The organism is Butyrivibrio proteoclasticus P6B7, assembly GCF_000622085.1.
Lineage (GTDB): Bacteria > Bacillota > Clostridia > Lachnospirales > Lachnospiraceae > Butyrivibrio > Butyrivibrio proteoclasticus_A.
In genome coordinates this window covers 230,687-288,357 of sequence record NZ_JHWL01000002.1, presented here as the reverse complement: position 1 = coordinate 288,357, position 57,671 = coordinate 230,687, and the positions used below count along the sequence as shown (strand labels likewise).

The following is a 57,671-nucleotide window of genomic DNA, read 5'->3' as shown; positions in this document are numbered from 1 at the left end:
CTACCCGGAACTGCCAAAGACAAATATGCTGTGAGAATCACATCAGTTATTAGAGAGGAGGAAGAGCAATAGCATGGATGGAATGTTATCCCAGGATGAAATTAATGCTTTGCTGGCTGGAATGGATAATTCTGGCGGTGGCGATGCACCGGCCGATGTCCCTGCTGATGCAGGAGGAGATGCAGCCGAGGCGCCCGCTGAAGCAGCTGCTGCTACACCACCTGTAGGAGGTGGCGCTATTGACGAATCACTTCTTACTGATGCAGAGAAGGATGCTATTGGTGAAGTAGCAAATATTAGTATGGGATCATCAGCTACAACGCTGTATTCCCTTGTTAATCAGAAGGTTAATATCACAACTCCTCAGGTTGAGCTTGCTAACTGGGAGAACGTGATAAATAACTATGAGAGACCTTGCGTATTTATCCAGATCAAATACACAGTAGGTCTTGATGGAACTAATATCCTTATCCTTAAGGAGCACGACGTAATGGTTATCACTGACCTTATGATGGGCGGTGATGGAACCAATACAGATGGTGAAATCGGAGAACTTCAGCTGTCAGCTATTTCCGAGGCCATGAACCAGATGATGGGTGCAGCTGCAACTTCTCTCTCTACCATGATCAATCAGAAGGTAGATATCAGCCCGCCACAGGCTACCCTTTTGGATATGATCAATGACGATCCATCAGATATCGCTGAATTCCTGACAGGAACCTTCGTTAAGATTTCCTTTAAGATGCAAGTTGGAGAACTTGTGGATTCAACGCTTATGCAGTTGTATCCTGTAGACTTCGCCAAGACTCTTAAGGATACCGTTATTACGGGCGACGAGGGTGGCGGCGCACAAGCGGCTCCAGAACCAGCTCCTGCACCTGCAGCAGCACCTGCTCCGGATGCTGGCGCAGCAGCAGCTCCACCTCCAATGCAGCAGATGGATCCAAATATGATGGCTCAGGGTATGCCACAGATGGGAATGCCTCAGATGGGCATGCCAATGATGCAGATGGCTCCTCAGATGATGAATATGAATATTCAGCCAGCCCAGTTCCAGACCTTCTCAGGCGGTACAACCATTATGGCAGGCGGCGAGAATATCGGTATCATCAAGGACGTTCCTTTGGAAGTTACCGTAGAGCTTGGACGTACAGCTAAGCCTATTTCAGATATTCTTGATTTTGCTCCAGGTACCATCATTGAGCTTGATAAGGTGGCCGGCGAACCGGTAGACGTTCTGGTAAACGGTAAGTTTGTAGCCAAGGGTGAAGTAGTAGTTATCGAAGAAAGTTTTGGTGTACGTGTAACAGAAATCGTTCAGTAAAGAAAAAACGGGGACTACATGGGGATAGATTCATACTTACAACTTGTTTCAGTACTTATCATATTTGTACTGGTTCTTTTAGCAACATACTATGTGTCTAAATGGATTGCTAACTATCAAAGGGGGACAGTTAGTAGCGGAAATATAGAGCTCATTGAGACCTGTAGGATTTCCACTACTAACTATGTTCAGATAGTAAGAGTTGGACAAAAGTACATTGCAATAGCTGTTTCCAAGGACAGTATCACCAATCTGGGAGAGGTGTCAAAAGAGGATCTCGTTTTCAAGGATGAAGAAGCTAAAACAGTAACCTTTAAAGAAATCTTCGAGAAAATTAAAAGCGAGAAAAAGAAATAATGAAATTATTATGGGGAAGGGATAAACAAAAGTCCATAAAGAGGGAGATGAGAAGAGGCGCTAAAAGAGCTGTCCTTTCTATTTTCCTTGTTTTCTTTTTATCTTTTTCAATTCCTATTGTTTCTCATGCTACGGCCACAGTTGTAGAGGATAATACTCCAACTGATCCAACTACGGATACGGATTCCAACCTTACAGGAACTACGGATGACAGGACCAACATCAATCCGCCTGGTTCTTCGGAGGATCCCGATGACCTTAAAGAGCTTAATATCGCCAACACTGTGACTGTTACTTACGATAATGGTAATGGCAGTCTTAATGGAGCACTAAGGATTCTCATAACCCTTACGCTTATTTCTCTTGCGCCAATTTTACTTATAATGATGACTTCTTTTACCAGAATCATCGTGGCGCTTCATTTCACACGTGTTGCCATAGGAACCCAAACATCACCTCCAAACCTGGTGTTGATTGGGCTTGCTTTGTTTATGACCCTCTTTATTATGCAGCCCACCATGACAGAAGCCTACAACGAGGCAGTGGTGCCTTTTGAAGACGGTCAGATGGATCAGGACGAATTCTTTACAGCTGCCATGAAACCCTTTAGGCAGTTCATGTACGGCCAGACCCAGACTAAAGACGTTATTCTCTTTATGCAGATCGACGGCCTTGAGTGGGATGGGGAGCTTGAGAGTATTCCAAATGTTGTATTGATCCCTAGTTTTATTGTTAGTGAGCTTCGAACAGCCTTTATTATTGGCTTTTTGATATATGTTCCATTCATTGTTATCGATATGGTAGTAGCTTCGGTACTTATGAGTATGGGTATGATGATGCTGCCGCCTACCACCATTTCCATGCCGTTTAAGATTCTTCTTTTCGTTCTTGCAGATGGTTGGAGCCTAATTATTGGTAACCTTGTTAAGTCGTTCTATTAGTTAGAAAGGGGGAACGAGTTAATGATTACTATCTCTGACATCAATATCATAATCAGTCAGGCTCTGTTTTTGATAATCAAGATGTCCTTGCCGGTTCTTTTAACTTCAATGATCATCGGTCTTGTGGTTTCAATTTTCCAGACCGTTACATCAATCCAGGAGCAGACCCTAACCTTTGTTCCAAAGGTTATCGGTGTGTTCGTTATGATCATGCTTATTGGTAACTGGATGCTTACAGAACTTTCAGGCTATATCACAAGTCTTTGGTCGGACTTCTCACAGTACGTCCGATAGGGAAAGCTTATGCTGAACTACACGTTTGATTATGGGGATCTGGAGATTTTTCTCCTTATATTTGTAAGGGTTACAGCCTTTATATTTGTATGTCCCTTCTTTGGAGGAAGACAGAGCCCGAACCTGCTTAAAATTGGATTTTCGCTTCTTTTGACAGTTCTTTTGTATGGGGCAGTGCCTTTCTACCCGCCGGATTATAACACCATCGTCGGTTATACAGTGATCGTGTTAAAAGAGGTTGTGGCTGGATTCCTGATAGGTTATTCCGTTCAGTTATGTCAGCTGATTGCTAACTTTGCCGGAACCATAGCGGATATGCAGATTGGACTATCCATGGTCAATCTGTTTGACCCAAATACTAACGAGCAGGTAACAATTACAGGAACCCTTTATTCTCAGGTTCTTACAATGATGCTGATCATTACCGGAATGTATCAGTTCATACTGATGGCTTTGGTGGATTCCTTTACATTGATCCCGCTAAACGGTATTGCGATACATCCAGACAGAATGCTTAATGCAGCAGTTAATTTCCTAAGAGATTACATAGTTATCGGATTCAGAATCTGCCTTCCGATATTCATAATCACCTTTATCGCCAACGTAATCCTGGGAATTCTGGCTAAGGTATCACCACAGATGAACATGTTCTCTGTAGGTATTCAGATCAAGATCATCATTGGTCTTTGCATAATGTTTATGACAGTAACAATGCTTACTGACGCTACTAACTTTATTTTTATAAATATGAAGGAGCTGATGCAGGATTTTGTTTACAGTATGCAAAGCGGCTGATAATAGCTTGTTAAAAGAACTAATTCCATATAATCTGCAGTTCTTTGCCGAGGATGCAAACGGTGCTGAAAAGACCGAAGAGCCTACCGCCAAAAAGCTTTCGGATGCAAGAAAAGAAGGTCAGGTTGCAAAGAGCCAGGAAATATCTACGGCCTTTTCGTTATTAGCTCTTTTCATCATCATATGGATCACCTATGGCTATATGGGCCAGAACTTTATGGGGGTCTTTAACAGGGTCTACGAAAGTATTCCTGAAGTGGCAAGAACTTACAACGGTTTTATACCTATTGCAACAATTGAGTCCATACTTAAAAACGCCATACTTACTATGTTTTTGCTGTGTGCTCCTTATTTTGCAGTAGGATTTATAGTTTGCTTTATCTGTAATTTCGTTCAGGTTGGCTTTAAACCCACAAGTAAGCCCCTGATGCCTAAGCTCAGTAAGATTAATCCTATTCCTGGTTTTAAGAAGATCATTTCAGCCAGAAAGGTATTTGATCTTTTAAAGTCCATATTAAAGCTTCTTGTTATGGGCGTTGTGATTATTTCCTTCTTCAAAGGCAGGAAGGAATCCATATTTCTTTTGTATGATATCCCGCTTAAGTCCGCCATTGGACTTATGGGAAGCCTTATCATTCAGCTGGGCCTACGTATTGCCATAGCTTACATGATAATCGCCTTTATAGATCTCATCTATCAAAGACGTAAGTTCAAAAAAGATATGATGATGACCAAGCAGGAAGTTAAGGATGAGTACAAGAACTCTGAAGGAGATCCTGCAGTTAAGGGTCAGCAACGTAAGCGTATGATGCAGGCTTCGCAGCGTCGTATGATGCAGCAGCTCCCACAGGCAGATGTGGTTATCACGAACCCTACTCACTATGCAGTTGCTATTAAGTACGATGCAGAAGAGTACGATGCTCCGGTGGTAGTTGCAAAAGGCGAAGATTATCTGGCTCAGAAGATCAAAGAGGTTGCCAGAGAAAATGGCGTAGAAATAGTAGAGAACAAGCCTCTTGCCAGAATGCTCTATGCAAATGTTGAAGTTGGCGAAATGGTTCCTCCAGAATTATACAAGGCTGTTGCTGAAGTTCTGGCCTATGTATATCACCTGCAGGGCAAAGTATAAGTAATAGGTAACACGATACTTTAGGAAAGGGGGACAATCATGGATAGAAAGAAAATTGTTGAAAGAATTTATGATTACGGTTTAGCTCTTTATATCGTAGCAGCTATCGTAATGCTCATCATTCCTTTGGCAGACTGGATACTGGATATCCTGTTGGCCTTTGATATGTCCCTGTCCTTTGTAATTATGTTCACGGCTATGTTTGCAACGGATGTATTGGAAATGTCATTCTTCCCAACTATTCTGTTGTTCACAACAATATTCAGAATTGCCCTTAACGTATCATCCACAAGACTCATCTTAACTGAGGGCAGTGCAGGTCAGGTTATTACAGTATTTGGTACCTTCGTTGGTGGAGGTGACCTGATCGTAGGTGCAATTGTTTACGTAATCCTTATTATCGTACAGCTCATGGTCATCAACAAAGGTTCTGAGCGTGTTGCTGAAGTATCAGCAAGATTCACACTGGACGCTATGCCTGGTAAGCAGATGGCTATTGATGCGGACCTTAACACCGGTGCCATAACAGATGCTGAAGCTAAGGCAAGACGAGATAAGATTCAGGAAGAGGCAAGCTTCTTTGGAGCCATGGATGGTGCTACCAAGTACGTAAAAGGAGATGCCACAGCGGGTCTTATTATCACAGCAGTTAACCTTTTTGGTGGAATTGCAATGGGTATGCTTAGAAAGGGCATGGATGTTAACACAGCCATTAACACTTATTCAATCCTTACCATGGGTGATGGACTTGTAAGTTCTATTCCTTCCCTGATGATCTCAATGTCAACAGGTATCCTGGTTACCAAAGGATCAAAGGAAGCGGATTTTGGACATATCCTTATTGGACAGCTCTTTGGAATGCCAAAGACCTTGTACCTTGTAGGCGGCGTTGTAGCAGGCCTGGGACTTTTATCACCACTTCCTACAGTTCTTTACTGCGTATTTGGTGCAGGCTTTATCTTCCTTGGAAGAGTTGCAAGCCAGACTATTGAGGAGGTTTCTACAGAAACAGCTGTTGCTACAGAAGAAGAACAGCAGGCAGAGGAGATTAGGCAGCCTGAAAATGTCACGAGCTTATTACAGGTGGATCCTATTGAGCTTGAGTTTGGTTACGGAATCATTCCTCTGGCGGATGTTAACCAGGGCGGCGATCTTCTTGACCGAGTAGTAATGATTAGGCGTCAGGTGGCGTTAGAGCTTGGTACGGTGGTTCCGATTATTCGACTTCGTGATAATATTCAGTTGAATCCTAATCAATATATCATTAAAATTAAAGGTATACAGGTGAGTGATGGCGAAATCTTGTTTGACCATTACATGGCCATGAATCCGGGACATGTTGAGGATGAAATTACCGGTATCCCGACCTTTGAGCCTTCCTTCCATCTGCCAGCTATTTGGATTACAGAAGGACAGAGGGAACGAGCGGAAAGCCTTGGCTATACCGTAGTTGATCCTCCTTCAATTATCGCAACTCACTTAACAGAGATCATAAGAGAGCACATAGCAGAGCTTATGACGAGGCAGGATGTACAGAATCTTATTGATAACCTCAAAGAGAACAATCCAGCCCTTGTTGATGAACTGGTGCCTAAGCTTATGAGTCTTGGCGAAATAGAAAAGGTTTTGCAGAATCTTTTAAGCGAAGGAGTTTCAATACGAGATCTTGTTACTATATTTGAAACTCTGGCGGATTTTGCTCCATCAACTCATGACCCTGATATCCTGACGGAATACGTAAGACAGAGTCTTAAGAGAGCAATTTCCAGTAAGTATTTTGCACAAGGGGAGACCACAAGTGTTGTAACGCTGGATCCTAAGGTTGAGCAGGAGATAATGAGTAGTATCAAGCAGACAGAAACAGGAGCTTACTTAACTCTTGACCCTGCAAGAACCAAATCAATTCTTAATGCTGTAGGAGAGCAGATAAGAAAACTTGAGGATGCTGGACAACAAGCAATTATCATGGCATCACCAATTGTCAGAATGTACTTTAAAAAAATGACCCAGGATTATTACAAAGATCTGATAGTAATTTCCTATAACGAAGTAGAACCTAGCGTTGAATTACAATCTGTGGGGATGGTGACGGCATAATATGATCATTAAAAAGTATGTTGGAAAAACTGAAAGCGAAGCAACTGATGAGGCTAAGAAGGAGCTGGGGGGCAACATCGTAGTGATGAATGTAAGACCCATGAAAAAGACAGGTCTTTTATCCTTCTTCCAGTCTCAAAAGATTGAGGTGACTGTGGCTTTAGAGGAAGAAACCGAAAAGCCCCAGAGGGTTTATACGCCTAAAAAGAGCCTCGATTCTGCCTCCACACCTCTGACAACAGGAGGTCAAAAGGATGTGGTGCCAACTGTGACTCCAAAGCCTTCTTCAAGGCCTAAGGATATCATAGATGAAAGTACCGCCATCGAGGAAAAGCTTGATAATCTAAGTTCTCTTCTTGAAAAGAACATTAAGTTCTCAGAAAAGGATGAGGGCGTTTCTATAGACCACAAGGCTGAGAAGGCTCCGGAAAGAGAAGCTAATCCGCCTTCTAGTGAGATTTCTGAAGACACAATGTCTTTTATCAAGCTTCTATACAATACTCTTATTGAAAATGAAGTAGACGAGATATACGTTAACCAGCTAACTGACGAGGTTGAGAAGATCTCCAAGCCCGGAATGCCATTTGATTTTGCCCTGGCTAATGTATATCAGAAGATGGTCCTTAAATTTGGCAAGTCAGAGCCAATTGAGGAAAATAAAAACGGCTTAAAGGCTGAAATATTCATTGGTCCCACCGGTGTAGGAAAGACTACCACCATAGCAAAGCTTGCATCTGAGCTTTCAGTAACTCAAAAGAAAAAGGTAGCTCTTTTAACCGTTGATACCTATAGAATCGCAGCAGCAGAGCAGCTAAGGACATATGCATCAATTCTGGAGATTCCATTTAGGGTTATCTATTCGGTTGATGAGATGAAGCAGGCTGCTGAGGATTTCAAGGATTACGACTACATCATGGTTGATACAGCGGGACATTCTCTTCACAACGAAGAGCTTAAGCAGGACGTGGAGAGCTTTATAAGAGTCCTGGAGGATGTTGTAGAGTGCGAGAATTTCTTAGTTCTTTCTGCAACAACCAAGTACAGGGATCTTATAGAGATATCCGATGCATATTCTGAGATGGTTGCTTACAAGCTCATCTTTACCAAGATGGATGAGACTGGAGCAAAGGGGAATCTGTACAATATCAGGATGCACACTGGAGCACCTATTGCTTACATCACTAATGGCCAGAACGTTCCAGATGATATCGCTATCTTTGATGCACAGATCATCGTTAAGAATCTTTTGGGTGGAAAGAGCTAAGTATTGTTTAGCAGGGTGTATTTATGGATCAAGCGACACAACTTAGAAATATTATAAAGAACTCAAATAAGCCTCAGAGGCCGCTTGCAAGGATCATTACAGTTACAAGTGGTAAGGGCGGCGTTGGAAAGAGCAATGTGGCTATCAATTTGGCAGTTCAGTTCAGGAAGATGGGGAAAAGAGTTATTATCCTGGATGCTGACTTTGGACTGGCCAATATTGAGATTATGTTTGGTACTGTGCCAAAGCACAATCTCTGCGATCTGATCTATCAGGGCAAGAATATCAAGGATATCATTACCTGGGGACCGGAGGGAGTTGGCTTTATTTCCGGTGGTTCGGGCATTTCTGGCATGTATAATCTAAGCCGTGATTATTTGGTTTATATTATCGTAAATCTTGCCGAATTGGACGCAATTGCTGATATAATAATAATAGATACAGGAGCTGGAATTTCCAGTGCAGTTATGGAATTCTTGGTGGCTTCAGGAGAAGTTCTTTTGGTAACAACTCCAGAGCCTACTTCAATCACAGATTCCTACTCACTTCTCAAGGCTCTTAATCAAACCCCAAGGTTTTCTAGGGATAATACAAAGGTCAAAGTAATATCCAACAGGGTTTCATCTGATGACGAGGGTCAGCAGCTTTTCAATAAGCTCAATGCAGTTGTTGCCAGATATCTTAAACTACCACTTACTTACATGGGAGCAATTCCTCAGGATCAGATGCTTGCTAGAAGTGTGATGCAGCAATCACCTGTATCACTGCAATATCCAAATGCCAAGTCTGTTAAGGCCTTTGAAAACATCGCCAACCAGCTTATGAACAAGGGCGAGGTTACAGAGGTTAAACAAAGAGGCATGGCAGCTTTCTTTTCCCATATTATTACGGGACGAAAGCTTAGTAGTATGAATACTACAGGCGCTATCCAGGTAACTAATGTGCAAAGTCAGTAAAATTCCTTGAAATGGAGACGATTACCATATGCTTGCTGATTATATTTCACCGGGCAATAGAGTGGAACTAAAGGCCACTGGTAAAATATGGATGGATGATGATGCCAGAACAAGACATATTTATATGTCTAAGGTTATGGATGTCACATCCGATGACAGGATCGAAGTACTGATGCCTTTTGAAAAGGGAAAGCTGGTACTGCTTCCTGTGGATGGAGAGTACAGCCTTTGCTTTTACAGCACCAAGGGGCTGTTTCAGTGCTATTCAAGAATTGTAGACAGGTACCGAAGTGACAATATGTACATTCTGGTGCTGGATCTTACAAGTGAGCTTCAAAAGCTTCAAAGGCGTGAGTACTATAGATTCAGCTGTGCTCTGGAGCTTAAGTCCAGGAAGTGCTCCAAGGAAGAGCTGGAAGCCTATGAGATGAACAGGCGATATCTGGTTGATCCTGGTACCTCGCTTCAAAGGAGCGTGGTTGTTGATATAAGCGGAGGTGGTCTAAGGTTTGTTGCTAACTTTAGATACGAAGAGGATAGCATTATATATTGTGCATACAAATTACCGGGAGATGTTAACGATAAAGAGTATGAAATGATATGTAATGTGCTTAAGGTTCAAGAGCTGGAATCAAGGCCAGGACTGTTTGAACACCGTATCCAGTATGTGTATATTGACGAGACTTCTAGAGAAGATATCATCCATTTTATCTTCGAAGAAGAACGAAAAATAAGAAAGAAGCAAACTTAATTATGAAAAAAATTCTGATTATTGATGACTCTGCACTCATGAGAACAGTTTTAAGTGATATTATTAATTCAGATTCAAGATTTCAAGTGGTTGCTAAGGCCAAAGACGGAGTTGAGGGTCTCGATCTTTTAAGTAAAAACACATATGATGCCGTGGTTCTTGATATTAACATGCCAAGAATGGACGGTATAACGATGTTACGAGAGCTACAGAAGAGGAACATCAAGGCTAAGATAATGATGGCCAGCACCGACACAAGAGAAGGTGCCAAGGTCACGATGGATTGTCTTGATCTGGGAGCTCTTGATTTTGTCCACAAACCTGATCGAGCATCCGATTGTAGAGGTGATGGTTTCACCAAACTATTTATTGATACTCTAGCAGCTGTAGCCGACTCAAAGGCTCCAATCGGAGCTATAACCAAGACTAAAGATGAAATCAGAAGCTCAATTAAGGAGTCTCAAAAAGTAGTTGAACTTGTTTCCAAGTCAGCCAGCAAGATTACAGGCAACAGAATAGTTGCAATTGCCAGCTCAACAGGAGGACCAAGAGCTCTTCAATCAGTCATCCCAAAACTTCCTAAAAACTTAAAAACACCAGTTGTTCTTGTGCAGCATATGCCAGAGGGCTTCACAGCATCTCTTGCAGAAAGACTTGACTCACTAAGTGAGATACATGTTAAAGAAGCTGCCGAAGGGGATGTGTTACAGCCTGGAAATGTTTATATTTCCAGAGGGGGAAAGCACATGCACATAGTAAAGAACGGTTCGCGAAACGTTATTCACTATGTGGACGGCCCCACAAGAGAAGGTGTAAGGCCCTGCGCCAACTTCATGTATGAATCCTTAATGGAATGTGATTACGATGAAGTTTGTTGTGTCGTTCTTACGGGAATGGGCGCAGATGGCACTGAGGGAATCAAGAATCTAAAGTCTAAGAAAAAAGTACATGTTATAGGGCAGGAGGAGAGTACCTGTACCGTTTATGGAATGCCCAAAGCTGTTGCAACTGCTGGACTTGTTGATCAGGTAGTAAAGCTTGAGAATGTAGCCCAGGAAATAATCATGAATGTCGGCGTGAATTGAGGGATTTCAAGTTCATTACTTTTTTATTTTTCTTTAATCTCTAGTTTCTTTATTCCTCCATTCAAATGACCGATAATAAATACATGAGTATGCGATTATTCGTATACCATGTGACCAATCATTTTAATGGAGGTAAAATTGTTATGGATGTTTCCCAGTATCTAAGTGTCTTTCTCGATGAAGCGAAGGAGCACCTTCAGTCACTTAATGATAACATCATGGTTCTGGAACAGGATCCTGAGAATGAGGATTGTATCAATGAGATTTTTAGATCTGCCCATTCTATGAAGGGTATGGCTGGTACTATGGGCTATACCAGAATGCAGAATCTTACTCATGATATGGAGGACGTATTCTCAGATGTTCGTGCTGGCAAGATCAAGATCAAATCAGCCGATATTGATGTTCTTTTACAGTGTCTTGATGCTATTCAGGCGTATGTTGATAACATCACTGAGAACCAGGACGAGGGTACTGAAGAGCACCAGGACATTATCAAATCTTTAGCAGATATTAGAAATGGCGGTGGCGGCGGTGATGCAGCGCCTGCAGCGGCAGCTCCAGCTCCAGCAGCTGAGGCAGCACCAGCAGATGCAGCACCTGCTGCAGCAGATGGCCCTGCACCAGGTGCAGACGGCACAACTGATTACAGAGCAATCCGCCTCGATCCATCTGTAAAATCCACTTTAGAAGAAGCAAAAAGCCAGGGTAAGAAGATCTATGGCGTTACAGTACATATTCAGGAATCCTGTATTCTTAAGGCAGCCAGAGGCTTCCTTGTATTCAAGGGCCTTGAAGAGATAGGTGAGATTGCCTGCTCAGAGCCTAATACACAGGATATTGAAGATGAGAAATTTGAATTCTCCTTCAGCCTTATTCTCATAACTGATGAGTCTAAGGAGAAGATTGAGGAGATAGTTAAGGCTGTTTCTGAGGTTGAAGGCTGTGACTGCGGCGAATTCGATCCAAGCGGAGCAAAGGCTCCTGAGGAAGATGCAGCAGGCGGCGAGGCAGCTCCTGCAGCAGCTCCAGCTCCAGCAGCTGAGGCTCCAAAGGCAGCTCCTGCAGAAGCTCCTGCAGCAAATGCACCAGCACCTGCTAAGTCAGGCGATGGCGGAGCAGGCGGCAAGAAGCCAGTTGGTAAGCCTGTTGTTAACAGAACAGTCCGTGTAGATATTGAAAAGCTCGATGTTCTGATGAACCTGGTATCAGAGCTTATCATTGCTAAGAACTCACTCATTTCAGCAGCTAACACTTCTGGTGTAAGCAACGTAAATGAGCAGATTGAATATCTTGAGAGCGTAACTACCAACCTTCATGAGTCTGTCATGAAAGTTCGAATGGTTCCTATTGAGAGCGTACTTCAGAAATTCCCACGTATGATCCGTGACCTGAATAAGACTCTTAATAAGAAGATGGAACTTACAATGACTGGTGAAGATACTGAAATGGACCGTACCGTTGTTGATGAGATCGGTGATCCTTTGATGCACCTTATCAGAAACAGTGCTGACCACGGTATCGAATCTGCAGCGCTTCGTGCAGAGAGAGGTAAACCAGAAGTTGGACAGATTTTCCTTCACGCTTTCCAGGATGGTAACTCAGTTGTTATCGAGGTTGGTGATGATGGTAACGGTATCGATGCTGAGGCCGTTAAGAACAAAGCTATTGAAAAGGGCGTTGTTTCTCCAGAGCAGGCAGCTCTTTTAACAGAAAAACAGTGTGTAGAGTTGTTGTTCCATCCAGGATTCTCAACAGCTAAGCAGGTTTCAGAAATCTCTGGTAGAGGGGTAGGCCTTGACGTTGTTAAGTCAAAGGTTGAATCCCTTTCCGGTGAGGTTACTGTTAAGACTAAGCTTGGCGAAGGATCCACATGGGTAATCAGACTTCCTCTTACACTTGCTATTATCCAGGCTCTGATGGTTATCATCGGACAGGAAAAATATGCTATTCCTCTAGATTCAATTCAGAGTATTGAGGATGTACCACCTGCAGATATTAAATTCGTTGAGAATAAAGAGGTCATCAACCTTCGTGGTTCAGTTCTTCCTCTTATCAGACTTAACGAGGTTCTTGATACAGAATCTACAAAGGCTCCTGATGAGGACATGGTTGTTGTTATTGCAAGAAAGGGCGATCAGCTTGCAGGTCTTGTAATCGACGAACTCATGGGTCAGCAGGAAATCGTTATCAAGCCACTTGGCAAGTACACTAACAAGTGTAAGCTCATAAGCGGAGCTACAATCCTTGGTGACGGTGAGATAGCACTTATCCTTGATACAAATTCAATTTTCTGATGCTTTCGTTGAACTTTTGAGAAAGGAAGAAAAAATTATGAATGAACTTAGAGAAGGCGCTGATGTAGGAGAACTTATTCAGTACATAGTTATTAAAATTGATGATGAGCAGTATGGAATCAACATCAAGTACATCGACAATATCGTTAGGATGCAGCAGATTACAAGAGTTCCTAAGGTAGATGACTATCTTAAAGGCGTTATCAATATCCGAGGCGAGATCGTTCCTGTTATGAGCGTAAGAATGAAGATGGGACTTGCAGAGGATGAGATCACTAACAAGTCAAGAATCATTATTCTCAAAACTGAAGCTGGCGATCTTGTGGGAATTATCGTTGACCAGGTTAACCAGGTTCTTACTCTTGATGCTAATAACGTTGAAAAGATGCGCTATGACGACAAGAAGGACAAAGCAAATGCAACTTTTGTAAATGGCGTTGGCCATTACGAAGGCGGTCTTGTATCAATTCTTGATCTTGAAGCCGTAGTTTCTGAGAAAGAGGTTAAGGAAAAAGCTGCAAATGCTGGTTAATTTGGAGGATTAAATATGGGCGAAATGAGTTTGGACAACCTTTCCAGCCAGTATTTTGATGTGTTAAAAGAGCTAGGAAATATCGGTGCAGGTAATGCGACCACAGCTCTTGCACAGATGATTGGAAAGAAAGTAGATATGTCAGTTCCGCAGGTTAGACTTTTGGACTTTAAGGACATTGGCGACCTGATGGGCGGTGCTGAACAGATTATGGCTGGTATTTATCTTGCTGTTGAAGGCGATATTGATGGAAGTATCATGTTCCTTCTTAGTAAAACTGCAGCAAGACATCTTGTAGATAACTTAATGGGTGGCGAACATAAGCCTGATGATCAGGAATTTGATGAAGTAGAGCTTTCTGCACTTAAGGAAGTTGGAAACATCATTACCGGATCATATCTTAATTCTCTATCAATGATGACGAATCTTAAGCTTGTTCCATCAATTCCATTTGTGGCAATTGATATGGCGGGCGCAATCCTCAGTGTTCCAGCTATTCAGTTCGGAATGATGGGTGATAAGATCCTTCTTATTGAGACACAGTTTTTTGATGAGCTTAAACTGAGCGGATACTTTATCTTACTTCCAGATATGGATGGATACACCAAGATTCTTTCATCTCTTGGAATGGGTGATGTTAGTGTTTAAACGAAGGGGTCACGTATGAGTCAAATAATTAAGGTTGGTATGGCCGATCTGAATATTTGTGTGAGCCCCGATGGAATAACAACCTTGGGACTAGGGTCCTGTGTAGGAATTGCAGTTAGAGACCCGGTTACTAAGATAGGCGGCTTGGCACATATTATGTTGCCAGATTCCACTGAGATTAAGAATAATACGAATATTCCGAAGTTTGCTGATACTGGAATTGAAGAGCTTATCAAGCAGATTGTTGCTAAAGGCGCTTCCAGGCAAAGGCTTGTTGCCAAAATAGCCGGTGGTGCCCAGATGTTCGCATTCCAGTCCAGTAATACAACTATGCGAGTTGGAGACCGCAATGTTCAGGCTACGTTAAAGAAGCTCAAAGAGATGAATATTCCTGTGCTTGCTCAGGATACTGGTGATTCATATGGTAGAACGGTCATTTTTTACCCTGAAAATGGTAACTTTGTAATCAGAGCTGTAGGAAAGCCTGAGAAGATTATATGAATACCGATTTTGAAGAGTATAGAAAGTTTAATACTAAACTGATCACACCACTGATAGCGCTTTCCGGGACTGCGATAATTGCGCTGTTCACTTACTTTAAGCGTTATCCAGTGGGGGATTGGTTTGTTATTGTATTTTTGTCAGTAGTTATTTTTATAGTAATAGGGTTCATAGTTGAGAAAATGATCACAAGATTTGTTGAGATTAACTATGAAAAGATAGTTGCCGAAAGGCTTGAACAGGAAAGGCTTGAGGAAGAAGCCAGAGCGGCAATGGAAGCTGAAGCTGAGAGCGGCACTGAATCTGATGTGGACTTTTCCATAGATCAGGAACTGCCACCTGAACTGTAAAAAACTATTTGGGGTTAACTAGATGGACGAATCTGCTAGAATGAAATTATGGGAAGAATACAATAAGACAAAGGGGCAGGAAGTTAGAGAAAAGCTTATTCTCGAGTATGCACCTTTAGTTAAGCTTGTGGCTGGAAGATTGTCTATGTATCTTGGTTTTAACGTAGAATACGACGATCTTGTTGGCTATGGTATTTTTGGTCTTATTGATGCCATTGATAAGTTTGATCTGATGAAGGATGTTAAGTTCGAAACTTATGCAAGCCTTCGTATTCGTGGCGCTATTCTTGACCAGATCCGCAAAATGGACTGGATTCCCCGTACTATTAGACAAAGACAAAAGAAAATTGAAACAGCAATTAGAGAAATTGAAAAAGAGTCAGGACACGTTGCAACTGATGCTGAGATAGCTGCCAAGATGGATATTACAGAGGATGAATATCAGAGCTGGCAGAGTCAGATGAAGGTTACCGGCGTGGTTTCTCTTAATGAGTTCATGGATCAGGGTTCTGATATCCCTGAAGATGCCAATAATAGAAGCTCAGGATTTACTAAGCCAGAGGAAGCAATAGAAAAAGAAGAGCTAAAGAAGATGCTTGCAGAATCTTTGGAAAAGCTCACAGATAAAGAAAAGAAAGTAATTCTTTTGTATTATTACGAAGAACTTACACTTAAAGAAATCAGTGAAGTATTAGAGGTCTCTGAATCAAGAGTTTCACAATTACATACTAAAGCCCTTCAGAAAATGAGAGAGAGACTGGGTGATTATTTAGGTATACTTACCAAAACAAGATAAAAAGAGGTTTACCGATGAATGGTTACTTTCAGCTGGTTATAACAGAACAGGGTACTGGAATTAAAGTATATCCACCGACAGATGATGGAACTCCCCTTAACGTTAACGATGTAAGGGATTATTTGGATGACCATAAAATAGAATATGATGTCGTTGTGATAAATGATGCTGTGACTAATGCTGCGGATGATGTTGTGATTTTTACAAGCGCTAAAATCCTGCAAGAAAGAGAAGCTTGTAAATTTGACGTATCCAAAGATCGTATGACAGTCACAGCCTTTTTTTATCCTCCTTCTGAAGGTGCGGAACTCATGGATGAAAAAGAAGTCTATGATTCACTGGCCTACAGAAAGATTACCTACGGCGTAAACAAAGAGAATATTCATAGCTTTTTTGAACATAGACAGTATTGTACTGAAATAGTTGTAGCTGCAGGTGATCCTGTCAAAGAAGGTACAGATGCCAAGGTAGAGCTTCACTTTAACTCTAATCTAAGGGCTAAGCCTACTCTTAGAGAAGATGGAAGCGTTGACTACTTCAATCTTAATCTCATCAATAATGTGGAACAGGGGCAGCTCCTTGCTACCCTCCATCCAGAGGTTCCTGGAGAGCCTGGAACAAATGTATATGGCGAGACTATTAAGCCTCACGGGGTAAAGCCTGCTCAGATTAAATATGGCAAGAATACCACTCTGTCTGAGGATAAACTTACATTAACTGCAGCCACAGCGGGCCATGTTACGGTAAAAGAGGGCAAAATAACTGTTTCTGACGTTCTTACTCTTGAAAATGTAGACGTATCAACAGGAAATATCGATTATGAAGGCAGCGTCGTTGTAAAGGGCGTCATTGCCACTAATTTTAGTGTTAAAGCCGGCGGAAATATTGTTGTAAAAGGAATTGTTGAAGGTGCAAGCCTTGACGCAGGAGCAGATGTAATCCTTGAATGCGGAGCTAAAGCTGGTGGAAATATTTCAGCAGGCGGAAATGTTGTATCCAAATTCATTGAAAATGCCAACGTTTCTGCAAAGGGAAGTATTTCTTCTGAATGTATCCTTCATTCTACAGTTATTTCCGGCACAGAGATCAATGTAACAGGTAAAAGAGGTTTCATAGCAGGCGGAAAGGTTATAGCTGCGGACCTTATAAAGGCCAAGATCCTTGGATCAGAGATGGGAGCAAATACTGTTATCGAAGTAGGTGCAGACCCAACTGTTAAGCTGCGTCTTAAAGAGCTGCAAAAAGAAATGACGGCTGCTCAGAAGAATATTGAAGGAATTAAGCCTACAATTGAGGGCTTTACCAAGATGCTTAAGGCAGGAGCAAAATTCACTCCTGACCAGGTTGCAAATGCCAAAAAGCTTATCGATCTTAATAAGAGTCTGACAGAATCCATCGAAAAGGATTCTGAAGAGTATTCCGAGCTTATGGAAAAGCTCGCTGAACAGAAGGAAGCTGAAGTTGTGGTTGAAGGAACAGCTTATCCTGGAACCACTGTAAACATCGGCGAATTGTCAATGATTGTCAAGAAACCAGTACAGTATAGCCGATTTGTTGTAAAAGAAGGAGATGTGAGACTAGCGCCTATTTAACGAAAAAACCCATAAAAGTTTTCAAAAGTCCATAGCCACGCTTGTTGTAGTATGTTATACTATCCATGAGTACACATGCTTTTGTTTTTGTACTTATAAGGAGGAGCAGCCTATGTCAATAAATCGAATCGACTTTGGCGTAATTGCTGCTACCAGTGAGGTTTCTACGATTAAAGCCGGTGAGGAAGCCCGTCCTTTAATGGACCAGCAGAATTTCCAGGCACAATTTAAAGAAGAAATCGGAAATCAGCGTAATTCTGTTAATCAGAAGGATGATGTAGGTCAGGGGGAGCTACATTCAGATGCTGAGGAAAAGGGTAGCAACCAGTATATGGGCGATGGCGGCAGGAATAGAAGAGGTTCTCAGAACAAAGAGAACGATCCTATTCGTGAGAGACAGCTATCAGTAGATCAAATGGAGAAAATTGCAGGAAACGTCTTAGACAGAAATGGAAAGCCTGTTGATCTGCATTTATCCAAGGGGTTTGATCTAAAAATTTAAATTTATTATTTTTGTATTATAATAAATTTGTGTGCATTATTGTGCATACGTGATTATTATGGGGTTTGGGCGGAGATATGATTAGTATCACAGAAATTATTCTAATTGTTGCAGGCTTTGCAGCAATCATAATTGGTTACCTTATTCCTGCCGGTAAGGAGATGGACGAGGAGGACAAGCTCATTGTTGAAAGGCAGATCCGGGAGCTTGTGCGCAAAGAGGTGGAGGATCAAAAGGTAACTATCGAAAACATGGTAGATGATACCGTGGATAATTCCCTTGATAGAACTGAGCGCGCCATGGAGCGCATTTCTAACGAAAAAATGTCTGCTATCGGTGAATATTCTGATACTGTCATCAATGATATTCACAAAAATCACGACGAAGTAATGTTCATGTACGATATGCTTAATGATAAGCATAAGAATCTAACCAGCGTAGTCTCTGAAGTTACCAAAAAAGCTGATGAGGCCAAGCAGGTTGTTCGTGATGCAGAAGTTACTGCAAAGGAAGCTCAGGAGGCAGCAACTACTCTTAAAGCATCTGCAGAATCTTTAGAAGCTGAAGAAATCCCAGTTCGTCCTAAACAGGATCATGTAAGAGCGATTCTTTTAGACGAAGAGAAGGATCAGCTTTCTGGAATCAGAATCCCATATAAAGAGAAAATATCAGAAAACTCCCAGGCTAAGAATCTTGAAGAGAAAATGGCCAAAGAGTCCACCGGAAACTTTAGTGCCCTCAGAGATCAAATCAAAGAGAACATTGAAAGTGGTTATGTAGATGAGAAGAACCTTAAGGATTATCACGAGCTTGGTGATGACTTTGCCAAGAAGATAGATCCGGAGGAAGCTTCTAATCTTCATGTAATAGGCAACACTAAAGAGGATGAGGATGCACCTAAGCCTATTTCTAATAAGGTTGTTCCTATTACAGAGTCTATCCGTTCTGAAGGAAGAACCAGGAATCCTGATGCTAATATGAAGGAGCTCACAGCTAACGATCCTATTTCTCAGAACAGACAGATTATAGAAATGCATAAGGCTGGTAAATCCAACATGGTAATTGCTAGAGAACTTGGACTTGGAATTGGAGAGGTTAAGCTTGTAATAGATCTATCCAATAAACATAGAAAAGTAAAATAATATAGAAGGAAAGTTTTGATATGAAGCTTAAGTATTACCTTCGGGGAATGGGTATCGGAATCATACTGACGGCACTTGTTATGGGCTTTGCTCTTGGCGGCAGAAAAAGCTCTTTAAGTGATGCGGAAGTAATAGAAAGAGCTAAAGCTCTTGGAATGGTGGAAGGAACACAGGGAGTTCTTTCTGATTATTCAGGTGAGGAGATAAGTAACGATGAGACAACGGCTGCATTTACATCCGATTCGTCATTGGATGAAGCAGGAAAAGAAGTATCTAAAGAAGTCGACCAGGAAGTCGCTTTATCAGATAAACCTGTTCAGGAAGTGGCTGGCGAAAAGAAAGAAAGAGAAGATACGACAACAGAAGATGCAAACGCTGCTTCAAAAGCTACCACTACCAGCGAAGAAGTAGCTGATAATTCTACTGCAAACACTTCTAAAGATACTGCAGATGCAAATGAATCTACAGCCCAGTCAAATTCAGCATCAGATTCTAAAACTGCCACAACAGCTGATAATTCATCAGCACAAAATACAGCTTCTTATACAACATCTAAGACAATCACAGTCACCATTCCTGGTGGCCTTGGTTCTGACGCTGTAGCACAGCTTCTTTATAATGAAGGAGTTGTTGATAGTGCATACAGCTTCAACAGATACCTTATTGACAGACGCAAGGATAGAGTAATCCGCTCTGGAACTAAGGTTATTCCTGCAGGATCCTCCTATGAGGACATCGCAAATATCATTTGCCAGTAAAACAGTAAAAAAATAGTTGAATTATGCATTTGGTTATGCTACTATTAAAAAGCTGTGGACTTATGGGATATTTATGCCCTGATGAAGCAGACTGCAATAGCAGTAACAAATAAACACGTGTATCCACGTCTTGAACCGGTGTCAGAGTGTTTCTGATCAGTTCAGGTGCTTCCTGTCTGGAAGACGCGCCAGGCAGATTACGAAGAAAAGGATATACGGAAGATTAACCAAATGGAGGTAATATCATGAGCGTTGTATCAATGAAGCAGTTACTTGAGGCAGGTGTACACTTTGGACACCAGACAAGAAGATGGAACCCTAAAATGGCTCCTTACATCTTCACAGAGAGAAACGGAATCCACATCATCGACCTTCAGAAGTCAGTTGTAAAGGTTGACGAGGCTTACAAGGCAGTTTTCGAGATTGCACAGCAGGGTGGAACAATCCTTTTCGTAGGTACTAAGAAGCAGGCACAGGACGCTGTTAAGACAGAGGCTGAGCGTTGCGGAATGTACTATGTTAACGAGAGATGGCTTGGAGGTATGCTTACAAACTTCAAGACAATCCAGTCAAGAATCAACAGAATGAAGACCATCGAGAAGATGCAGGAAGATGGAACATTTGATGTTCTTCCTAAGAAGGAAGTTGCTCAGCTCAAGAAGGAGCTTGCTAAGCTTCAGGCTAACCTTGGTGGAATCAGAGATATGAAGAGAATCCCTGACGCTATCTTCGTAGTAGATCCTAAGAAGGAAAGAATCTGCATCCAGGAAGCTGAGTCTCTTGGAATCACACTTATCGGTATCGGTGATACAAACTGTGACCCAGAAGAGCTTGACTTCATTATCCCTGGTAACGATGATGCTATCAGAGCAGTAAAGCTTATCGTTGGTAAGATGGCTGACGCTGTTATCGAGGCTAATCAGGGTGCTGAGGCAGACGTTGCTGCAGATTTCGCTGCAGAGGACGCTGAGGCTTCAGATATCGAAGAAGTAGCAGACGCTGAGTAATCATATTATTATATAAGAATTTTTGTAGCCAATCGTTCATATTTTAATGTAAATGATTGGCTACTTATTTAAAAAACGGAGGATAAAAACATGGCTATCACAGCAGCAATGGTTAAAGAATTACGTGAGTCAACTGGCGCAGGAATGATGGAGTGCAAGAAGGCTCTTACAGAAACTAACGGAGATATGGACGCAGCAGTTGAGTACCTTAGAAAGAACGGTATCATGAAGGCTGAGAAGAAGGCTTCAAGAATCGCAGCTGAGGGTCTTACAAGAGTTGCAGTTAAGGACGACAAGACAGCCGCTGTTGTAGAAGTTAACTCAGAGACAGACTTCGTTGCTCAGAACGAGAAGTTCCAGGCATTCGTTGAGGCTGTTGCTACTCAGGCAGTAAATTCTGATTCTGCAGATCTTGATTCTTTCATGGCTGAGAAGTGGAACCTTGATGAGTCTAAGACTGTTAACGATGCACTTGTTGAGATCACAGCAGTTATCTCAGAGAAGCTTTCAATCAGACGTTTCGAGAAGGTTGTAGCTTCTAACGGTATCGTTGTTCCTTACATCCACGGTAATGGTAGAATTTCTGTTATCGTTGAGGCTGAGACAGATGTTGTTAACGATGACATTAAGGATGCTGTAAAGAATGTTGCTATGCAGGTTGCAGCTCTTAATCCTAAGTTCGTTTCTTCTGAGGATATCTCAGAGGAGTACAGAAACCACGAGAAGGAGATCCTTCTTGCTCAGGCTATGAAGGAGAACGAGGAGCTTCCAGAGGGTAAGAGAAAGCCTCAGGAGATCATCGAGAAGATGCTTATCGGACGTCTTAACAAGGAGTTCAAGGAGATCTGCCTTAACGAGCAGGTTTACGTAAGAGCTGAGGATGGTAAGCAGTCAGTTAGCCAGTATCTTGCACAGGTTGGTAAGGCTAACAACGCTAACCTTAAGATCAAGAGATTTGTTCGTTTCGAGACAGGTGAAGGTATCGAGAAGAAGAACGAGAACTTCGCTGAGGAAGTTGCTAAGCAGGCAGCTGGTCTTAACTAATAGTTAGACTTATATAAAGATTTTTATAGGCACTCGGCATTGTCATTATGCCGAGTGTTTTTTTGTTTGAAATATGACATTACTAAGAATTTGATTTTCGTTATTATGCAAATTTGAGGTTCAAATTTTGAGGCAAATGTCATATACTATTAAGGTACGATTTTTAAAAAAGGTTGGGTGAGTATAATTGAAACAATTAGTGACAATAAAGGGGACTAAATCAGGCATAATCTTGGTCTTGGATCCTAACGCCCCATTTGTCATGCTTTTGGATGAAATGGCTCTTAGATTCAAGGAGGCATCATCTTTTCTTGGTAAGAACAAGATGGGCTTAATGGTTAGAGGAAGAGCTCTTACGGAGGATGAAGAAAGTAAAATCGTAGATGTAATTTCTAAGAATTCTGATCTTACTATCGTCTGTATTTTGCAAGAAGATTCACCATTAGAGGAACGATTTATCAAATCATTAAATAATGATGACGAGCCTGTTAGCGCACCAGCCCCTGTAGAATCTCCACAGGTAGAGAGCGATGCTTATATTGAAGAGGATAGCAATGATGCTGTTATCTATAGCGGCAATTTGCGTTCCGGTCAGGATATTTCCTGCAAGAAAAGTGTCGTAGTACTTGGAGATGTTAAGCCTGGCGCTAATGTAACATCCTATGGCAATATTTTTATTCTTGGGGAGCTAAGAGGAAATGCCTTTGCCGGAGCAAATGGTGACAGAGATGCTATTGTAATGGCCCTTGATCTTAATCCATTACAGGTTAGAATTGCTGATGCAATTGCAATTTCTCCAGATGCCGACAATGGTCCTAAGCTTAGAATAAAAAGAAAAAAAGCGCGAAGCAGCGCTGAGAATGAACCAGAAGTAGCTTATATTGAAAACGGTCATATCGTTAAAACTCTTTATGGTTCACCATTTTTAAGACAATTCTATAAGATTTAACGGAGGATAGTATGGGAGAAGTAATAGTAATAACATCTGGTAAGGGTGGTGTTGGTAAGACTACAACAACAGCCAACCTGGGAACAGGCCTTGCCAAGCTTAATAAGAAAGTAGTTCTTATCGATACAGATATAGGACTTAGAAACCTTGACGTCGTAATGGGTCTCGAGAACAGAATCGTTTACAACCTTGTAGACGTAATCGAAGGCAATTGCAAGCTTAAGCAGGCGCTTATCAGAGACAAGAAATATGAGAATCTGTTTCTTTTACCAGCTGCTCAGACAAAGGATAAGACAAGTGTAACTCCTGAGCAGATGAAGAAGCTTGCTGATGAACTCAAGGCTGAATATGATTATGTAATCCTTGATTGCCCAGCAGGTATCGAACAGGGATTTAAGAATGCCATCGCAGGCGCTGACAGAGCTCTTGTTGTAACTACACCAGAGGTTTCTGCAGTACGTGATGCAGATAGAATTATCGGTCTTTTAGAGGCCAACGAGATCAAGAAGCCACAGCTTATTGTTAACAGACTTCGCGCAGACATGGTAAAGAGAGGGGACATGATGTCTGCTGATGACGTTGTTGATATTCTTGCTGTAGAGCTTATCGGTCAGGTTCCTGATGATGAGAGCATCGTTGTTGCTACAAACAATGGTGAGCCACTTGTAGGTGACAATTCTCTTGCAGGTCAGGCATATATGAATATTTGTCGCAGAGTTGTAGGAGAGCAGGTGCCATTTTTAGATCTGGACTCTAAAAAAGGACTTTTCTCATGGTTTAAGAAAAAGTAATTAGGGGGAATGCGACATGAAGCTATCAGATATTTTCAAAAAGAAATCTTCAAGTGATGTTGCAAAGGATCGACTTAAATTTGTTCTTGTTACTGATAGAGCTACATGCTCTCCAGAAATCATGCAGAGAATCCGCAGCGATATTATTGAGGTTTTATCTAAATATGCAGAGATTGACATGGATGGAATAGATATCAATTTCACTCAGATGGATTCAGAGGATAACGACGGAAGAACACTTCCAGCTCTTTATGCTAATATTCCAATCAAGAATATGAATCATTCTGCAAAAGAATAAAAATAAAAAAGCCTCGGATTCAAGCTCCGGGGCTTTTATTTGCTACGAACATGTGGCCAATGAGGTTTTATATGGATATACATTATAATTATGGATTGACTACCCAACAGGCTCAGCTTCAGATCGAAAAGGGCCTTGGGAATTATCAGATAGATAACACTGCTAAGACAAACAAGGATATCGTTAAAGAGAATGTTTTTACATACTTTAACCTTATCTTTTTAATAATGGCGATTCTTCTTATTATTTCCGGAGCTTTTAATTCACTTACTTTTTTACCGGTTATTATTTGTAACTCCCTTATCGGTATTTTCCAGGAGTTAAAGGCTAAAAAGATTCTGGATAAACTCACTGTCATCAATCAGTCCACAGCTACAGTTATAAGAGATGGAATGGAGAGAAGCATTCCTCTTAATCAGCTGGTGCTTGGCGACTTCATAATTCTTACTCCAGGCTGCCAGATTCCTGCAGATGCAGTTCTTTATGATGGAGAAGTGTCTGTAAACGAAGCGCTTCTTACCGGAGAAGCAGACGAAATTGTCAAAAAGCCATCTGATAACCTTATGTCTGGAAGCTTTGTTGTATCAGGAAGGTGCGTTGCACAGCTAACAAGAGTTGGAGCAGAATCCTATATTTCAAAGCTTATGCTTAAAGCTAAGAAGATGAATACTAAGGAGCAGTCCGAGATGGTTAAATCCATCGACAGGATTGTTAAATTTGCTGGTCTTGTTATCATTCCTATTGGTATAGCTCTTTTTGTACAGAGCGTGTATATTCAGGGTAATTCCTTCTCTGAAAGTGTGCCATCAATGGTGGCAGCCCTTATTGGTATGATCCCAGAGGGTCTGTACCTTCTTGTAAGCATAACACTTGGCCTTAGTACTATTAGACTTGCCAAAAATCAGGTCATGCTTCACGACATGCGTAGTATTGAGACTCTTGCTAGAGTTGATACAATCTGCGTTGATAAGACCGGTACTATCACAGATAACAGCATGCTTGTGGCTGATGCTGTACTTCCTTACGAAGATCCAGCTCCACAGGAAAGACTTATGTATCTTAACAAGCTGGTTGCTGAGTATATCGGATGTGTGCCTGATGATAATATTACAATGCATGCCCTTGAAGATTTCTTTACCATGTATTCTTCAAGAAGCTGTATTTCATTCCACCCATTTTCATCTAAGTTTAAATATAGCAGTGTACAGTTCGATGATGCTACTTATGTAATGGGTGCTCCTGAGTTCGTGCTCCAGTCAGAGTTTGATACTTATAAGGACATTATTAACGGATATGCATCCAAGGGACTTCGTGTTCTTTGCTTTGCACAGTATTTTGGAGGAGCAGATGGTACGGCTATTTCATCTGAGCCTTCACCTTCACTTCCTGTACCAAATGGCGTTCTCACCGGGGCTAAAACATTGCCTCTTTTATTCATTCTTTTACAGAACCCTATTAGAAAGGATGCCAAGGAGACCTTTGCTTACTTCGAAAAGCAGGGAGTAAATGTTAAGGTAATATCCGGAGATAACCCTGTAACAGTTTCAGAGGTTGCTAAGACAGCTGGAATCAAGAATACAGAGATGTTTATTGATGTAAGCACTCTGGATGAGGAAGCTCTTAAGGATGCTGCCCTTAGTTATACTGTTTTTGGAAGAGTTTCTCCTGAACAGAAGCAGATTATCATTAGAACTCTTAAAGCTGCCGGACATACAGTTGCCATGACAGGCGATGGTGTCAACGATATTCTTGCTATGAAGGATGCCGACTGTTCTGTAGCAATGGCTGCCGGTTCAGATGCAGCAGTTCAGGCTGCCCAGGTAGTTCTTTTAGACAGCGAATTCTCTCATATGCCGGAGATTGTGGCAGAGGGTAGAAGGAATATCAATAATATTGAGCGTTCTGCGACGCTGTTCCTTGTTAAGAATATCTTTTCACTGTTACTTGCCATATTCTCAATTATTAACGTGCTTGCATATCCATTGCAGCCATCTCAGATCACTATGGTCAGCATGTTTAATATAGGAATCCCTGGATTCTTCCTGGCTATGGAACCTAACAATAAGAGAATAGAAGGTCATTTCCTTATTAAGGTACTTTTAAAGGCAATGCCTGCGGCACTTACAGATTTCTTTGCCATAGCAGCTTTGGTTGTATTTGGAAATACCTTTGGAGTAGCTGCAGATGATGTGTCTGTTGCATCAACATTCCTCCTTGCAATTGTAGGATTCATCATTCTTGGTAGCATAAGTGCTCCTCTTAACAAGTACAGAGTAAGGGTTCTTATCGGATGTGTGCTTGGAATGGTAGTAGCAGCTATATTCTTTAATGACCTGTTTTCAATATCCTATGTATCAGTCGAGTGCATCATGCTATTTGCACTTTTTGCCATAGCAACAGAGCCATTTACGAGATATCTGACAATGTTCTTTACCTTTATTGAGGGATTATTTGAAAAGAAATCTCATAAAAATGATATCTAAACAGCCATCTAAACGATATTGTGATATAATTAAATAGCATAAAATTTAATTTCAGGAGTTCAAAATGGGAAACAACGATGATAAATACGAAAGACTAAAGCTTGGAAATCAGTTATGCTTTCCTCTTTATGCCTGTTCCAAAGAGATTATCAGAAAATATAAGCCATATCTTGACTGTATTGATCTTACTTACACTCAGTATCTGGCAATGATGGTCTTGTGGGAAGAAAAGACTGTGAACGTTAAATGCCTTGGAGAGAGGCTGTTCCTTGATTCAGGAACACTTACTCCAGTTCTTAAAAAACTCGAGTCCAAGAAGTATATCACCAGGGAAAGATCCAGTGAGGATGAGCGTAATCTGGTGGTTACTATCACTGAAAAGGGTGAAGAGCTTAGAGAAAAGGCTGTGAACATTCCATCGGAGATTGGTTCATGTATCAAATTAGAGCCAAAAGAAGCACAGATCCTTTATGAACTTTTATATAAGATTATTGGAAATGTAAGATAAACTTTATTGATTTTTTCTTTCAATAGAAATATAATAAATTTCGGTCTAGATGTGCGTTTTGTAAGGCATGATGGGTTTTTGCGATGCAAAAAGTCAAAAAATTAACAAACGCACATTGTTTTTTGGAGGTTTTATGAGTTCTCACACCCATAAACATCATCATGATCCTGAGGAGATGAAGGCTATTGTCAACAGACTATCCAAGGCTATCGGACACCTTGAGTCTGTCAAAAGAATGGTCGAGGATGACAAGGATTGTACTGAAGTTCTAATCCAGTTGGCGGCCGTAAGGAGCGCTATCAATAACACTGGTAAAGCTATTCTCAAACAGCACATCAGTCATTGCATTGTTCATGCAGTTCAGGATGGAGATGAAGAGGCAATTCAAGAGTTGAATGAAGCCATAGACAAATTTATGAAAAACTCATGACAGTGTCATGAAAAATGAAAGGGGCGAACACCTTGGCTAATCAAGTTTTAAACGTAGTAAACTTCCTTATTTTATTTCCCTTTATTATGGCAATCATAATCTTTCTCTTAAAGAAGGCAAGTCCTTTAAGAAGCGCAGTTATCATTCTTGGTGGTTTCACCATTATGGCTGCGGCTATTTATGTTGCTGTAAATGTGCTCATGTCCGGAGATACATCACAGTTTGTTTATCTTGAGCATGTGGAGATACCTACTTATATTGTTATTGGTGGGGAAGTATTTCTTATGTGCCTTGTATGCTTTTTGAGCATCAAGTACAAGAAGTATTATGCAATTCTTTTCTCATTGGCTGGTACAATTCCAGTTCTTTGGATGGATCTTACAGGTAGAGCCGTTGAGGGAGGAACACACCTTCGTATTGATACAATGTCTGCAATCATGTATCTTATCGTTGGTTTTGTAGGTATCCTTATTTGCATCTATGCATCTGGATACATGAAGGACTATCATCACCATCACACAGATGTTGCTGATCGTTCTAATTATTTTATTGCTCTTATGTTTGTATTCCTTGGAGCTATGTTTGGTCTTATTTCATCCGATAATCTTGGATGGATCTATTTCTTCTGGGAGATCACAAGCGTATGCTCATTCCTCATGATCGGTTATACAAGAACTCAGGAAGCTATCGACAATTCCTTCAGAGCTCTTTGGATGAACCTTCTTGGTGGATGCGGCTTTGCAGCTGGACTTATGTACAGCAACATGCAGCTTGGCATTGCTAATTTAAGTGTTCTTACACATACAGAGCACTCAGCAGTTCTTATGATCCCAGTTACACTTTTCGCATTTGCAGCTCTTACAAAGAGTGCACAGTTCCCATTCTCAAGATGGCTTCTTGGTGCCATGGTTGCGCCTACACCATCAAGTGCGCTTCTTCACTCAGCTACAATGGTTAAGATCGGTGTCTACATGCTTATCAGACTTTCACCAGTTATGTTCAACACATTAACAGGTATCATGATAACAGTCATCGGCGGATTCACATTCTTTGCAGCATCACTTCTTGCTATCACTGTTAGCGATGGTAAAAAGGTGCTTGCTTATTCTACAATTTCAAACCTTGGACTTATTACAGCCTGCGCTGGTACTGGTACTCAGGAGGGTATCTGGGCAGCTATCATGCTTGTAATGTTCCACGCAGTTTCTAAGTCACTGCTGTTCCAGACAGTTGGTGATATTGAGAACTGTATGCATTCTAGAGACGTAGAGGATATGCATGGTCTTATCATCAAGCTCCCAAGGCTTGCATTCATTATGATCATTGGTATCTGCGGTATGTTCATGGCTCCATTTGGTATGCTTGTATCAAAGTGGGCAGCTCTTAAGTCATTCGTTGACTCAGGTTCTGTATGGCTTGTTCTTTTCCTTGTATTTGGTTCAGGAAGTACACTATTCTACTGGGCTAAATGGCTTGGTAAGATCTGTACAGTTATCCATCAGTCCTTCGAGCTTGAAGATATCACACCAAGAAGTGAGCTTGTTTCAATCTTCCCACTTACAACAATGATCATTGTAATGTGTATTGCATTCCCTTGGATGTCTTCAACAATGGTTCAGCCGGCTCTTAACGAAGCCTTCGGCGGATTCATTGCTGACGTTATCGGTATGGAAGATATGATCATTATGATCATCATGGTACTTATGATCTTTGCAATTCCTTTCGGAGCAAGATTCCTTGCTATCGGTAAGAATGCTAAGATGACAATGTCTTACGTAGCAGGTGTCAATGCCGGTGATGACAGACATTATATTGATTCTTTCGGTAAGGAGAGAGCTCTTTATATGTCTAACTGGTACATGGAAGACCTGTTTGGTGAAAAGAAATTATTACGTCCTTGCATCTATGTAGCAACCGTGCTTGTGGCAGTAATGGTTATCGTTGTGGTTGGAGGTGCTATCTGATGACAGTTGAGATGATAATAAAAGCAGTAATCTATGTATTATTAGCTCCGTTTATTGGAGGTACTTTGGCGGGAGTAGACAGAGTTTTCGCTGCCCGTATGCAGGGAAGACAGGGTCCACCTCTTTTCCAGCCATTCTATGACGTAGCAAAGCTTCTTAGTAAGCAGACAACAGTAGTTAACAGCATCCAGGTATTGTTTGTAACTGTATATCTTATCTTTACAATATTTACTGGTGCATTATTCTTTGCTGGCGGAGATATGCTTCTTGTATTCTTTGCGCTGTCTATGTCAGAAGTTATGCTTGTTTTGGCCGCTTTTTCATCAAACGGTCCTTACAGTATAATGGGTGCTCAGCGTGAGCTTTTACAGATGATGTGTTATGAGCCTATGACACTTCTTGTAGCTATCGGTTTCTATTATGCTAACGGAAGCTTCATGGTTAATGACCTTATTAAAGCTGAAATACCAGCCATTGTTCAGATTCCAGGTTTCTTTATTGGATTTGTATTTATTCTGATCATTAAGCTTAGAAAGTCACCATTTGACCTTAGTACATCACACCATATGCATCAGGAAATGGTTAAGGGTCTTACTACAGATCTTTCTGGTGGCAACCTCGCTCTGGTAGAAATAGCAGAGTGGTATGATCTTGTACTTATGATGGGTATCGTTGGAATGTTCTTCATTACAGCTAACCCTATCAGCAGAGTATGGGCAGTATTAGCAGTTATTATCGTATTCTTCTTAGAAACACTTATTGATAACCTGTTTCCAAGAGTTAAATACCAGACAATGCTTAAAGTTACATGGTCAGTGATTCTTATCTTTGCAGGTACAAATCTGCTGATTCTTAATGTTTTGAAATAAGAAGAAGGGAATGGAAGATCAATGAAAATTTCTAAATCACCATGGGTGTTACATTATGATGGCTCCAGCTGTAATGGCTGTGATATAGAAGTACTTGCCACAATGACTCCTCTCTATGACGTGGAGCGTTTTGGTATTATCAATACTGGTAATCCTAAGCATGCAGACGTTCTGCTTCTTACAGGCGGTGTTAATGCTCAGACAGCACCAGTAATCAGACAGCTCTACAACATGATGCCTGATCCAAAGGTAGTTGTTGCCTGCGGTATCTGCGCATGTGACGGAGGTATCTTCAAGGAGTGCTATAACATCTTAGGAGGAGCTGATAAGGTTGTTCCTGTAGATGTATATGTTCCAGGATGTGCCGTAAGACCTGAAGCTCTTATCGAGGGTGTTGTTAAGGCAGTTGGAATCCTTGAGGAAAAGAAGAAGAAGTTAAAAGAGTCTATGAAGGCTGGCTATTGTACTGTTGATTACAGCAAAATGGCTGTACATATGACTTCAGATGACTATGATCCAAGCACTCAGTATGATGCAGTTCTTACTGAAGAAGCTCTTAGAGAGCAGGCTGAGGAGAAGATTAAGGCAAGTGCAAGACCTGTCGCACCAGCTCCTAAGCCAGCAGCTCCTGCTCAGGGCGCAGCACCAGCTACAAATCCTGCCGCTCAGGCTGCAGCCGCTAACAATGCTGAGAAAGGAGAAAACAAGTAATGAATATGGAGTTTACACCAGTTACTTATGAACTCATCCTTGATGAGGCACACAGACTCAAAAACGAGGGATATCACCTTATGCAGCAGTGCGCTACAAGAATCCCTGATGGTTTTGAGCTTGTATATACATTCGGTAAAGATTACGAGGTTAAGCAGCTTAAGGTAACTCTTCCTGAGGATCAGGAGATTTCAAGCATTACAAGTGCTTTCCCTTGCGCTTTCATTCACGAGAATGAGATGCATGATCTTTTCGGAGTAAAGATCAAGATGATCAACTTAGACTTTGAAGGTAAGTTTTATCGCACAGCGATCGAAACACCATTTAAATAATTGGAGGAACCAAAATGTCAACAAGAAGTGTAATTCCATTTGGACCCCAGCATCCGGTTCTTCCGGAACCAATTCACTTAGACCTTGTTATGGAGGATGAAAAGGTAGTAGAAGCTATTCCTTCTATTGGTTTCATTCACAGAGGTCTTGAGAAGCTGGTTGATAAAAAAGATTTTAACGAGATGGTTTATGTTGCAGAGCGTATCTGTGGTATCTGCTCACTTGGTCACGGACTTGGTTATTCTGAGGCTCTTGAGCACATTATGGATATCGACGTTCCTGCAAGAGCTAAATACCTTAGAACAATCTGGTCAGAGCTTTCAAGAATCCACTCACATCTTCTTTGGCTTGGTCTTTTAGCAGATGCCTTTGGATTTGAGTCTCTCTACATGGACTGCTGGAGACTTAGAGAAGATGCTCTTGATATGTTCGAAGCTTCAACAGGTGGCCGTGTAATCTTCTCAGTTATGAAGATCGGCGGTGTTAGAAGAGATGTATCTAATGAAATGCTCAAGGATTTCTATCAGAGAATTCTCAAGATGGAAGAGGATCTTAAAGCTATTGCTAAGCCTTTCCTTAACGACGTTGCAGTACAGTCAAGACTTCGCGGCGTAGGTGTTCTTACAGCAGAGCAGGCTGATATGCTTGGCTGCGCAGGACCATTCCTTAGAGCATCTGGCGTTAACCGTGATATCAGAACAACTGGCTACTGTGCTTATGGCGATGTTGAGTTTGAGCCAATTCTCAGCAACGATGGCGATTCATATGCTCGTACAGAATGCCGTATAAAAGAGATTTTCCAGGCATTTGACATTATCCGTCAGTGTATCGACAAGATGCCTGCTGGCGATATCGATGTTCCTGTTAAGGGAATGCCAAATGGCGAGTATATGATGAGAATAGAGCAGCCTAGAGGTGAAGCTCTTTACTATGTAAAGGCAAACGGAACTAAGTTCATCGACAGACTTCGTGTCCGCACCCCCACATTCTCTAATATTCCTGGTCTTGTTGAGACCCTTAAGGGATGTGACCTTGCTGATGTACCAATTCTCGTTCTTACTATCGATCCATGTATCAGTTGTACCGAGAGATGATATAAGATTTAAATTGTTTTGATTCAATAAACGGATTGGAGATTTAAAATGGCACTTGTAAGTTTTAAAAATACTATTCTTCATAATCTTGTATCAAAGCCTAAGACCAGAAAGGTTGAAAAGGAATATCCAGTAGGTACAAGAGGACACGTAGAAAATGATATGGATGTATGCGTGCTTTGCGGTCTTTGCTCTATTAAGTGCCCTACACACGCAATCACCGTAGACAAGGCAGAGAAGACCTGGTCAATCAGACCTATGAGCTGTATTCAGTGCAGATGCTGCGTTGATAACTGCCCTAAGAAATGTCTCTCCATGGGACTTCGTTTCCAGGAGCCAGGTTCAGAAAAGCTCACTAAGACCTTTAAACAGTCTGAAAAGGCTATAGCTGCTCAGGAAGCTCTTATGAAAGCTGCTAAGGAACGTGCGGCAGCTGCAGCAGCTGCTAAGGCAGCACAGGCAGCTCAGGCAGGAGGCGCAGCACCAGCTGCACCAGCAGCAAATGCTAATCCAGCTCCAGCAGCACCAGCAGCCAATCAGGACAACAAATAATTCATAATAAATTATGACAGCTTTAATCACAGTTAAAGGGGCGGTACAGGGAGTAGGTTATCGCCCCTTTATTTCACAAAAAGCAACTGAATATGGACTGGTTGGTCATGTCAAAAATATCGGAGCAGCTGTAGATATTCTCGTGACAGGAGAAGAGTCTCAAATAGAGGCTTTTGTTCGCTGTATTAAAAACGAGCATCCTGCAGGTGCTTTTATTTTGGATGTTCAGATTTCTTATCAGGAAAAAGAGCAGGAATTTGATAGCTTTGAGATTGTAGACAGTATGGAAATAGACCTTTCTAAGGAACTTCCTGTTTTTCTTCCTGATATAGGAATATGTGATGAGTGCTTACGTGAAATGCTTGATTCCAGTGACCGTCGCTATAGATATCCGCTTATAAGCTGTACTATCTGTGGCCCCAGAGTAAGCATCCTTGATAAGCTGCCTTACGACAGAATTACTACCAGAATGAAAGCCTTTGATCTGTGCAATTCATGCGAAAGTGATTATCAAAAAGGCCGTCGTCACTATGCTCAGACAATTTCCTGTCATGACTGCGGCCCTTACATGATTCTTAAGGAAAAAGACAAGGTTCTTACCCGTGAAGAGGCTGTAAAAAGAGCTATAGCTCTTTTGAATGAAGACAAAATCATAGGATTAAAGGGTGTTTCTGGCTATCAGTTTGTATGTAGGCCTTTAGATACCGTAACCAGAAGGTTAAGGCTTCTCAAAGGCAGAGAAGAGAAGCCTTTTGCTGTAATGTTTAAGGATTTGGAGCAGATAAAAGAGTACTGTGACGTTTCTCCTAAGGAAAAGGAGGTTCTTTTATCTGACGCAAGGCCTATAGTTCTTTTGAACAAGAAAAAGGATCTGCCTTACGAAGTTTGTAAAGATAGTAGCTATATTGGAGCGTTCCTGCCATCAGCAGGTATCCACTACCTGTTATTACAGGAGACAGGACCTCTTATCATAACCAGTGCTAATCTATCCGATGAGCCAATTATTATTAAAGATCAGGAATATTTGGATAAATTTGGCGATACTACAGATGCTGTTCTTTACCATGAAAGAGAGATCAACATACCTCAGGACGATTCTGTTATGTATATTCTCAAGGGTAGCGACCAGGAAGAAGCGTTGTTTATAAGAAGATCCAGAGGATTTTTCCCACTTCCAGTATTCCATAAAGCTAATGTGGGAGATCAGAAGGTTCTTTCCTTTGGAGGCGACCTTAAGAATACTTTTTCCTTTGGAAAAGGAGATAGGATCATTGTATCCCCATATATTGGTGACCTTCAGGATGTGGCCTGCAGTGAGAACCTTTCAGAGCTAATAGAAAGATTTGAAGGAATATTCTCTTTTACCCCTGAAAAGATTGTTTGTGACAAGCATCCGCTATATAGGTCAGGACAGCTTGCCAAGGCATACGCAGATAAGCACAATTTGCCTCTTGAATACGTTTATCATCATCATGCCCATATTCTTTCAGTAATGGCAGAAAACTCTTTAGAAAGCGCCATAGGAGTTTCTCTCGACGGCACAGGCTTTGGTGATGATGGCAAGATCTGGGGATCAGAATTCATGCTATGTAAGGGTAAGGAATTCGAAAGAAAAGGTCATTTGTCATATGTTAAGCTTGCTGGCGGTGATAATGCGCCAAAGAAAGCTAGTATTGTAAGGGATGCCTATATGTATCAGGCAGATGACAGCAGCGAAATAAATGCTATAATAAAGTCTGCCCTTGTTAATAATATAAATACCTATGAAACCTCCAGTATGGGCAGATTGTTTGATGGAATCTGTTCTCTACTTGGAATAAGGGATGAGAATTCCTTTGAAGGGGAGTGCGCGACACTTCTTGAGAAGGAAGCCAGCTCTTTTGACAAAAAAGACTATCATAAGCTTACCTTTAGAAAAGAAAAGCTGGAGAATGGTCAGGTTGTCTTTGACCAGGTTGGATTATTTAAAGAAATTAGTGTGCTCTTCAAAGATGGTGTAGATAGGGCAGAACTTGCCTATTCCTTCCACATGGCTATCTGTGACATGATTGTGCAAATGTGTGAAGACATTAGGAACACAAGTCAGGAGAAAAAGGTATGTCTTTCTGGCGGATGCTTTTGTAACAGGCTTTTATTGTCAGAGAGCACAAGGCGTTTAAGAGATGCCGGTTTTGAAGTGTATATAAATAGACTCGTTCCCTGCACAGATGCTGGGATAAGCCTTGGGCAGAGCTATTTTGGCTTATTATAAGAAAAGAGGAAATACTATGTGTGTTGCAATTCCTGGAAAGGTTATAAAGCTTGACGGAACAAAGGCTACCGTTGATTTTAGTGGAAATATTGTAAATGCCGAGGCAGGCCTTGTTAACGTTAAGGTTGGAGACAGGGTTTTGGTACATGCCGGCTGCATTATTCAGACTATGGATGATGCCATGGCAGATGAAATGGAAGAATTATTTAAAGAAATCGAGGATTTGGGAGTCTAAATGGCTGAGGTTACTTTAAGTACTATCGTAAAAGAGCTAAAAGAATATGACGGAGAAGAAGTAAGGATCATGGAGGTTTGCGGAACTCACACAGCCGCCATTTCAGAAAACGGCATACCTGCCATGCTTTCTCCTAAGATTAAGCTTATTTCAGGCCCGGGGTGTCCTGTATGCGTCACAGTAACTGCAGTAATTGATAAGCTTATAGAGCTTTCTATGGAGGAAGATACCACAGTTCTTACCTTCGGAGACCTGATAAGAGTTAAGGGAACAAACAAATCCCTTGCAGATGCCAAGGCAGATGGCGCCAGTGTAATGATGGTTTATTCCCCAATGGAGACTGTTAAGCTGGCTAAAGAAAATCCTCAGCACAAGTACGTATTTGCAGCCATAGGATTTGAAACAACAACTCCCGTCTACGCTATGGTAATAGAAGAGGCTATTAGGGAGAATATAACTAATTTAAGGCTCCTTACATCACTTAAAACTATGCCAGAAGTAATTAAATGGGTAGTTAAGGATGGCGGCGGAATAGACGGCTTTATTGCTCCAGGACACGTATCAGCCATCACTGGTTCTAATGAGTATGAAGCTCTTTCTAAAGAGCTTGGAATTCCATTTGTGGTATCAGGATTTGAGGGACCACAGCTTCTTGCCACCATTTATTCTTTAGTTAAGATGAAGGGTAAATCTGGCGTTAAGAACATGTATAAGAGCGTTGTTAAGCCTGAAGGCAATACAACAGCTAAGGCCCTTGTTAATAAGTATTTTGAGCCTTCAGATTCCTCCTGGAGAGGTATGGGCAAGATCAAGGGCTCCGGAATGGTTTTAAGGGAAGAGTACAGATCTTTTGATGCAGGAAGTATCGGACTTGACGAGGATCATATGCCTGCTGGTTGTAAATGCGCCAGCGTTTTAGTTGGTAAGATAAGTCCTAATGAATGTCCATTATTTGGAAAGCACTGCACGCCGGACAATGCACACGGAGCATGCATGGTTTCTACTGAGGGCAGTTGCTATAATTATTTCGTATCTGGCAGAAAATGATATAGAAATAGAAAATCATATACATATTTAGCTATATATTCAGAATTATAATAAATAGACTAATATAGAGGTTTACAAATGAAGATCACGATGGCACACGGAAGCGGCGGAGAATCAACATCAGCTCTTATCAGAGACGTATTTGCCAAGCACTTCCATAATGAAATACTTGATAAATTAGAGGATTCAGCAGTTGTTCCAGGTTCCGGAAGACTTGCCGTAACCACAGACAGCTTCGTAGTTACTCCTATTATTTTCCCTGGCGGAGATATAGGGCGACTTTCTATTTGCGGAACAGTTAATGACCTTCTTATGAGCGGTGCTAAGCCAATGTACCTTACATGCGGCTGCATTCTTGAAGAAGGCCTTGATATTGATGTTCTTGATAAAGTAATCGGTTCTATGGCTGAGACAGCACGTGAAGCCGGGGTTAAGATAATCACAGGCGATACTAAAGTAATTGAAAATAAAGGCGGAGAGCCAGGTCTTATAATCAACACCTCAGGAGTTGGCTTTATTCCTGATGATCTTGATGTTCCAGGTCCTTTTAAGCTTGAGGATTCTGACGCCATCATTATTTCCGGTAATCTAGGTGACCATCATGCCGCTATCCTTGGCACCAGAATGGGTATCGAGAGTCCAATTAAATCAGATAATGCGCCACTTTGTGAGATGGTGAATTCTCTTCTAACAGAGGGAATCCGTGTTCATGCCATGAGAGATGTTACAAGAGGCGGCCTTGGAACAGTTCTTAATGAGTTCAGTTCTTCATCAAAGTGCAATATTGAGCTGGTGGAGAATGATTTACCTGTTTCTAATTCTGTAAGAGATTTTTGCGGAATCCTTGGTCTTGACCCATTATATATGGGTAATGAAGGCAAAATGGTGCTTTCTGTACATGGTGATGATGCAAAAAGAGCTGTAGAAGTTATCCGCTCATGTAAGTACGGCGAAAATGCCTGTATCATTGGTAAAGTAATCAAAAATAGCGATTCATCCGATAATAATAATGTGAGTGTTATAACTAAAATAGGCGGAAAAAGAGTAGTTGGATTAATGTACGGAGAAGGGCTTCCAAGAATTTGCTAAATGTAGTACAATATGTTTTGACTTTTGAAAAATTATTCTCTTGATTAGTAACTTTTTTTATTGTAACACTGATGGTTGAAAGGATTTCTGGTTTTAATGGAATTTAAAAGAATAAATAAAGATACTGTTACATGTATCATTACGGAAGATGATATGGACGAACAGGGAATCAAGCTTGAGGATCTTTTTGAAAAGAAGAAAGAGGCAATGGATTTCCTTCACGATGTTATGAGAAAGGCTGAGGAAGAGGTTGATTACAAGCCAACTGGTTCCTTTATGCCGATGCAGATAACCGTTTTACCTGATCATTCAATTTCACTTACTCTTTCAGAGAATGCTTCAGCATCCTTTGGCGAGATACTTAAGAATTTAACAGATAAGGCCGGCATCAAGATTCCTAAGAATGTATTAGAGGATCTTGGAGATTCAGTTGATGAAGAGCGTATCAACAGGCTCAATGACTATCTTAAGAGCCTTAAGCAGTTCACTAACTCAGTTAAGAACATTATGGAAGACAATGACCTTAACAAGTCTGGTGAGACTATTTCTGTTAATCAGAATGCTACAGTAGAAAGCTCTAAGGAAAAGGCCAACAAGATTGCCAGCGGAGCATCTATTAATGCAGCTCTTTCTCCTGAGGAGAAAAAGAAGAGAGACGAGAACAGACTTAAGTTCCACGAGTATGTGTTCACATTTAATGATATTAGGACAGTTATTACATTCTGCAAGAAGGCACCACTTAATCTTAATATCGTAAGTTCTTTATACAAGAACGATGCTGACGGAATGTACTATCTTGACCTTATGCGTAGCGATGAGGATCCTAAGCGTTTTGCAGCGCTTTTCACAATGGCATATGAGTTTGGACATTTCCAGGCAACTAATCAGCATGTAATTGCTCATATTAAAGAAAATTACGAATGTATCGTTAAGGATAATGCTATTTCCCAGCTTGCTCAGGTAGTAGCATAATTCCAGCTGATCTAAGATATTAGAACGGTCCAATTATTGGCCGTTCTTTTTTCATATTATAGGAGATTAACATGAGACTTAACCAGTTCATAGCTTCCTGTGGCATTTGCTCAAGAAGAGATGCTGATAAACTTATACAAAGTGGCAAAGTCCTGGTTGATGGCGTAATTCCAAGTCCTGGAATGCAGGTGGATGGAAGTCAGAAGGTAACTGTAAACGGCAAGGCAATAAGCCAGAAGAAGGACAACGTGGTTCTTGCCTATTACAAGCCAGTGGGAGTTACCTGCACCGAAAGAGATTCCCATGCAGAAAGAACTGTCATTGAAGATATCAAGTATCCAGTGAGAGTTACCTATGCAGGCCGTCTTGATAAGGATTCAGAGGGATTACTTCTTTTATCTAATGATGGTAAGCTTATTGAGGCCATGATGAAGGGCTCCAAAAGGCATGAAAAAGAGTACGAAGTTACAGTTGATAAGAACATTAACGGAGATTTTCTTAAGAAAATGTCCAATGGCGTTTATTTAAGAGAGCTAGATAGAACTACCAGAGGCTGTCAGATCAAAAGGACAGGCAAAAGATCTTTTAACATAATACTAACCCAGGGCCTTAATCGTCAGATCAGACGAATGTGCGAAGCCCTTGGCTTTGAAGTTAAGATACTTAAAAGAATCCGTGTAATGACAGTAAAGCTCTCAGACTATGATCTTAAGCCTTCTAAATATATTGAGCTTTCAGATATAGAAAAGAACAAGCTTTACGAGGCTTGTGGACTTAAAAAGAGTCCAAAAAAATAAATTATTTGTTGGGTGGAGATATGGGAGAAAATTCAGAAATTCTTAAGGAGTATGAAGCTTTATCAAAAGAGATAAAGCATCATATGGATCTGTACTATAATCAGGACGAGCCTGAAATCTCAGACTATGAGTATGATCAGCTTATGCAAAGGCTTAAGGCTATTGAAAAGGAGCATCCAGAGCTTGTAACCAAGGATTCTCCAAGCCAGATCATCGGCGGAACAGCTAAGAGAGAAGCTGGAATCAAGATTACTCACAACGTTCCAATGCTTTCAATTGAAGATGTTTTTAATAAAGAGGATGTATCAGCCTGGGCTACAAAGGTTTTTGCAAAGCACGCTGATGCAGAGTTTTCCTGCGAGCAAAAGATCGACGGACTTAGCCTTTCACTTCGCTATACCAGGGATGAAAGCGATGGCAAGCTTCACTTAACACTGGCTGAAACAAGAGGTGATGGCCTTATTGGAGAGGACGTTACCTTAAATGCATTGGTTATCCCTGATGTTAAGAAGGTGATCGACCTTCCTTATGACTATTTAGAGCTTCGCGGCGAAGTATATATGTCCCATGAGGACTTTGAAAAGTTCAATGACACTCAGGAAAAGCTTGGTAAGAAGCTTGCTGCCAACCCAAGAAACCTTGCTGCCGGCACCCTTCGTCAGCTAGATCCTGAGATAACAAAGAGCCGTGGCCTTAGAATGTTTGTATTCAATATTCAGGATGGCCCGGAAGAGATTATGAACAGTCACTGCGGCGGTCTTGATATCCTTTCAAAGGCTGGGGTTCCAACTGTATTCCATAAGAAATGTACAACAACTCAGGAAATTCTTGATACTATCGATGAAATCGGCCAGATGAGAGATGAGCTCACTTTTGACCTGGACGGAGCAGTTATTAAGATTGACCAGACCAGATGGAGAGAGGACTTCCCAGCAGGTTCCAAGTATTCCAGCGGACATATTGCTTACAAGTACCCACCTGAGGAAAGAGTAGTTGTAATGGATGAGATTCTTGTGGACGTTGGTAGAACTGGAAAGCTAACATTTACTGGAAGCTTCCACGACAGAGAGACAGGAAAACCTGCAAGACTTTGCGGTACCAGTGTTTCAAGAGCTACACTTCACAATCAGGACTATATTACTGACATGAAGATAGGTATTGGCGGTGAATATAAGCTCTTTAAGAGCGGAGAGATCATCCCTAAGCTCAACGGCTGTGTTAAGGAGCCTTCAGAAGTATATGTAGCTCCTAAGACTTGCCCTATCTGTGGTAGCGAGCTTATAAGAGAAGCAGATACTGCCGATATAAGATGTATCAATCCAACCTGTCCAGCACAGGTCACACGTACCATTGCTTACTTTACCAGCAGAGATGCCATGAACATTATGGGTCTTGGCGATACCCTGGTAGATGCTCTTGTTTCAGAAGGATATCTTTCTAATTATTCTGATATCTACAAGCTTAAGAACCATAGAGATGAGCTTATCGAAAAGGGCATTATCGGAAAAGAGAAGAATACTGATAAACTCCTTGCAGAGATAGAAAAATCAAAGGAAAATGACCCAGTTAGACTTCTTACTGGTCTTGCTATCAGAAATGTTGGTAAGTCCACAGCACGAGAGATAATGAAGCACTTTGATAATCTGCTGGATCTAAGCCACGTAACTCTTGATGGGTTCCTTAGCATTCCAGATATAGGCGAGACTACTGCCAGCGACCTATATGAATTCTTCCATGATGATAATAACCTTCGTATTCTTAACGAAATGAAGGAAGAAGGCCTTAACATGGTGGTTGTAAAGGATGAAAATGCTTCAGATAAGCTGTCTGGCATGACCATCGTAGTTACAGGAACACTTCCAACCCTTGGAAGAAAGGAAGCTGAAGAGCTCATCGTTAAAAACGGCGGAAAGGCTTCATCAAGCGTATCAAAAAAGACAAGCCTTGTGCTTGCAGGAGAAGCAGCCGGAAGTAAGCTTACAAAGGCTAACGATCTTGGAATCAAGGTTATCGATGAAGCACAGTTCCTTGATATGTTAAAATAATAATCACAATAAATAATAAGACCAGAGGTGTAGAGAAATGCCAATCAAAATTCAAAATGATCTTCCAGCAAGAGAAATCTTAGAAAATGAGAATATTTTTGCAGTAGATGAGAACAGAGCGCTCCATCAGGATATCAGATCCCTTCAGATCCTTATCCTTAATCTGATGCCTCTTAAAGAGGACACAGAGCTTCAGCTCCTTCGTTCAATGTCCAATACACCTCTTCAGATTGACGTGTCCTTCATGCAGATGAGCTCACATCACTCTAATAATACATCCCCTAACCATCTCAACAGGTTCTACAACACCTTTGATGAGTTAAAAGATAATACCTACGACGGTATGATCATCACTGGCGCACCAGTAGAACAGATGAGATTTGAAGATGTAGATTACTGGAAAGAGCTATGCGAGGTTTTCGAGTGGAGTAAGACCAACGTAACCTCCACCTTCCATATCTGTTGGGGTGCACAGGCAGGAATCTATTATCACTTTGGAATAGATAAGGAAATGCTAGATAAAAAGCTCTTTGGAATCTACAAACACAGAGTCATGAACAGAAAGGTGCCTCTTGTAAGAGGTTTTGATGATGTATTCTATATGCCTCACTCAAGATATACTCAGACACCTACTGAAAAAATAGAAGAGTGTGAAGACCTTGTAGTCCTTGCTAAATCACCTGAAGCAGGCGTATTCCTTTGCATGAACAAGAGCGGAAGCCAGATCTTTGTAATGGGTCACGCAGAATACGACAGAATGACTTTGGACAGCGAATATAAAAGAGATACTCAAAAGGGTCTTGGTACTGCTATTCCTCACAATTACTATCCAGACGATAATCCAGAGAATAAGCCTGATCTTGTTTGGAGAAGCCATGCCAACAACCTTTATACCAACTGGCTTAACTACTACGTATATCAGAACACACCATATCAGTGGGGCCAGATTCTTGACGAAAATAAGCGCCAGATGGCTTCAATAGTTCTTACGCAGAAGCTCCAATAAAACATTTAGGAGGTTATATATATGTCAGACAGAAAGGTACGCAACATCTACACAGCTTTTCCTGAAGGAAAGCACAAAGTATTAACTCTTAGCTATGATGATGGCAAGATTCCTGATAGGAGACTTGTAGCTCTTTTTAACGAATATGGACTTAAGGGAACATTTAATGTCAATTCCGGACTTGAGGATATTCCCTTTGAGGAAGCCTATAACGAGAGAATTCCTACATCAGAGTATAAAGAGCTTTATAAAGGCCATGAAATTGCTTGTCATACTGTAACTCATCCAACCATCGCAAGGTGCCCTAGAGAACAGCAGATTCAGCAGGTTCTTGAGGACAGAAGAGCATTGGAGGAAATAATGCACAGGCCCATCAGAGGAATGGCTTATCCTAACGGCTCCTTTGATGATACAGTAGTAGAAACCCTTAAAGCCTGCGGAATCGTTCATTCAAGGACTGTTAATTCTACTCTAAGCTTTGCTATGCCACAGGATTTCCTTAGATGGAATCCTACCTGTTCCCATAGACACCCTGACCTTATGAAGCTAACCAGAGAATTCCTGGATCTTCATAAGACTCAGTACCTTTACATGCTCTATGTATGGGGCCATAGCTATGAGTTTGAGAGAGATGATAACTGGAACGTAATTGAAACCTTTGCAAAAGAGGTATCTAATAAAGACGATATCTGGTATGCAACCAATATTGAGATTGTTGATTACCTTGACGCAGCAAATAGAATTCAGGTTTCTGTTAATGGAGATTTCGCATATAATCCAAGTGCCACAGATGTATGGCTTGAGGTGGATAAAAAGGCTATCTTATGCAAAGGCGGAGTGACGACGGAGTTGTAATTTGACATAAAATAAGGTAAAATATTATTGTTAAGTCGTTTATTTTTATTCTGTTTTTGATAAGGAGATTACTTTATGGGCCTCGATATGGAAAATGATGATCTCGAAACAAAGAACGATCTTAAGAAAAAGCCTACAAAGAAGACAAAAGAGCTATTAGAAGAAAATGCCAAACAGATTGAAAACCTTAAGGCAGAACAGGAAAACCTGAACAAAGAGCTCGAGGAACTCGACAAGGAAGATAAGAAGTTAGGTGATCGTTCAGCCCTTAAGATGAAAGTTTCCCATAAAAAGTTTGGTGCTGGAAAAGTAATTAAACAGGACGGAAAATATATCGAAGTTGAATTTTCTGATGTAGTCAAGAAATTCGTTATCCCAGGATGCTTTGCTGATAAGTATCTTGAGCTTGATGATGAGGATACACTTGAATACTACACCAAGGAAAATGAGATTCACAAAAAGAAAATGGCTACGGAGCTGAAAATTAAATCCGCAACCTTTGCTATTCAGCGTCACGAGGATGCTATAGAAAAGCTTAATGCCAAGCTTAAATAAGGTATTCTTAGAGCGCTACTAATAATCAAAATAACGATAAAGCGAATGAGACACTAATGTATCTCATTCGCTTTTTCTTTTAACTATAAGCTCCAATATCTAAATAGATATCAGGCCATCTTTTTATCTTTCTCAACTTTCTTCTGAGCTGTAGAGAGCATAAGCTTAATTCTGTTAAGCTGGTTAACTTCAGAAGCACCTGGATCATAGTCGATGGCAACGATGTTACATCCAGGATAAAGCTTTCTCATCTGCTTAATTACACCCTTACCAACTACATGGTTAGGAAGACATCCAAATGGTTGTGTGCAGACAATATTGTTAGCTCCGTTATGGATAAGCTCAACCATCTCACCTGTAAGGAACCATCCCTCACCAGTCTGGTTACCGATAGATACGATCTGTGAAGCGTATTCTACAAGCTTGTAGATATCTGTAGGTGGCTCAAAATGAACACTTCTCTCGAAGGCCTTAGTAGCACCGCTACGAAGCTTTTCTATAGCCCAAATACCAGCTTTACAGAACCTAGCTGTCTTCTTGGATGTACCAAGCTCCTGAGCCTTGTAGATCTGGTTGTAGAAGCAGTAGAGCATGAAATCAATAAGATCAGGAACAACTGCCTCAGCACCTTCTGCCTCAAGAAGCTCAACAAGATGGTTGTTAGCAGCTGGAGCAAACTTAACAAGGATCTCTCCAACAACACCAACTCTTGGCTTAACTTCATCATTAATCTCAATACAGTCAAAATCTTCAATAATCTGCTTACAGATCTTCTGGAACTTGAAGAAGCTCATGTGCTTAGCACATACGAAATCCTTAACTACAGGAAGCCACTTCTGATGGCAGGCATCTACAGATCCCTTTACTTTCTCATAAGGTCTCATGCGATATACGCACTTCATGAAGATATCTCCAAAGATAGCTCCATAAGCAGCTCTTTCAAGCATTTCTAAGTTAATGTGGAAGCCTGGGTTAGACTCAAGCTTGGAGAGGTTAAGAGAAATAACTGGAACCTGCTCCATACCAGCCTTTTTAAGGGCACGTCTGATAAATCCAACGTAGTTAGTAGCTCGGCAGCCACCACCTGTCTGAGACATAACAACGGCAGTATTATTAAGGTCGTACTTACCGGAAGTAAGCTCATCCATGATCTGACCTACAACCCAAAGAGAAGGGTAACAGGCATCGTTATTAACATACTTAAGTCCCATATCAATGGCGCGCCTGTTGTCGTTCTGCATAACCACAAAATTATAACCGCAGGCATTAAATGCTGGCTCTAAGATGTCAAAGTGAATAGGAGACATCTGAGGGCAGAGAATAAGGAAGTTCTTACGCATATCTTCTGTGAAAAGAACTCTCTCATTAGCACAGGACTTAACTGTAGCATGCTTATTCTTTTGCTTACGAACTCTGATAGCTGCAAGAAGAGAACGAACTCTGATACGAGCGCTACCAAGGTTATTAACTTCGTCAATCTTAAGACATGTATAGATCTTATCTGATTCTGAAAGGATATCATTAACCTGATCTGTAGTAACTGCATCAAGGCCACAGCCAAAGGAATTGAGCTGAATAAGATCAAGATCCTCACGAGTTCTTACAAAGCTTGCTGCAGCGTAAAGCCTTGAGTGATACATCCACTGGTCAGAAACGATAAGAGGTCTCTCAGGATTTCCAAGGTGTGAAACTGAATCCTCTGTAAGGACAGCAACACCGTAAGAGCAGATCATATCTGGAATACCATGGTTGATCTCTGGATCTACATGGTAAGGTCTTCCTGCAAGTACGATACCGTGTCTGTTGTTTTCTTCCATCCATTTAAGAGTCTCTTCACCCTTAACCTGAATGTCTTTTCTGGCCTTAGCCATTTCATCCCAGCCTTCCTTAGCAGCAGCTATGATCTCTTCAGCCGGAATCTCAGAGAATTCCTTAACAAGAGAAGTTGTAGCTGTCTCAAGGTTAGTGAAAGCCATAAATGGATTGCGAAGCTTAACATCACCATTTGTGATAGCCTCAACGTTGTTCTTGATATTCTCGGAATATGAAGTAACGATAGGGCAGTTGTAGTGGTTAGTTGCACCCTCTACCTCTTCACGCTCATAGAAAAGACCTGGATAGAAGATGAAGTCAACCTTCTGTTTAATAAGCCATTCAATATGACCATGTGAAATCTTAGCTGGATAGCACTCTGATTCACTAGGAATAGACTCAATACCAAGCTCATATATCTGGTGAGTTGATCTTGGAGAAAGCACAACTCTGTAACCAAGCTTAGTAAAGAAGGTGAACCAGAATGGATAGTTCTCATAGAAATTAAGAACTCTGGGGATACCAACTGTGCCTCTAGGAGCAGCATCAGCGCTAAGAGGCTCGTAACCAAAGATTCTCTTATATTTGTAGTCAAAAAGGTTAGGGATATTATCAGCATTCTTAACCTTACCGATGCCACGTTCACATCTGTTACCGGAAATATGCTGACGACCACCAGTAAACTTGTTAACTGTAAGTCTGCAGTGGTTAGTACATCCCTGACATGTTGTCATGCTTGTTGTATATTCAAGAGAATTGATCTGATCAATAGAAAGCATTGTTGTCTTATAATCAGGAGTCTCAGAAAATCTCTCTCTGGCGATAAGAGCAGCACCAAAAGCGCCCATGATACCAGCGATATCAGGACGGATTGCCTCTGCACCTGAGATAATCTCAAAGGCACGAAGAACAGCGTCGTTATAGAAGGTTCCACCCTGAACAACGATGTGCTGGCCAAGATCCTTGGCATCAGAAACCTTAATAACCTTAAAGAGAGCGTTCTTAATTACAGAATATGCAAGACCTGATGAAATATCAGCTACATCAGCGCCTTCCTTCTGAGCCTGCTTAACTCTTGAGTTCATAAATACAGTACATCTTGTACCAAGATCAACAGGAGACTTGGCATAAAGAGCTACCTTGGCAAAATCCTGAACTGTGTAGTCCAAAGACTTAGCAAAGGTCTCAATGAATGAACCACAACCGGAAGAACAAGCCTCATTAAGCTGAACTGAATCAACTGACTGGTTCTTGATATGGATACACTTCATATCCTGACCACCGATATCAAGGATACAGTCAACCTTAGGATCAAAGAATGCAGCTGCATTGTAGTGAGCAATAGTCTCAACCTCACCATCATCAAGAAGGAGAGCTGACTTTAAAAGAGCTTCACCATAACCTGTAGAGCAGGCTCTTGCAATAGTAACATCCTTAGGCATGAGCTTATAGATTTCCTGTATGGAAGAAATAGCAGTCTTTAATGGACTACCATTATTGCTTGAATAGAAAGAGTAGAGAAGATCACCATCTTCACTGATAAGTGCGCACTTAGTTGTAGTAGAGCCAGCGTCAATACCAAGGAAAGCCTTTCCCTTATAGTCATCAAGCTTTCTTGTCTTAACCTTGTACTTACTCTGTCTATCTCTAAATGTCTTATATTCTTCCTCATTATTAAAGAGAGGATCAAGACGCTGAACTTCAGCGCTCATAACTATCTTATTGGCAAGCTTATCTGTCATCTCATCCATGGTAAAAGAAACATCTTCTTTAGCATTAAGAGCTGAACCGATAGCTGCAAAAAGATGAGAATTATCAGTATCGATAGTATGCTCCTCATCAAGCTTTAGAGTACGTACAAATGCAGCCTTAAGCTGATCAAGGAAATGAAGAGGACCACCTAAGAATGCTACATGGCCTCTGATTGGCTTACCACAGGCAAGTCCTGAAATTGTCTGATTAACAACAGCCTGGAAAATAGAAGCTGCCAGATCCTCTTTGGTGGCACCCTCATTGATAAGTGGCTGAATATCTGACTTGGCAAATACACCGCATCTTGCAGCGATAGTATATAAAGAATTGTAATTCTTGGCATACTCATTAAGACCTGATGCATCTGTCTGAAGAAGAGACGCCATCTGGTCAATAAAAGAACCTGTACCACCGGCACAGATACCATTCATACGCTGTTCAACATTGCCGCCTTCAAAATAGATGATCTTGGCATCCTCACCACCAAGCTCAATGGCAACATCTGTCTTAGGTGCAAGGTCCTTAAGAGAAGTAGAAACAGCTATAACTTCCTGCACAAAAGGAACTCCAAGGTGTCCAGCAAGTGTAAGTCCGCCAGATCCTGTAATAACTGGATGTACAGTTACGTTGCCGCATTTCTTGTAAGCATCCTGTAAAAGATCTGACAATGTCTCCTGAATGTTGGCAAAATGTCTTTTGTAGTCTGAAAAGATAATGTTCTTATCCTTATCTAAAAGGGCTACCTTAACAGTAGTAGAACCAATATCAATTCCTAATGTGTAATCTTTTGAAATCATGTGTATACCTCAATTTTATAAATGCGATACATTCCTTCTTCTAATTTAAATGTGCATTAGAAGACAATCTTTATGATTATAAAGCATAAGGAGGCAAAAATCAATTTATAAGAAACCCGGAATTTCTTTCTGAGTTTCCATAATATCTTGAACAAATGTATTAAAGAAGACTAAAATTTTTATAAACTATGATATCATTAAAAAGAGTAACAAAATATAGTAGAAGTGGAAATGATGTTTAATATGAAAAAAAGTTCTAAAAAAGCTCTGCTCATATTCATGATCCTTATACTTGCTGTTATTTCTTTTCCATCAAACAGTAGAGCAGCTTCCAAAAGTAAAACAGTCAAAGTTGGCTATTATAACAACGAAATCTTCCAGGAAGGTGCATCAGAAGGTGCTGAGAAAAAGGGCTATGCCTACGAATACTATCGTAAGCTTTCTGAATACACCGGTTGGGATTACGAATACGTATATGGAAGCTTTAAGGATATCTATCAGATGCTTCTTGATGGCAAGGTAGACCTTGTAGCAGGCCTTGCTTACACAGAAGAAAGATCTACTATAATCGCTTACCCAGACAAAGCCATGGGATTTGAAACCTATGGTATCGTTAAGCACGAATCAGATTCTTCAATTACAGCAGACATACGCACTCTAAATGGCAAATCCATCGGCGTACTTGATAGTGCTATCTATAATACTCTAAAAAAATATCTAGATGACAATAGAATAGATGCCAAGATAATCAAATATCCTTCTTATGATGAGCTTTTAACAGATTTTGATCATAAGAAGATAGATCTTTTTGCATCAGAAAACGACGGAACCTACGCAAGAAATCATGCTGAAGTCCTGTTTGTATTTGGCGAAGTTGATTATTATCTTGGCGTTAATATCAAAAGACCTGACATTTTAGAGGAGCTCAATGTTGCCCAGAGTCAGCTCTTTTCCGAGGAACCTAATTATACCAGCTCACTTCGTGCCAAATACTATTCTGAAAGTATCTACAGCAGAGCCTTTACCGATTCTGAAAAGGAATGGATAAAGGACCATACTACCTTAACTGTTGGATATTTGGATAATTACCTTCCATATAGCGACACCAGCAAGGATGGAAGCGTTACTGGTATGGTAAAAGATGTTGTGCCAGCTGTCTTTTCTACATTGAAAGTAAATAATATTGAGATTTCCTACGTTCCGTATGAAAACTATAATGAAATGATGACAGCCATCAACAATAATGAAGTTGATATGGCTTTCCCTGTGGGAGGCGGACTGTTTTATTCAGAAGAAGATGGTATCTACTTGTCAAATGCGGTATTATCCTCCTTCCCTGATCTTATCTACAACAAGAAGTACATGGGTAGCTCTAACTCAGTATTTGCCATAAATGAGAACAATAAGATGCAGTATTACTACATCAAATCTCATTTCCCAACAGCAACCATCGCAACATACCCATCAATAGACGATTGTCTTAAAGCAGTCGTCAACGGAGAAGCTCAGTTTACTACCTTGAACGGACTTAGAACCAGTGATATGCTTAAGAACAATGGTTACGATTCTTTGTCATTCAGACAGTTAACTGATGTGGATGACAGGTGCTTTGGTATTAAGATAGGTAACGAAGGCCTTCTTAAGCTGGTAAACAGAGGAATTAATATCCTGGGCACTAAGTATGTTTCCAATTATGCCTATAACTACACCAGTGATCTATATTCCTACACAATCCTGGATATGATCAAAGAAAACATCTTTGGCTTCATAGCTTGTATTGTTATTATCATAGGTTTTGTTATATACTTCGTTATTAGATATATTTGTTCCATCAAAAAGAAGATTGAAGAAAAGGAATCTGAGAAGAAAGATCTTGTGGATTTCTATGAATCCAAGATGCTTGAAGATAAAGAAAAAGAGATTGATGCAGTTAACTTCAAGGGTCAAAGGATTCTTATTGTAGAAGATAATTCCACTAATCAGGCCATTACCAGTAAAGTGCTTAAGAAAATAGGCTTTGAGATACAGATAGCTGTCAGTCCACAGGAAGCCTACGAAAAGATAAAAGCAGCTCCCGCTGGTTATTTCAATGTTCTTCTTATGGATGTTAATTCTCCAGAATTTGGAGGAAAAGAGGCTGCAAGAAAGATCAGAAGTCTATCTGATCCTAAGAAAGCAGAGATTTCCATAGTTGCTCTGGATGCAGTCCTATAATTCAGAAAAAGAGGTACATTATATTGAGTAATTTCATGAACAAGCTAGAGCGCAAGTTTGGCAGATATGCAATCCCAAATCTTACAGTTTATATCCTTATCTTGTATGCAATTGGCTACGTTTTACAGATTGCCAATCCCACAAGTACATTTTTGTATGACAATCTTTCATTAGATGTCTATAAGATAATCCATTTCGTTCAAATCTGGAGACTGTTTACCTGGGTAGTTATTCCTCCACAGACCATGAGCATATTCATTGTAATCACCTTTTTGTTCTATTATTTCCTTGGTACAAACCTTGAGCGCACCATGGGAACCTTCAGATATAACGTCTTTATTTTTGGCGGATATCTCTTTATGATAATTGCCGCATTCATTGGATACTTTATCTATTCAAGAATGTACATAGGTAATGCTGAGCTTCTTGCCAAGGCAAGCTATTTCGGCGGTGTTACCCTTAGTACATATTACCTTCAGGAAATGGTATTTTTGTTATTTGCCATTTTCTATCCAAACGTGTCTGTATATTTTATGATGCTTATTCCTATCAAGGTTAAATATCTTGGATATGCATATACACTGATTCTTTTCTTATCATTACTTCAGGCATTTTCTACATTAAGAACTGATCCATCCTACGGAGCCATCTTTACAATAGCTGCGATATTATCACAGTTTTTGAATCTTGGACTTTTCTATTCATCCATAGGAAGGCTCAACCATCTTAAGCCAAAAGAGATAAAGAGAAGACAGACCTTTAAACAAAACGCTCATATTAAGCCAAGAGGCGTTACAAGGCATAAGTGTGCAGTTTGCGGAAGAACAGAGGAGACTAACCCAGAGCTTGAGTTTAGATTCTGTTCAAAGTGTAACGGCAACTACGAATACTGTCAGGATCACCTTTTCACTCATCAGCATGTTCAGTGACAGGCTTAATAGCAGTATTAGTAAAAAAACTACATAATAATCACTACTAAACGGAGTAAACATGGGAAATATTGATAATAAAGAAAAAGAATTTGCAGAAATACTTAAACTAGTTACTAGAACAGCAAGAGAGAATAAGAACAGCATCACATCAGAGCAGGTAAAAGATGCCTTTTCAGAGCTTGAACTTGATGACAAGCAGTTTGAAATGGTATTTGAATACCTTAAAAACCACAAAATCGGCGTTGATGAAGAAGCTGTATTTGATGATGACAATCTAACAGAGGAAGAGACTAATTATCTCAATGACTACCTTGAGTCCTTAAAGGCTCTGCCAGTTCGTACACAGGGTGAATTAGAGGCAATCCAGATGTCTGCAATTGCAGGAGATAAGGATGCCCAGAGTAAGCTTATTGAAAACTACCTTCCACTTGTTGTTGACGTTGCCAGAATGTATTCTGAGCAGGGCGTTTTTATTGAAGATCTTATTGGAGAAGGCAATTATGCTTTAACTCGCGGCGTAACCATGCTGGATGCAGTAGGTGAGCCAAAGGAGGTTGAAGGCTTCCTTTATAAGATGATGCTGGATGCTATGGAGAATCTCATTCAGGACAATCTTGCTGAAGATACAGGTTCTCAGAAGGTTCTTAAGCTTGTTCAGGAGGTTGCTGACAAGGCTGAGGAGCTGGCTAAGGATCTTCGTCGTAAGGTTACTGTTAAGGAGCTAATGGACGAAACTGGATGGGATGAGGATAAGATAAGGTCGGCTATTAAATTCTCTGGCGACAACATTGAAGACCTCGATAGTGGTGAAGAGAAGAAGTGATTGTGGTACCGGATGGGTGTTGGCTATCCGAGGGGGATGTGGGGGCGCCCAGGTAATTGGGGCAGACGCTCATGTTTCCTCATCGTGAGTTTCTACGGCTCATAAAAGAAAAATGTCTCATTTCACGGTCGTTCAGGGCAATCGACATTTTTCTTTTATTTCACCTAGAATCTCATCGATTCGTCCAAATACTCGCATCTGCCCCAATTACCTGGGCGCCCGCCACATCACAACAACGGAAGGGCAAAACCATTTGGAACCAATCACCCTTTCAGACTTAGATCTTCAGGGGCCTAGATTAAAGATGAGTGAGTGTACGTTATATTAAATCATTAAATGTATTTATGGCGATAGTTATAAAGACGGAGTGGTATGTTAAATAATATAGTTAATGAGAATGATTTTAAATATTATATGCAGGATATAGAGAGGTACTATTTCGGAGCGAGGTACTCTTATAAAGAGTTACTTGATAATGAGATGGTGCCTTTTAAATTTAAAAGGGTGATTTCGAAGTATTTAAATGATGATGTGGATGATTCGACTACTCTTGAGAGTCATCTTTATTATCTAAGTAAAGAGGATTATGAGTATCAGGTGTTTAGGCAGCTCAAATCCAGGATCAGATGTTCCTTATATAAGAAAGAGGGAACAAATGAGAAGGGGTATAAGGAGAAGATATTTAAGATAGAGGAGTTGGCAAGATTAACCAAAGAAGAGAAGGAAGCTAAGGGAATTATTGTTAGAGAGTTAATTGTATCAAAACTAGCTCTCTTTGCTTTCTCTATATAATTAGAATCTATTAATAGTATTACTTATATCAAAGATAATAGTAATGAATAATAAAAGAACTTACTTTCCATGAGTAGTGGTGAGTAAGTTCTTTTTTATATAAAGAGTAAAGGAAGAGAGCGTAGTTATATTTGGTCATAAAAAAATTCCCTTGATTTCTCAAGGGAATTTGTAGAGTCTTACGATTAAGCTCTCTCAACTTTGTTTGATCTAAGGCAAGATGTGCAAACGTGCATTCTCTGAGTAGATCCGTTAACCTTAACTGCTACGTGCTGAACGTTTGACTTCCAAACTCTGTTAGATCTTCTATGAGAATGGCTTACGTTGTTTCCGAAATGAACGCCCTTGCCACAAATATCACATTTAGCCATTTTGACACCTCCTTATAAGCCATGTAATCTAAACCTATAGCAAAATTATCGCGAATAACTTCGCAACATTGATATATTATCAGAAAGATTTTTGGATTGCAAGTAAAATCTGCAAAATTTATGGTTTATTTTTTAGGGAACTGCTATTATAATACTATATGTGTGCGATGACGATGGTACAATAGTCGTAACAATACGCATTTTAAGGAGGATTAATATGAAGTCTTCAGTGGTAAACACTCACATGGGAAACATTACTATTGATAATGAAGTAATTGCCCAGTATGCCGGTGCTGTTGCTATGGAGTGCTTTGGAATCGTAGGTATGGCCAATGTCAATGTTAAGGACGGCCTTGTAAGCCTGCTTAAGCTTGATTCCATGACAAGAGGTATCAATGTAACTCTTGATGATAATAATAAATTGAAACTTGACTTCCATGTTATAGTAGCATATGGAGTTAGTATTTCAGCTGTATCAGATAACCTTATTGATAATGTTAAATACAAAGTAGAGGAATTTACGGGGCTTGAAATCGAAAAGATCAACATCTACGTTGAAGGCGTCCGTGTTATTGATTAACGATCACAAGTTCTAGGAGGAATGTAGTTTTGAGTAAGAATGTAATTGACTCCAAGATGCTGTCAAAGATGTTTTTGACAGGAGCCAAGAATCTTGAAGCAAAAAAAGAGTGGATCAACGAACTTAATGTATTCCCTGTACCTGATGGAGACACAGGTACTAACATGACAATGACAATTATGTCCGCTGCCAAGGAAGTCAGCAGCTTAAACGATAGTGCTTCTATGGAAGAGATCTGTAAGGCAATTTCTTCAGGTTCACTTCGTGGAGCAAGAGGTAACTCAGGTGTTATTCTTTCACAGCTCCTTAGAGGATTTACTAAGGTAGTTAAGACTAATGATGAGCTTAATGTAGCTATTCTTGCAGATGCATTTGATAATGCTGTTCAGACAGCTTATAAGGCTGTTATGAAGCCTAAGGAAGGTACAATCCTTACAGTTGCTAAGGGTGCCAGCGAGAAGGCTAGAGAGCTTGCTAATGAGAATACAGAGGACGTTGAGGTATTCTGCAGCGAAGTTATTAAGTATGCAGAAGAGGTTCTTGCCAAGACTCCGGATATGCTTCCTGTTCTTAAGCAGGCTGGCGTTGTAGATTCAGGCGGACAGGGTCTTGTTGAGGTACTTAAGGGTGCCTTCGATGGATACCTTGGAAAAGAGATAGATCTTTCAATTTCAGAAGAGGCAGTAACACCAGCCGCTAGATCTAAGGCTGAGGCTACTGAAGAAGCTGAGATTAAGTTTGGATACTGTACAGAATTCATAGTTCTTTTAACTAAGCCTCTTAACGTTAAGCAGGAGATAGATTTCAAGAACTTCCTTGAGTCAATCGGCGACAGTATCGTTATGGTTGCAGATGATGAGATCTGCAAGGTTCACGTACATTCTAATGATCCAGGTCTTGCTATCCAGAGAGCTCTTATGTATGGTCAGCTTTCTAACATGAAGATCGATAACATGAGAATGGAGCACAGAGAGAAGCTCTTCCACGAGAACAACGATGGTTCTTGGGCAGAGATCAAGACAGAGATAAATGGAGCAGCAGAGCTCACACCTACATATTTACCAGGTGATGATATTCCTCTTGGAGACAAGGTTTCTATGGATGAGCCTAAGGAAGAGGTTCCAAGCGCTCCTCACAAGGAAGTTGGATTTGTAACTGTATGTGCTGGTTCTGGTCTTGCTGAGATCTTCAGAGGTCTTGGTGTTGATTATGTAATCGAAGGCGGTCAGACAATGAATCCTTCAACAGCTGATATTCTTGATGCTGTAGAGAAGGTTAACGCTGATACAGTAATCGTTCTTCCTAATAATAAGAATATTATTCTTGCTGCTAACCAGGCAGCTATTATGTCAGAGGACAATAATGATGGTAAGAAGATCGTAGTAGTTCCTTCTAAGACTGTTCCTCAGGGAATCACAGCTATCATCAATTATGTGCCTGACGTTCCAGTTGAGGACAACGTAGCTGCTATGACAGAGGCCCTTTCCACAGTTAATACTGGAGAGGTTACATACGCAGTAAGAGATACAGTTATTGATGATGTTCAGATCAAACAGGGTGATTATATGGGAATCGGCGACAGCGGAATCCTTTCTGTAGGCGGAGAGATCGCTGATGTTACCTTCGATATGCTTGCCAAGATGATGTCTGAAGACTTAGAGCTTATCAGTATCTACTATGGTGAAGAGGTTGATGAGAAGGATGCAGAATCTCTTAGAGATCGCATTTCTAAGGAATATCCTGGATGCGATGTCGAGCTTCAGTATGGTGGTCAGCCAATTTATTACTACGTTTTATCTGCTGAATAATTATAGCGCCGGGCTTTATGCCCGGCCTTTTTTGCTAAATACCAAGGGGGCTTAAGTGGAGAGTAGAAGCTTACAGGAGCTTGTAATTAACTTAAAGGGGATCGGAGAAAAGACATCAGCTCTTTTCGAAAAATGTGGAATCAAAACCTGCAATGATCTTTGCAGATATTATCCTAGAGCATATGATACATATGATAAGGTTGTAAGGGCCTGCGACGTAAAAGAGTCCATGGTAAACGCCGTTAAACTTACAATCATAGGAAACGTGACTAAAAGGCGCGTAAGAAACCTTTCAATCATCGCCTTTGAAGCAGCTGATGAAACTGGCAGGATCAAGATGACATACTTTAATGCTCCTTACCTTGCCAGCTCTATAAAGTCTGGAACAACCCATATTTTCAGAGGCATAATCCGCAAAAAAGGTAGCTTTTTTACCATGGATCAGCCTAAGATGTACAAGGTTGATGAATACGCTGCCCTGGTAGGCAAAATGCAGCCAATCTATCCTTTAGTTAAGGGGCTTAAGAATTCTCAGGTCACTAAAGCAATGTCTGAGTGCTTTAAAAACATCGGTGTTCTGGAGGACTATCTTCCCGAATCAATCAAAGAAAAACACGGCTTCATGAGTTATCACGAGGCTGTTCTTAATATTCATTTTCCAAAGAATAACGAAAGCTTAGAAAACGCCAGAAGGAGACTGGCTTACGACGAATTCTTTTTATTTGTACTAAGGCTTCGCCTTCTTAAAAAGAACCAGGAAGAATTTGAGAACAGCTACCGCATGATAGAAGTCTCTGAGACAAAGAGACTTCTAGAGCAGCTTCCATACAAGCTTACAAATGCTCAGCAGAAGGCCTATGAGGATATTCAAAATGACCTTTCCGGAGACACAGTAATGAACAGACTTATCCAGGGTGATGTTGGCTCTGGTAAGACTATCCTTGCCTTCTTAGCTCTTTTAACAGCTGCAGGTAATGGATATCAGGGAGCACTTATGGCTCCAACAGAAGTCCTTGCGATGCAGCACTACGAGAGCTTTAAGGAGCTTATTGAGAAATACCATATTACAACTCTTAAACCTGTGCTTTTGACAGGAGCTCTTTCTGCAAAAGATAAAAAGGAGGCTCAGAGCCTTATAAAAAGCGGCGAGGTTAACTGTATAATCGGTACCAATGCTCTTATTCAGGCCAAGGTTGATTATAAGAATCTGGCTCTTGTGGTAACTGATGAGCAGCACAGATTTGGAGTAAGGCAGAGAGAAACCTTTAAAGGAAAAGGCCTAAATACACACGTTCTTGCCATGAGCGCCACACCAATACCAAGAACACTGGCCATTATTTTGTATGGAGACCTTTCAATCTCAGTGATCAACGAAATGCCTGTGGGAAGGCTTCCTATTAAGAACTGCGTTGTGGGTCCTGATTACAGGCCTACAGCCTATAAATTCATTAAGAATCAGGTAGAGGCTGGAAGACAAGCCTATGTCATCTGCCCAATGATCGAAGAGGGCGAAAATGTAGAGGCTGAGAACGTTACAGACTATACAGAAAAGCTAAGGGAGGCCCTTCCTCCAAATATCAGGGTTCAGATGTTAAATGGCAAGATGAAGCCCAAGGAAAAGGACGAGATCATGGATGCATTTCTTAGGAGAGACATCGATGTTCTTGTATCCACCACCGTTATTGAGGTTGGCATCAACGTACCAAATGCCACTGTCATCATGATCGAGAACGCCAACAGATTCGGTCTTTCACAGCTGCACCAGCTTAGAGGCCGTGTCGGAAGAGGAAAAGAG

At 40.9% G+C, this 57,671-nt stretch carries 55 protein-coding genes (2 of these 55 running past the window's edge); 53 read left to right on the top strand and 2 right to left on the bottom strand.

The annotated features are described in order from the left end of the window. The 46 genes from fliM to T541_RS0102690 form a co-directional block, all read left to right on the top strand. A protein-coding gene (gene fliM / locus T541_RS0102915) for a flagellar motor switch protein FliM (protein WP_026651278.1) crosses the window boundary here: on the top strand, positions 1-72 show its 3' portion. 915 nt of this gene lie to the left of the window's left edge; the window shows 72 of its 987 coding nt (coding positions 916-987); its start codon lies beyond the left edge, outside the window; the stop codon is at positions 70-72. 1 nt (position 73) lies between these two features. Next, the gene (gene fliY / locus T541_RS0102910) at positions 74-1,324 is read left to right on the top strand and encodes a flagellar motor switch phosphatase FliY (protein ID WP_026651277.1); all 1,251 of its coding nucleotides are present in this window, start codon (positions 74-76) and stop codon (positions 1,322-1,324) included. Between the two features lie 18 nt (positions 1,325-1,342). Continuing rightward, positions 1,343-1,681: a flagellar biosynthetic protein FliO gene (locus tag T541_RS0102905; protein WP_026651276.1), complete on the top strand. Its 339-nt coding sequence runs from the start codon at positions 1,343-1,345 to the stop codon at positions 1,679-1,681. Further along, on the top strand, positions 1,681-2,622 hold the full coding sequence (gene fliP / locus T541_RS0102900) for a flagellar type III secretion system pore protein FliP (RefSeq protein WP_242840742.1): 942 nt from the start codon (positions 1,681-1,683) through the stop codon (positions 2,620-2,622). Before T541_RS0102905 ends, fliP begins: the two co-directional genes overlap by 1 nt. Positions 2,623-2,643: 21 nt before the next feature. Further along, positions 2,644-2,916: a flagellar biosynthesis protein FliQ gene (fliQ, locus tag T541_RS0102895; protein ID WP_026651274.1), complete on the top strand. Its 273-nt coding sequence runs from the start codon at positions 2,644-2,646 to the stop codon at positions 2,914-2,916. A 9-nt stretch (positions 2,917-2,925) separates the two neighbouring features. Further along, positions 2,926-3,711, top strand: coding sequence for a flagellar biosynthetic protein FliR (locus T541_RS0102890; protein ID WP_026651273.1), 786 nt, complete (start codon positions 2,926-2,928; stop codon positions 3,709-3,711). Continuing rightward, positions 3,686-4,840 (top strand): flagellar biosynthesis protein FlhB, encoded by a 1,155-nt coding sequence (flhB, locus tag T541_RS0102885; protein WP_034465771.1) that lies wholly within the window; start codon positions 3,686-3,688, stop codon positions 4,838-4,840. Before T541_RS0102890 ends, flhB begins: the two co-directional genes overlap by 26 nt. Positions 4,841-4,879: 39 nt before the next feature. After that, positions 4,880-6,937 (top strand): flagellar biosynthesis protein FlhA, encoded by a 2,058-nt coding sequence (gene flhA / locus T541_RS0102880; RefSeq protein WP_026651271.1) that lies wholly within the window; start codon positions 4,880-4,882, stop codon positions 6,935-6,937. A gap of 1 nt (position 6,938) precedes the next feature. Beyond that, the gene (gene flhF / locus T541_RS0102875; RefSeq protein ID WP_026651270.1) at positions 6,939-8,201 is read left to right on the top strand and encodes a flagellar biosynthesis protein FlhF; all 1,263 of its coding nucleotides are present in this window, start codon (positions 6,939-6,941) and stop codon (positions 8,199-8,201) included. 23 nt (positions 8,202-8,224) lie between these two features. Continuing rightward, the gene (locus T541_RS18630; RefSeq protein WP_051538053.1) at positions 8,225-9,157 is read left to right on the top strand and encodes a MinD/ParA family protein; all 933 of its coding nucleotides are present in this window, start codon (positions 8,225-8,227) and stop codon (positions 9,155-9,157) included. Positions 9,158-9,185: 28 nt separating this feature from the next. Beyond that, positions 9,186-9,908, top strand: coding sequence for a flagellar brake protein (locus tag T541_RS0102865; protein WP_026651269.1), 723 nt, complete (start codon positions 9,186-9,188; stop codon positions 9,906-9,908). A 2-nt stretch (positions 9,909-9,910) separates the two neighbouring features. Then, the gene (locus T541_RS0102860) at positions 9,911-10,993 is read left to right on the top strand and encodes a protein-glutamate methylesterase/protein-glutamine glutaminase (RefSeq protein ID WP_081779829.1); all 1,083 of its coding nucleotides are present in this window, start codon (positions 9,911-9,913) and stop codon (positions 10,991-10,993) included. A 143-nt stretch (positions 10,994-11,136) separates the two neighbouring features. Continuing rightward, positions 11,137-13,290 carry a chemotaxis protein CheA gene (locus tag T541_RS0102855; protein ID WP_026651267.1) on the top strand — a complete coding sequence of 718 codons (2,154 nt, stop codon included), beginning with the start codon at positions 11,137-11,139 and terminating at the stop codon, positions 13,288-13,290. Between the two features lie 37 nt (positions 13,291-13,327). Then, a complete protein-coding gene (locus tag T541_RS0102850; RefSeq protein ID WP_026651266.1) occupies positions 13,328-13,822 on the top strand; it encodes a chemotaxis protein CheW in 495 nt (164 codons plus the stop codon). Positions 13,823-13,837: 15 nt separating this feature from the next. Then, complete coding sequence (locus T541_RS0102845; RefSeq protein ID WP_026651265.1) at positions 13,838-14,470, top strand: chemotaxis protein CheC; 633 nt, start codon at positions 13,838-13,840, stop codon at positions 14,468-14,470. 15 nt (positions 14,471-14,485) lie between these two features. Continuing rightward, positions 14,486-14,971: a chemotaxis protein CheD gene (locus T541_RS0102840; protein WP_026651264.1), complete on the top strand. Its 486-nt coding sequence runs from the start codon at positions 14,486-14,488 to the stop codon at positions 14,969-14,971. Next, on the top strand, positions 14,968-15,321 hold the full coding sequence (locus T541_RS0102835) for a hypothetical protein (protein WP_026651263.1): 354 nt from the start codon (positions 14,968-14,970) through the stop codon (positions 15,319-15,321). Before T541_RS0102840 ends, T541_RS0102835 begins: the two co-directional genes overlap by 4 nt. Positions 15,322-15,343: 22 nt before the next feature. Next, positions 15,344-16,117: a FliA/WhiG family RNA polymerase sigma factor gene (locus T541_RS0102830; RefSeq protein WP_026651262.1), complete on the top strand. Its 774-nt coding sequence runs from the start codon at positions 15,344-15,346 to the stop codon at positions 16,115-16,117. Positions 16,118-16,131: 14 nt separating this feature from the next. Further along, positions 16,132-17,709: a DUF342 domain-containing protein gene (locus T541_RS0102825; protein WP_026651261.1), complete on the top strand. Its 1,578-nt coding sequence runs from the start codon at positions 16,132-16,134 to the stop codon at positions 17,707-17,709. A 112-nt stretch (positions 17,710-17,821) separates the two neighbouring features. Further along, positions 17,822-18,211: a hypothetical protein gene (locus T541_RS0102820; RefSeq protein ID WP_026651260.1), complete on the top strand. Its 390-nt coding sequence runs from the start codon at positions 17,822-17,824 to the stop codon at positions 18,209-18,211. Between the two features lie 77 nt (positions 18,212-18,288). Beyond that, the gene (locus tag T541_RS0102815) at positions 18,289-19,353 is read left to right on the top strand and encodes a DUF6115 domain-containing protein (RefSeq protein ID WP_026651259.1); all 1,065 of its coding nucleotides are present in this window, start codon (positions 18,289-18,291) and stop codon (positions 19,351-19,353) included. Between the two features lie 20 nt (positions 19,354-19,373). Continuing rightward, positions 19,374-20,111 (top strand): hypothetical protein, encoded by a 738-nt coding sequence (locus tag T541_RS0102810; protein WP_026651258.1) that lies wholly within the window; start codon positions 19,374-19,376, stop codon positions 20,109-20,111. 245 nt (positions 20,112-20,356) lie between these two features. After that, positions 20,357-21,118, top strand: a complete 762-nt coding sequence (gene rpsB, locus T541_RS0102805) for a 30S ribosomal protein S2 (protein ID WP_026651257.1) — start codon at positions 20,357-20,359, stop codon at positions 21,116-21,118. Between the two features lie 90 nt (positions 21,119-21,208). Then, positions 21,209-22,162: a translation elongation factor Ts gene (gene tsf, locus T541_RS0102800; RefSeq protein WP_026651256.1), complete on the top strand. Its 954-nt coding sequence runs from the start codon at positions 21,209-21,211 to the stop codon at positions 22,160-22,162. Positions 22,163-22,349: 187 nt separating this feature from the next. After that, positions 22,350-23,111, top strand: a complete 762-nt coding sequence (gene minC / locus T541_RS18625; protein WP_155839449.1) for a septum site-determining protein MinC — start codon at positions 22,350-22,352, stop codon at positions 23,109-23,111. An 11-nt stretch (positions 23,112-23,122) separates the two neighbouring features. Continuing rightward, a complete protein-coding gene (gene minD / locus T541_RS0102790; protein ID WP_026651255.1) occupies positions 23,123-23,902 on the top strand; it encodes a septum site-determining protein MinD in 780 nt (259 codons plus the stop codon). A gap of 16 nt (positions 23,903-23,918) precedes the next feature. Then, complete coding sequence (gene minE, locus T541_RS0102785) at positions 23,919-24,200, top strand: cell division topological specificity factor MinE (protein WP_026651254.1); 282 nt, start codon at positions 23,919-23,921, stop codon at positions 24,198-24,200. Between the two features lie 71 nt (positions 24,201-24,271). Further along, the gene (locus T541_RS18620; RefSeq protein WP_034465765.1) at positions 24,272-26,683 is read left to right on the top strand and encodes an HAD-IC family P-type ATPase; all 2,412 of its coding nucleotides are present in this window, start codon (positions 24,272-24,274) and stop codon (positions 26,681-26,683) included. A 64-nt stretch (positions 26,684-26,747) separates the two neighbouring features. Beyond that, positions 26,748-27,191 carry a MarR family winged helix-turn-helix transcriptional regulator gene (locus tag T541_RS0102775; RefSeq protein ID WP_026651253.1) on the top strand — a complete coding sequence of 148 codons (444 nt, stop codon included), beginning with the start codon at positions 26,748-26,750 and terminating at the stop codon, positions 27,189-27,191. 133 nt (positions 27,192-27,324) lie between these two features. Next, positions 27,325-27,621 carry a metal-sensing transcriptional repressor gene (locus T541_RS0102770; RefSeq protein ID WP_026651252.1) on the top strand — a complete coding sequence of 99 codons (297 nt, stop codon included), beginning with the start codon at positions 27,325-27,327 and terminating at the stop codon, positions 27,619-27,621. A gap of 32 nt (positions 27,622-27,653) precedes the next feature. Beyond that, the gene (locus tag T541_RS0102765; RefSeq protein WP_026651251.1) at positions 27,654-29,585 is read left to right on the top strand and encodes an NADH-quinone oxidoreductase subunit L; all 1,932 of its coding nucleotides are present in this window, start codon (positions 27,654-27,656) and stop codon (positions 29,583-29,585) included. Then, positions 29,585-30,454, top strand: a complete 870-nt coding sequence (locus T541_RS0102760) for a complex I subunit 1 family protein (protein ID WP_026651250.1) — start codon at positions 29,585-29,587, stop codon at positions 30,452-30,454. The genes T541_RS0102765 and T541_RS0102760 overlap by 1 nt, the downstream gene beginning before the upstream one ends. A gap of 21 nt (positions 30,455-30,475) precedes the next feature. Next, on the top strand, positions 30,476-31,165 hold the full coding sequence (locus tag T541_RS22035; protein WP_026651249.1) for an NADH-quinone oxidoreductase subunit B family protein: 690 nt from the start codon (positions 30,476-30,478) through the stop codon (positions 31,163-31,165). Next, a complete protein-coding gene (locus tag T541_RS0102750) occupies positions 31,165-31,497 on the top strand; it encodes an NADH-quinone oxidoreductase subunit C (protein ID WP_026651248.1) in 333 nt (110 codons plus the stop codon). The genes T541_RS22035 and T541_RS0102750 overlap by 1 nt, the downstream gene beginning before the upstream one ends. 14 nt (positions 31,498-31,511) lie before the next feature. After that, positions 31,512-32,591: a nickel-dependent hydrogenase large subunit gene (locus tag T541_RS0102745; protein WP_026651247.1), complete on the top strand. Its 1,080-nt coding sequence runs from the start codon at positions 31,512-31,514 to the stop codon at positions 32,589-32,591. A 48-nt stretch (positions 32,592-32,639) separates the two neighbouring features. Then, complete coding sequence (locus T541_RS0102740) at positions 32,640-33,143, top strand: 4Fe-4S binding protein (RefSeq protein WP_026651246.1); 504 nt, start codon at positions 32,640-32,642, stop codon at positions 33,141-33,143. A gap of 13 nt (positions 33,144-33,156) precedes the next feature. Next, a complete protein-coding gene (gene hypF / locus T541_RS0102735; protein ID WP_034465753.1) occupies positions 33,157-35,394 on the top strand; it encodes a carbamoyltransferase HypF in 2,238 nt (745 codons plus the stop codon). Positions 35,395-35,410: 16 nt separating this feature from the next. Next, positions 35,411-35,629: a HypC/HybG/HupF family hydrogenase formation chaperone gene (locus tag T541_RS0102730; RefSeq protein ID WP_026651244.1), complete on the top strand. Its 219-nt coding sequence runs from the start codon at positions 35,411-35,413 to the stop codon at positions 35,627-35,629. Next, positions 35,630-36,676: a hydrogenase formation protein HypD gene (gene hypD, locus T541_RS0102725; RefSeq protein ID WP_026651243.1), complete on the top strand. Its 1,047-nt coding sequence runs from the start codon at positions 35,630-35,632 to the stop codon at positions 36,674-36,676. 78 nt (positions 36,677-36,754) lie between these two features. Continuing rightward, positions 36,755-37,765, top strand: coding sequence for a hydrogenase expression/formation protein HypE (hypE, locus tag T541_RS0102720; protein WP_026651242.1), 1,011 nt, complete (start codon positions 36,755-36,757; stop codon positions 37,763-37,765). Positions 37,766-37,861: 96 nt separating this feature from the next. Beyond that, a complete protein-coding gene (locus tag T541_RS0102715) occupies positions 37,862-38,737 on the top strand; it encodes an adaptor protein MecA (protein ID WP_026651241.1) in 876 nt (291 codons plus the stop codon). A gap of 71 nt (positions 38,738-38,808) precedes the next feature. Beyond that, entirely contained in the window at positions 38,809-39,534 is a 726-nt protein-coding gene (locus tag T541_RS0102710) for a pseudouridine synthase (RefSeq protein WP_026651240.1), read from the top strand. Positions 39,535-39,554: 20 nt separating this feature from the next. Further along, the gene (ligA, locus tag T541_RS0102705; RefSeq protein ID WP_026651239.1) at positions 39,555-41,579 is read left to right on the top strand and encodes an NAD-dependent DNA ligase LigA; all 2,025 of its coding nucleotides are present in this window, start codon (positions 39,555-39,557) and stop codon (positions 41,577-41,579) included. Between the two features lie 37 nt (positions 41,580-41,616). Beyond that, complete coding sequence (gene metA / locus T541_RS0102700; RefSeq protein WP_026651238.1) at positions 41,617-42,585, top strand: homoserine O-acetyltransferase MetA; 969 nt, start codon at positions 41,617-41,619, stop codon at positions 42,583-42,585. Positions 42,586-42,606: 21 nt separating this feature from the next. Then, positions 42,607-43,440, top strand: coding sequence for a polysaccharide deacetylase family protein (locus T541_RS0102695; RefSeq protein ID WP_026651237.1), 834 nt, complete (start codon positions 42,607-42,609; stop codon positions 43,438-43,440). 75 nt (positions 43,441-43,515) lie between these two features. Then, positions 43,516-43,995, top strand: a complete 480-nt coding sequence (locus T541_RS0102690; RefSeq protein ID WP_026651236.1) for a hypothetical protein — start codon at positions 43,516-43,518, stop codon at positions 43,993-43,995. 110 nt (positions 43,996-44,105) lie between these two features. Here the strand turns inward: T541_RS0102690 and T541_RS0102685 are convergent, their stop codons facing one another. Continuing rightward, the gene (locus T541_RS0102685) at positions 44,106-48,356 is read right to left on the bottom strand and encodes a 2-hydroxyacyl-CoA dehydratase (RefSeq protein WP_034465749.1); all 4,251 of its coding nucleotides are present in this window, start codon (positions 48,354-48,356) and stop codon (positions 44,106-44,108) included. Positions 48,357-48,599: 243 nt separating this feature from the next. On the opposite strand from T541_RS0102685, the gene T541_RS0102680 reads away from it, so the two are divergent. The 4 genes from T541_RS0102680 (at position 48,600) to T541_RS0102665 (ending at position 53,117) form a co-directional block, all read left to right on the top strand. Next, entirely contained in the window at positions 48,600-50,570 is a 1,971-nt protein-coding gene (locus T541_RS0102680) for a transporter substrate-binding domain-containing protein (protein WP_197025115.1), read from the top strand. 35 nt (positions 50,571-50,605) lie between these two features. Further along, positions 50,606-51,499: a membrane protein gene (locus T541_RS0102675; protein ID WP_034465747.1), complete on the top strand. Its 894-nt coding sequence runs from the start codon at positions 50,606-50,608 to the stop codon at positions 51,497-51,499. 61 nt (positions 51,500-51,560) lie between these two features. Next, the gene (locus tag T541_RS0102670; RefSeq protein WP_026651232.1) at positions 51,561-52,325 is read left to right on the top strand and encodes an RNA polymerase sigma factor region1.1 domain-containing protein; all 765 of its coding nucleotides are present in this window, start codon (positions 51,561-51,563) and stop codon (positions 52,323-52,325) included. Between the two features lie 372 nt (positions 52,326-52,697). After that, complete coding sequence (locus T541_RS0102665; RefSeq protein WP_026651231.1) at positions 52,698-53,117, top strand: hypothetical protein; 420 nt, start codon at positions 52,698-52,700, stop codon at positions 53,115-53,117. A gap of 185 nt (positions 53,118-53,302) precedes the next feature. Here T541_RS0102665 and rpmB read toward each other — a convergent pair whose 3' ends face one another. Beyond that, positions 53,303-53,488 carry a 50S ribosomal protein L28 gene (gene rpmB / locus T541_RS0102660; protein ID WP_022778542.1) on the bottom strand — a complete coding sequence of 62 codons (186 nt, stop codon included), beginning with the start codon at positions 53,486-53,488 and terminating at the stop codon, positions 53,303-53,305. Positions 53,489-53,705: 217 nt separating this feature from the next. On the opposite strand from rpmB, the gene T541_RS0102655 reads away from it, so the two are divergent. The 3 genes in view from T541_RS0102655 to recG are tightly spaced (at most 55 nt apart) and all read left to right on the top strand, a layout consistent with a single transcriptional unit that may run on beyond the window. Then, entirely contained in the window at positions 53,706-54,068 is a 363-nt protein-coding gene (locus tag T541_RS0102655) for an Asp23/Gls24 family envelope stress response protein (protein ID WP_026651230.1), read from the top strand. Positions 54,069-54,097: 29 nt separating this feature from the next. Next, positions 54,098-55,876, top strand: coding sequence for a DAK2 domain-containing protein (locus tag T541_RS0102650; protein ID WP_026651229.1), 1,779 nt, complete (start codon positions 54,098-54,100; stop codon positions 55,874-55,876). 55 nt (positions 55,877-55,931) lie between these two features. Then, on the top strand, positions 55,932-57,671 hold the 5' portion of the coding sequence (gene recG, locus T541_RS0102645) for an ATP-dependent DNA helicase RecG (RefSeq protein WP_026651228.1). Its footprint extends 330 nt past the window's final position; only the first 1,740 of its 2,070 coding nucleotides appear in the window; the start codon lies at positions 55,932-55,934; its stop codon lies beyond the right edge, outside the window.

What these genes read in the sequence shown, in the direction of transcription:
- hypD (WP_026651243.1), top strand. Translation starts at nt 35,630, where the DNA reads ATGGCTGAGGTTACTTTAAGTACTATCGTAAAAGAGCTAAAAGAATAT.
- T541_RS0102845 (WP_026651265.1), top strand. Translation starts at nt 13,838, where the DNA reads ATGGGCGAAATGAGTTTGGACAACCTTTCCAGCCAGTATTTTGATGTG.
- T541_RS18630 (WP_051538053.1), top strand. Translation starts at nt 8,225, where the DNA reads ATGGATCAAGCGACACAACTTAGAAATATTATAAAGAACTCAAATAAG.
- T541_RS0102665 (WP_026651231.1), top strand. Translation starts at nt 52,698, where the DNA reads ATGTTAAATAATATAGTTAATGAGAATGATTTTAAATATTATATGCAG.
- T541_RS0102810 (WP_026651258.1), top strand. Translation starts at nt 19,374, where the DNA reads ATGAAGCTTAAGTATTACCTTCGGGGAATGGGTATCGGAATCATACTG.
- ligA (WP_026651239.1), top strand. Translation starts at nt 39,555, where the DNA reads ATGGGAGAAAATTCAGAAATTCTTAAGGAGTATGAAGCTTTATCAAAA.
- hypF (WP_034465753.1), top strand. Translation starts at nt 33,157, where the DNA reads ATGACAGCTTTAATCACAGTTAAAGGGGCGGTACAGGGAGTAGGTTAT.
- fliP (WP_242840742.1), top strand. Translation starts at nt 1,681, where the DNA reads ATGAAATTATTATGGGGAAGGGATAAACAAAAGTCCATAAAGAGGGAG.
- metA (WP_026651238.1), top strand. Translation starts at nt 41,617, where the DNA reads ATGCCAATCAAAATTCAAAATGATCTTCCAGCAAGAGAAATCTTAGAA.
- T541_RS0102775 (WP_026651253.1), top strand. Translation starts at nt 26,748, where the DNA reads ATGGGAAACAACGATGATAAATACGAAAGACTAAAGCTTGGAAATCAG.
- T541_RS0102740 (WP_026651246.1), top strand. Translation starts at nt 32,640, where the DNA reads ATGGCACTTGTAAGTTTTAAAAATACTATTCTTCATAATCTTGTATCA.
- T541_RS0102905 (WP_026651276.1), top strand. Translation starts at nt 1,343, where the DNA reads ATGGGGATAGATTCATACTTACAACTTGTTTCAGTACTTATCATATTT.
- T541_RS0102830 (WP_026651262.1), top strand. Translation starts at nt 15,344, where the DNA reads ATGGACGAATCTGCTAGAATGAAATTATGGGAAGAATACAATAAGACA.
- T541_RS18620 (WP_034465765.1), top strand. Translation starts at nt 24,272, where the DNA reads ATGGATATACATTATAATTATGGATTGACTACCCAACAGGCTCAGCTT.
- T541_RS0102860 (WP_081779829.1), top strand. Translation starts at nt 9,911, where the DNA reads ATGAAAAAAATTCTGATTATTGATGACTCTGCACTCATGAGAACAGTT.
- T541_RS0102710 (WP_026651240.1), top strand. Translation starts at nt 38,809, where the DNA reads ATGAGACTTAACCAGTTCATAGCTTCCTGTGGCATTTGCTCAAGAAGA.
- T541_RS0102865 (WP_026651269.1), top strand. Translation starts at nt 9,186, where the DNA reads ATGCTTGCTGATTATATTTCACCGGGCAATAGAGTGGAACTAAAGGCC.
- minD (WP_026651255.1), top strand. Translation starts at nt 23,123, where the DNA reads ATGGGAGAAGTAATAGTAATAACATCTGGTAAGGGTGGTGTTGGTAAG.
- T541_RS0102680 (WP_197025115.1), top strand. Translation starts at nt 48,600, where the DNA reads ATGAAAAAAAGTTCTAAAAAAGCTCTGCTCATATTCATGATCCTTATA.
- T541_RS0102890 (WP_026651273.1), top strand. Translation starts at nt 2,926, where the DNA reads ATGCTGAACTACACGTTTGATTATGGGGATCTGGAGATTTTTCTCCTT.
- fliY (WP_026651277.1), top strand. Translation starts at nt 74, where the DNA reads ATGGATGGAATGTTATCCCAGGATGAAATTAATGCTTTGCTGGCTGGA.
- T541_RS22035 (WP_026651249.1), top strand. Translation starts at nt 30,476, where the DNA reads ATGAAAATTTCTAAATCACCATGGGTGTTACATTATGATGGCTCCAGC.
- T541_RS0102670 (WP_026651232.1), top strand. Translation starts at nt 51,561, where the DNA reads ATGGGAAATATTGATAATAAAGAAAAAGAATTTGCAGAAATACTTAAA.
- tsf (WP_026651256.1), top strand. Translation starts at nt 21,209, where the DNA reads ATGGCTATCACAGCAGCAATGGTTAAAGAATTACGTGAGTCAACTGGC.
- T541_RS0102850 (WP_026651266.1), top strand. Translation starts at nt 13,328, where the DNA reads ATGAATGAACTTAGAGAAGGCGCTGATGTAGGAGAACTTATTCAGTAC.
- rpmB (WP_022778542.1), bottom strand. Translation starts at nt 53,488, where the DNA reads ATGGCTAAATGTGATATTTGTGGCAAGGGCGTTCATTTCGGAAACAAC.
- hypE (WP_026651242.1), top strand. Translation starts at nt 36,755, where the DNA reads ATGAAGATCACGATGGCACACGGAAGCGGCGGAGAATCAACATCAGCT.
- rpsB (WP_026651257.1), top strand. Translation starts at nt 20,357, where the DNA reads ATGAGCGTTGTATCAATGAAGCAGTTACTTGAGGCAGGTGTACACTTT.
- T541_RS0102685 (WP_034465749.1), bottom strand. Translation starts at nt 48,356, where the DNA reads ATGATTTCAAAAGATTACACATTAGGAATTGATATTGGTTCTACTACT.
- minE (WP_026651254.1), top strand. Translation starts at nt 23,919, where the DNA reads ATGAAGCTATCAGATATTTTCAAAAAGAAATCTTCAAGTGATGTTGCA.
- T541_RS0102840 (WP_026651264.1), top strand. Translation starts at nt 14,486, where the DNA reads ATGAGTCAAATAATTAAGGTTGGTATGGCCGATCTGAATATTTGTGTG.
- T541_RS0102815 (WP_026651259.1), top strand. Translation starts at nt 18,289, where the DNA reads ATGATTAGTATCACAGAAATTATTCTAATTGTTGCAGGCTTTGCAGCA.
- flhA (WP_026651271.1), top strand. Translation starts at nt 4,880, where the DNA reads ATGGATAGAAAGAAAATTGTTGAAAGAATTTATGATTACGGTTTAGCT.
- T541_RS0102695 (WP_026651237.1), top strand. Translation starts at nt 42,607, where the DNA reads ATGTCAGACAGAAAGGTACGCAACATCTACACAGCTTTTCCTGAAGGA.
- T541_RS0102855 (WP_026651267.1), top strand. Translation starts at nt 11,137, where the DNA reads ATGGATGTTTCCCAGTATCTAAGTGTCTTTCTCGATGAAGCGAAGGAG.
- fliQ (WP_026651274.1), top strand. Translation starts at nt 2,644, where the DNA reads ATGATTACTATCTCTGACATCAATATCATAATCAGTCAGGCTCTGTTT.
- T541_RS0102675 (WP_034465747.1), top strand. Translation starts at nt 50,606, where the DNA reads ATGAACAAGCTAGAGCGCAAGTTTGGCAGATATGCAATCCCAAATCTT.
- T541_RS0102825 (WP_026651261.1), top strand. Translation starts at nt 16,132, where the DNA reads ATGAATGGTTACTTTCAGCTGGTTATAACAGAACAGGGTACTGGAATT.
- T541_RS0102730 (WP_026651244.1), top strand. Translation starts at nt 35,411, where the DNA reads ATGTGTGTTGCAATTCCTGGAAAGGTTATAAAGCTTGACGGAACAAAG.
- T541_RS0102760 (WP_026651250.1), top strand. Translation starts at nt 29,585, where the DNA reads ATGACAGTTGAGATGATAATAAAAGCAGTAATCTATGTATTATTAGCT.
- T541_RS0102745 (WP_026651247.1), top strand. Translation starts at nt 31,512, where the DNA reads ATGTCAACAAGAAGTGTAATTCCATTTGGACCCCAGCATCCGGTTCTT.
- T541_RS0102655 (WP_026651230.1), top strand. Translation starts at nt 53,706, where the DNA reads ATGAAGTCTTCAGTGGTAAACACTCACATGGGAAACATTACTATTGAT.
- T541_RS0102835 (WP_026651263.1), top strand. Translation starts at nt 14,968, where the DNA reads ATGAATACCGATTTTGAAGAGTATAGAAAGTTTAATACTAAACTGATC.
- T541_RS0102770 (WP_026651252.1), top strand. Translation starts at nt 27,325, where the DNA reads ATGAGTTCTCACACCCATAAACATCATCATGATCCTGAGGAGATGAAG.
- flhF (WP_026651270.1), top strand. Translation starts at nt 6,939, where the DNA reads ATGATCATTAAAAAGTATGTTGGAAAAACTGAAAGCGAAGCAACTGAT.
- T541_RS0102690 (WP_026651236.1), top strand. Translation starts at nt 43,516, where the DNA reads ATGGGCCTCGATATGGAAAATGATGATCTCGAAACAAAGAACGATCTT.
- T541_RS0102750 (WP_026651248.1), top strand. Translation starts at nt 31,165, where the DNA reads ATGAATATGGAGTTTACACCAGTTACTTATGAACTCATCCTTGATGAG.
- T541_RS0102715 (WP_026651241.1), top strand. Translation starts at nt 37,862, where the DNA reads ATGGAATTTAAAAGAATAAATAAAGATACTGTTACATGTATCATTACG.
- T541_RS0102820 (WP_026651260.1), top strand. Translation starts at nt 17,822, where the DNA reads ATGTCAATAAATCGAATCGACTTTGGCGTAATTGCTGCTACCAGTGAG.